The organism is Pontibacter indicus, from assembly GCF_900156345.1.
GTDB classification, from domain to species: domain Bacteria; phylum Bacteroidota; class Bacteroidia; order Cytophagales; family Hymenobacteraceae; genus Pontibacter; species Pontibacter indicus.
In genome coordinates this window covers 1-57671 of the sequence record NZ_FTPP01000005.1, presented here as the reverse complement: position 1 = coordinate 57671, position 57671 = coordinate 1, and the positions used below count along the sequence as shown (strand labels likewise).

General features: G+C 51.6%; 55 protein-coding genes and 1 tRNA gene (1 of these 56 running past the window's edge). 30 read left to right on the top strand and 26 right to left on the bottom strand.

Going from position 1 to position 57671, the window contains the following annotated elements; genetic code table 11:
• The 6 genes from recG to mutY form a co-directional block, all read right to left on the bottom strand.
• Positions 1-1293: the 5' portion of an ATP-dependent DNA helicase RecG gene (gene recG / locus B0B12_RS19155; protein ID WP_076672283.1), read on the bottom strand. The gene continues 804 nt to the left of window position 1, outside the view; 1293 of the gene's 2097 nt are visible here — the first part of the coding sequence; the start codon lies at positions 1291-1293; its stop codon lies beyond the left edge, outside the window.
• A gap of 154 nt (positions 1294-1447) precedes the next feature.
• Positions 1448-1921: a Riean_0653 family protein gene (locus tag B0B12_RS19150; RefSeq protein WP_076672281.1), complete on the bottom strand. Its 474-nt coding sequence runs from the start codon at positions 1919-1921 to the stop codon at positions 1448-1450.
• A 424-nt stretch (positions 1922-2345) separates the two neighbouring features.
• The gene (gldD, locus tag B0B12_RS19145; protein WP_076672430.1) at positions 2346-2900 is read right to left on the bottom strand and encodes a gliding motility lipoprotein GldD; all 555 of its coding nucleotides are present in this window, start codon (positions 2898-2900) and stop codon (positions 2346-2348) included.
• A 25-nt stretch (positions 2901-2925) separates the two neighbouring features.
• Positions 2926-4179 carry a gliding motility-associated protein GldE gene (gene gldE / locus B0B12_RS19140; RefSeq protein ID WP_083704322.1) on the bottom strand — a complete coding sequence of 418 codons (1254 nt, stop codon included), beginning with the start codon at positions 4177-4179 and terminating at the stop codon, positions 2926-2928.
• A 143-nt stretch (positions 4180-4322) separates the two neighbouring features.
• The gene (locus tag B0B12_RS19135; protein ID WP_076672277.1) at positions 4323-4805 is read right to left on the bottom strand and encodes a single-stranded DNA-binding protein; all 483 of its coding nucleotides are present in this window, start codon (positions 4803-4805) and stop codon (positions 4323-4325) included.
• A gap of 110 nt (positions 4806-4915) precedes the next feature.
• The gene (mutY, locus tag B0B12_RS19130) at positions 4916-6007 is read right to left on the bottom strand and encodes an A/G-specific adenine glycosylase (protein WP_076672275.1); all 1092 of its coding nucleotides are present in this window, start codon (positions 6005-6007) and stop codon (positions 4916-4918) included.
• A 354-nt stretch (positions 6008-6361) separates the two neighbouring features.
• On the opposite strand from mutY, the gene B0B12_RS19125 reads away from it, so the two are divergent.
• The 3 genes from B0B12_RS19125 to B0B12_RS19115 all read left to right on the top strand — a co-directional run bounded on the left by B0B12_RS19125 (position 6362) and on the right by B0B12_RS19115 (position 9401).
• Complete coding sequence (locus tag B0B12_RS19125; RefSeq protein WP_007655567.1) at positions 6362-6667, top strand: HU family DNA-binding protein; 306 nt, start codon at positions 6362-6364, stop codon at positions 6665-6667.
• 72 nt (positions 6668-6739) lie between these two features.
• Positions 6740-7606, top strand: coding sequence for a tetratricopeptide repeat protein (locus B0B12_RS19120; protein ID WP_076672273.1), 867 nt, complete (start codon positions 6740-6742; stop codon positions 7604-7606).
• A gap of 208 nt (positions 7607-7814) precedes the next feature.
• Positions 7815-9401, top strand: a complete 1587-nt coding sequence (locus B0B12_RS19115; RefSeq protein ID WP_076672271.1) for an Rne/Rng family ribonuclease — start codon at positions 7815-7817, stop codon at positions 9399-9401.
• Between the two features lie 91 nt (positions 9402-9492).
• Here the strand turns inward: B0B12_RS19115 and B0B12_RS19110 are convergent, their stop codons facing one another.
• Positions 9493-10170 (bottom strand): porin family protein, encoded by a 678-nt coding sequence (locus tag B0B12_RS19110; protein ID WP_076672269.1) that lies wholly within the window; start codon positions 10168-10170, stop codon positions 9493-9495.
• Between the two features lie 103 nt (positions 10171-10273).
• Between B0B12_RS19110 and gldB the strand changes: the two genes are divergently transcribed.
• Both gldB and B0B12_RS19100 read left to right on the top strand, forming a co-directional pair.
• Positions 10274-11233, top strand: coding sequence for a gliding motility lipoprotein GldB (gene gldB, locus B0B12_RS19105; protein WP_083704321.1), 960 nt, complete (start codon positions 10274-10276; stop codon positions 11231-11233).
• 29 nt (positions 11234-11262) lie between these two features.
• Complete coding sequence (locus B0B12_RS19100; RefSeq protein ID WP_076672265.1) at positions 11263-12465, top strand: glycosyltransferase family 4 protein; 1203 nt, start codon at positions 11263-11265, stop codon at positions 12463-12465.
• A 3-nt stretch (positions 12466-12468) separates the two neighbouring features.
• Here the strand turns inward: B0B12_RS19100 and B0B12_RS19095 are convergent, their stop codons facing one another.
• Positions 12469-13002 (bottom strand): hypothetical protein, encoded by a 534-nt coding sequence (locus B0B12_RS19095; protein WP_076672263.1) that lies wholly within the window; start codon positions 13000-13002, stop codon positions 12469-12471.
• Between the two features lie 298 nt (positions 13003-13300).
• Between B0B12_RS19095 and B0B12_RS19090 the strand changes: the two genes are divergently transcribed.
• Entirely contained in the window at positions 13301-13825 is a 525-nt protein-coding gene (locus B0B12_RS19090) for a DUF4890 domain-containing protein (protein WP_076672261.1), read from the top strand.
• Positions 13826-13891: 66 nt separating this feature from the next.
• Here B0B12_RS19090 and nth read toward each other — a convergent pair whose 3' ends face one another.
• From nth to B0B12_RS19065, 5 genes are all read right to left on the bottom strand, one after another.
• Positions 13892-14578 carry an endonuclease III gene (nth, locus tag B0B12_RS19085; RefSeq protein ID WP_076672259.1) on the bottom strand — a complete coding sequence of 229 codons (687 nt, stop codon included), beginning with the start codon at positions 14576-14578 and terminating at the stop codon, positions 13892-13894.
• 19 nt (positions 14579-14597) lie between these two features.
• Positions 14598-14828, bottom strand: a complete 231-nt coding sequence (locus B0B12_RS19080) for a hypothetical protein (RefSeq protein WP_076672257.1) — start codon at positions 14826-14828, stop codon at positions 14598-14600.
• The gene (locus tag B0B12_RS19075) at positions 14803-15405 is read right to left on the bottom strand and encodes an RNA polymerase sigma factor (protein ID WP_076672255.1); all 603 of its coding nucleotides are present in this window, start codon (positions 15403-15405) and stop codon (positions 14803-14805) included. Before B0B12_RS19075 ends, B0B12_RS19080 begins: the two co-directional genes overlap by 26 nt.
• Positions 15406-15792: 387 nt before the next feature.
• Entirely contained in the window at positions 15793-16182 is a 390-nt protein-coding gene (locus B0B12_RS19070) for a group III truncated hemoglobin (protein ID WP_076672253.1), read from the bottom strand.
• Between the two features lie 158 nt (positions 16183-16340).
• Positions 16341-16676, bottom strand: coding sequence for a hypothetical protein (locus B0B12_RS19065; protein ID WP_076672251.1), 336 nt, complete (start codon positions 16674-16676; stop codon positions 16341-16343).
• A gap of 560 nt (positions 16677-17236) precedes the next feature.
• Here B0B12_RS19065 and B0B12_RS19060 point away from each other — a divergent pair.
• Positions 17237-18505, top strand: a complete 1269-nt coding sequence (locus B0B12_RS19060) for an MFS transporter (protein ID WP_076672249.1) — start codon at positions 17237-17239, stop codon at positions 18503-18505.
• Positions 18506-18570: 65 nt separating this feature from the next.
• Here the strand turns inward: B0B12_RS19060 and B0B12_RS19055 are convergent, their stop codons facing one another.
• Positions 18571-18693: a 30S ribosomal protein THX gene (locus B0B12_RS19055; RefSeq protein WP_076672247.1), complete on the bottom strand. Its 123-nt coding sequence runs from the start codon at positions 18691-18693 to the stop codon at positions 18571-18573.
• A gap of 341 nt (positions 18694-19034) precedes the next feature.
• Between B0B12_RS19055 and uvrA the strand changes: the two genes are divergently transcribed.
• The 7 genes from uvrA to B0B12_RS19020 all read left to right on the top strand — a co-directional run bounded on the left by uvrA (position 19035) and on the right by B0B12_RS19020 (position 31108).
• A complete protein-coding gene (gene uvrA / locus B0B12_RS19050) occupies positions 19035-21842 on the top strand; it encodes an excinuclease ABC subunit UvrA (RefSeq protein ID WP_076672244.1) in 2808 nt (935 codons plus the stop codon).
• 137 nt (positions 21843-21979) lie between these two features.
• Entirely contained in the window at positions 21980-22741 is a 762-nt protein-coding gene (gene tpiA, locus B0B12_RS19045; RefSeq protein ID WP_076672242.1) for a triose-phosphate isomerase, read from the top strand.
• A gap of 93 nt (positions 22742-22834) precedes the next feature.
• Positions 22835-23206 (top strand): 7(1) septoil knot domain-containing protein, encoded by a 372-nt coding sequence (locus B0B12_RS19040; protein WP_076672240.1) that lies wholly within the window; start codon positions 22835-22837, stop codon positions 23204-23206.
• Positions 23207-23215: 9 nt separating this feature from the next.
• The gene (gene prmA, locus B0B12_RS19035) at positions 23216-24046 is read left to right on the top strand and encodes a 50S ribosomal protein L11 methyltransferase (RefSeq protein WP_076672238.1); all 831 of its coding nucleotides are present in this window, start codon (positions 23216-23218) and stop codon (positions 24044-24046) included.
• A gap of 18 nt (positions 24047-24064) precedes the next feature.
• Entirely contained in the window at positions 24065-28852 is a 4788-nt protein-coding gene (locus B0B12_RS19030; protein ID WP_076672236.1) for a hypothetical protein, read from the top strand.
• A 156-nt stretch (positions 28853-29008) separates the two neighbouring features.
• Positions 29009-29653 (top strand): glycerol-3-phosphate 1-O-acyltransferase PlsY, encoded by a 645-nt coding sequence (gene plsY / locus B0B12_RS19025; protein ID WP_076672234.1) that lies wholly within the window; start codon positions 29009-29011, stop codon positions 29651-29653.
• 93 nt (positions 29654-29746) lie between these two features.
• Positions 29747-31108: a dipeptidase gene (locus B0B12_RS19020; protein WP_076672232.1), complete on the top strand. Its 1362-nt coding sequence runs from the start codon at positions 29747-29749 to the stop codon at positions 31106-31108.
• Between the two features lie 93 nt (positions 31109-31201).
• Here B0B12_RS19020 and B0B12_RS19015 read toward each other — a convergent pair whose 3' ends face one another.
• The 10 genes from B0B12_RS19015 to B0B12_RS18975 all read right to left on the bottom strand — a co-directional run bounded on the left by B0B12_RS19015 (position 31202) and on the right by B0B12_RS18975 (position 41370).
• Positions 31202-31861 carry a porin family protein gene (locus tag B0B12_RS19015; RefSeq protein WP_076672230.1) on the bottom strand — a complete coding sequence of 220 codons (660 nt, stop codon included), beginning with the start codon at positions 31859-31861 and terminating at the stop codon, positions 31202-31204.
• 155 nt (positions 31862-32016) lie between these two features.
• Positions 32017-32682 carry a porin family protein gene (locus tag B0B12_RS19010; protein WP_244554779.1) on the bottom strand — a complete coding sequence of 222 codons (666 nt, stop codon included), beginning with the start codon at positions 32680-32682 and terminating at the stop codon, positions 32017-32019.
• A 356-nt stretch (positions 32683-33038) separates the two neighbouring features.
• Complete coding sequence (locus tag B0B12_RS19005) at positions 33039-33623, bottom strand: porin family protein (protein WP_244554778.1); 585 nt, start codon at positions 33621-33623, stop codon at positions 33039-33041.
• A 245-nt stretch (positions 33624-33868) separates the two neighbouring features.
• Positions 33869-35407, bottom strand: coding sequence for a YifB family Mg chelatase-like AAA ATPase (locus tag B0B12_RS19000; RefSeq protein WP_076672226.1), 1539 nt, complete (start codon positions 35405-35407; stop codon positions 33869-33871).
• Between the two features lie 282 nt (positions 35408-35689).
• Positions 35690-35830, bottom strand: a complete 141-nt coding sequence (locus tag B0B12_RS20460; protein ID WP_170871919.1) for a hypothetical protein — start codon at positions 35828-35830, stop codon at positions 35690-35692.
• Between the two features lie 394 nt (positions 35831-36224).
• Positions 36225-36800, bottom strand: coding sequence for a D-sedoheptulose 7-phosphate isomerase (gene lpcA / locus B0B12_RS18995; protein ID WP_076672224.1), 576 nt, complete (start codon positions 36798-36800; stop codon positions 36225-36227).
• A gap of 8 nt (positions 36801-36808) precedes the next feature.
• Positions 36809-37150 (bottom strand): hypothetical protein, encoded by a 342-nt coding sequence (locus B0B12_RS18990; RefSeq protein ID WP_076672222.1) that lies wholly within the window; start codon positions 37148-37150, stop codon positions 36809-36811.
• 128 nt (positions 37151-37278) lie between these two features.
• The gene (locus tag B0B12_RS18985) at positions 37279-39117 is read right to left on the bottom strand and encodes an ABC transporter ATP-binding protein (protein WP_076672220.1); all 1839 of its coding nucleotides are present in this window, start codon (positions 39115-39117) and stop codon (positions 37279-37281) included.
• A gap of 249 nt (positions 39118-39366) precedes the next feature.
• Positions 39367-39678, bottom strand: coding sequence for a hypothetical protein (locus B0B12_RS18980; RefSeq protein ID WP_076672218.1), 312 nt, complete (start codon positions 39676-39678; stop codon positions 39367-39369).
• Between the two features lie 12 nt (positions 39679-39690).
• On the bottom strand, positions 39691-41370 hold the full coding sequence (locus tag B0B12_RS18975; protein WP_076672216.1) for a hypothetical protein: 1680 nt from the start codon (positions 41368-41370) through the stop codon (positions 39691-39693).
• Positions 41371-41587: 217 nt separating this feature from the next.
• Here B0B12_RS18975 and upp point away from each other — a divergent pair, with 217 nt between their 5' ends.
• The 3 genes from upp to B0B12_RS18960 all read left to right on the top strand — a co-directional run bounded on the left by upp (position 41588) and on the right by B0B12_RS18960 (position 43216).
• Positions 41588-42244 carry a uracil phosphoribosyltransferase gene (gene upp, locus B0B12_RS18970; protein WP_170871918.1) on the top strand — a complete coding sequence of 219 codons (657 nt, stop codon included), beginning with the start codon at positions 41588-41590 and terminating at the stop codon, positions 42242-42244.
• 9 nt (positions 42245-42253) lie between these two features.
• Positions 42254-42694 (top strand): GNAT family N-acetyltransferase, encoded by a 441-nt coding sequence (locus tag B0B12_RS18965; protein WP_076672214.1) that lies wholly within the window; start codon positions 42254-42256, stop codon positions 42692-42694.
• Between the two features lie 69 nt (positions 42695-42763).
• Entirely contained in the window at positions 42764-43216 is a 453-nt protein-coding gene (locus B0B12_RS18960) for a small multi-drug export protein (RefSeq protein ID WP_244554777.1), read from the top strand.
• 37 nt (positions 43217-43253) lie between these two features.
• On the opposite strand, the gene B0B12_RS18955 is transcribed toward B0B12_RS18960, so the two are convergent.
• Entirely contained in the window at positions 43254-44594 is a 1341-nt protein-coding gene (locus tag B0B12_RS18955; protein ID WP_076672212.1) for a DEAD/DEAH box helicase, read from the bottom strand.
• Between the two features lie 325 nt (positions 44595-44919).
• Between B0B12_RS18955 and B0B12_RS18945 the strand changes: the two genes are divergently transcribed.
• The 8 genes from B0B12_RS18945 to B0B12_RS18910 all read left to right on the top strand — a co-directional run bounded on the left by B0B12_RS18945 (position 44920) and on the right by B0B12_RS18910 (position 51524).
• The gene (locus B0B12_RS18945; protein WP_076672208.1) at positions 44920-45339 is read left to right on the top strand and encodes a hypothetical protein; all 420 of its coding nucleotides are present in this window, start codon (positions 44920-44922) and stop codon (positions 45337-45339) included.
• Positions 45340-45403: 64 nt separating this feature from the next.
• The gene (locus tag B0B12_RS18940) at positions 45404-46636 is read left to right on the top strand and encodes a serpin family protein (protein WP_076672206.1); all 1233 of its coding nucleotides are present in this window, start codon (positions 45404-45406) and stop codon (positions 46634-46636) included.
• Positions 46637-46739: 103 nt separating this feature from the next.
• The gene (locus tag B0B12_RS18935) at positions 46740-48074 is read left to right on the top strand and encodes a dihydroorotase (protein WP_076672204.1); all 1335 of its coding nucleotides are present in this window, start codon (positions 46740-46742) and stop codon (positions 48072-48074) included.
• 3 nt (positions 48075-48077) lie between these two features.
• The gene (locus tag B0B12_RS18930) at positions 48078-48446 is read left to right on the top strand and encodes a DUF6980 family protein (protein ID WP_076672202.1); all 369 of its coding nucleotides are present in this window, start codon (positions 48078-48080) and stop codon (positions 48444-48446) included.
• Positions 48447-48580: 134 nt separating this feature from the next.
• Positions 48581-48657 (top strand) — tRNA-His (locus B0B12_RS18925).
• A 152-nt stretch (positions 48658-48809) separates the two neighbouring features.
• Positions 48810-49733: a PfkB family carbohydrate kinase gene (locus tag B0B12_RS18920; RefSeq protein WP_076672200.1), complete on the top strand. Its 924-nt coding sequence runs from the start codon at positions 48810-48812 to the stop codon at positions 49731-49733.
• Positions 49734-49888: 155 nt separating this feature from the next.
• Positions 49889-50089, top strand: a complete 201-nt coding sequence (locus tag B0B12_RS18915; protein ID WP_076672426.1) for a hypothetical protein — start codon at positions 49889-49891, stop codon at positions 50087-50089.
• 124 nt (positions 50090-50213) lie between these two features.
• A complete protein-coding gene (locus B0B12_RS18910) occupies positions 50214-51524 on the top strand; it encodes an NAD(P)/FAD-dependent oxidoreductase (RefSeq protein ID WP_244554776.1) in 1311 nt (436 codons plus the stop codon).
• Here the strand turns inward: B0B12_RS18910 and B0B12_RS18905 are convergent, their stop codons facing one another.
• Positions 51525-53306, bottom strand: a complete 1782-nt coding sequence (locus B0B12_RS18905) for a M61 family metallopeptidase (protein ID WP_244554775.1) — start codon at positions 53304-53306, stop codon at positions 51525-51527. It abuts the gene before it with no gap.
• Between the two features lie 161 nt (positions 53307-53467).
• Between B0B12_RS18905 and rpmH the strand changes: the two genes are divergently transcribed.
• The 5 genes from rpmH to B0B12_RS18880 all read left to right on the top strand — a co-directional run bounded on the left by rpmH (position 53468) and on the right by B0B12_RS18880 (position 57079).
• Complete coding sequence (gene rpmH, locus B0B12_RS18900) at positions 53468-53626, top strand: 50S ribosomal protein L34 (protein WP_007659000.1); 159 nt, start codon at positions 53468-53470, stop codon at positions 53624-53626.
• A gap of 54 nt (positions 53627-53680) precedes the next feature.
• The gene (gene rnpA / locus B0B12_RS18895; RefSeq protein ID WP_076672196.1) at positions 53681-54073 is read left to right on the top strand and encodes a ribonuclease P protein component; all 393 of its coding nucleotides are present in this window, start codon (positions 53681-53683) and stop codon (positions 54071-54073) included.
• A 29-nt stretch (positions 54074-54102) separates the two neighbouring features.
• On the top strand, positions 54103-55752 hold the full coding sequence (locus B0B12_RS18890) for a S41 family peptidase (protein WP_076672195.1): 1650 nt from the start codon (positions 54103-54105) through the stop codon (positions 55750-55752).
• A gap of 106 nt (positions 55753-55858) precedes the next feature.
• The gene (gene tsaB / locus B0B12_RS18885) at positions 55859-56557 is read left to right on the top strand and encodes a tRNA (adenosine(37)-N6)-threonylcarbamoyltransferase complex dimerization subunit type 1 TsaB (RefSeq protein WP_076672194.1); all 699 of its coding nucleotides are present in this window, start codon (positions 55859-55861) and stop codon (positions 56555-56557) included.
• Between the two features lie 9 nt (positions 56558-56566).
• Positions 56567-57079, top strand: coding sequence for a DUF2480 family protein (locus B0B12_RS18880; protein ID WP_076672192.1), 513 nt, complete (start codon positions 56567-56569; stop codon positions 57077-57079).
• Positions 57080-57671 lie beyond the last annotated feature (592 nt).

Here is a 57671-nt window from a genome sequence, read left to right as displayed (position 1 = left end):
ACGAGGTATAGGTGTGGCCGTCATCACGAGCACGTGCGGGATGATGCGCGGGTTCTTGCGCCACAGCTTCGAGCGCTGCTCCACGCCAAAGCGGTGCTGCTCGTCCACAATGCACAAGCCCAGGTTGTGGAACTGCACCACATCCTCCAACAGGGCATGCGTACCCACGATCATCTTCATTTCGCCTGAGCGCAGCTGTTCGTGCAGTACTTTGCGGTCTTTGGTCTTGCTAGAGCCGGTGAGTTTGCCGATGTTTATACCTAGTCGGTCAGCAAACGCCTTGAGGCCAGTGTAGTGCTGATCCGCCAGAATTTCGGTAGGCGCCATCAACACCGACTGTGCCCCGTTATCGGCGGCGATGAGCATGGTGATAAAGGCCACAATAGTTTTGCCGGAGCCCACATCGCCTTGCAGCAGACGGTTCATCTGCTTGCCGGCTGTCAGGTCTTTGTGTATTTCCTTGATCACCCGCTTCTGCGCATTGGTGAGGTCGAAGGTCATGTGGTTTTTGTAGAACTCCGTCACCGTTGGCACCTGCTTGAACACTTGCCCAGCCAGGTCGGCGCGGCGAACCGTTTTCTGACGCAGCAGACGCAGCTGAATATAAAAGAGCTCTTCGAACTTGAGTCGGAACTTGGCGGCGTTGTACTTCTCGACCGACTGCGGAAAGTGGATGTTGATCAGCGCATCCCGCTTGCTCATCAGGCGGTACTGGTCGATCAGCTCCGGCGAAAGTGTTTCGTGTATGTTCGGTTCGGCTACTTTCAGCAGCATTTCCATCATGCGGGCGATGGTCTTGCTTTCAACCCGAAATGCCTTTAGTTTCTCAGTCGTATTGTAGACCGGTTGCAGAAAAGAGGCTGTCTGTTTTTCCTCGCCCAGTTCCTCCAGCTCGGGGTGCGCCATGCTCCACTTGCTGTTGAAGGAAGTAGGCTTGCCGAACACGATGTAGTCGGTGTGGTTCTTCAGTGACTTTTGCATCCACTTCACGCCCTTGAACCAAACCAGCTCCATCTCGTTGCCGTCTTCATCCACGAGTGTAGCGGCCAGTCGTTGCTTTCGGCCTTCGCCCAGCACATCCTTGCCCCGCACACGTCCGCGCACCTGCACATAGGGCATGCTCTCGTCCAGTTCAGCTATTTTGTAGAACTGGGTGCGGTCGAGGTAGCGGAAGGGGTAGTGCTGGATGAGGTCGCCGTAGGTATAGATGTTGAGCTCCTTCTGCAGCAGCTCAGCCCGCTGCGGCCCCACGCCTCTCAAAAATTCGATTTTGGTATGGAAGAAGTTGTTCAAGGGTGTAGGCTCAGGTTAGGTAAATAAGGTATAGCAGGTATACCTGACAAAAATAAGCAAAAGCCCCGACAGGTGTAAGTGCTGGCAGGGCTTTATGCTTTATAAGTGGTAGTGATATGTATAAAAGTCCTTCCGATCAAGTTTATTGCTGGCATCAAAATTCGTAGTACGTTGCATTAAAACTACCTTTGGAGATTTCTGCAACTTCGCCTGTCGTGGCGTTATGGGCTTTAAAGCGGAACGTACCAGCTATTGTTCTTTTATACCTATCGATCGATGTAATGGATAATGAGCCTGTATGTGTATGATCCGTACGGAAATCCTTGTTCGTATCTTCGGTATAATACCCTGCATTGAAATGCTCCCCAAGTTCATACTCCCTCACCTGGATCCCTCTTGTTGTATCTCTTACACTTACCAAGAGGGAAGTAGAGCCGTTTTGAGCGCTAAACCAGAATCTATTTCCATTATCCATCAGCGTAAATGAAAGAGAGTTCGTTTTAAATCCACTGCTCGGCCACCACCGCTTACCGTTTATTCTGACGCAAAATGATTCGTCACAGAAACTGTCTTTGGAACAGGCAAGCAGGCCAACAAGAAGCAACAGGAGGTATAGCTTGTTTTTCATAGGTAGCAACTGTTGTGTTTCATGCGGTGAGCGCTGTAATACCCACCTTCCACAAGATCAGAAGGATTAAAGTCTGTGCCGCCACTAGCCACCCAAGCTTTGCCGTTGACGATCGCACCCATCGTGCCAGCGCCGGTTTGAGTGGCATCGGGTAGCAGCTTTATTTCGTCATTCTTTCACACCACAAGCACCAGAGACAAGAGAAATAGGATCAGTTTGGGGCTTTGCTTTATGATGATAGAGCTGAATTTTATATTAAATATACCTTATATTATTATAAATATACTTAGGGCGTGCTGTCTTTTTTTGCGCTATACCTACAGGTCTATTTAAAACCGTGAATGGCTGCCTGAAACAAAAAAAGGACCGCAGGTATACCCACGGTCCTTTGTCTATTGTCACAAATTCTTTCGTCAAAGAAACCCTACTTCTTGTCCTTAAACTCGAGTGTGTTCAGCAGGTGCACAATATCTTTCTTCACATACTCGATCACCGGAGCGAGAGAGTCGTTCTGCGTAGCGGTTCTGAAGTAGAGCGCCCCACGGAAAAAGTGCGTGGTCGTATCAGTTACATAGAACTGAAACTGGCTCGGAATCTCGCCTTCCAATTCAAACACAGAGGCGACATCGCCCTGCGGTGTCCGGATTTCCGATTCCTCAATCGAATACGCCTTTATCTGGTGTTTGCCAGTCAGTTTGCGGGCGTCCTCGATCAGGTCGTTGAGCATCTTCGGGTTGTTGTTGATGGCCTTGTAGGTCAGCTGCACGTTGGCCCCCAAACTCGGATAAATGATGTTGATCCAGTGCGGCTGTGCGATCAGCGAAGAATCCGGGCGGATCTTGGCGTGCTTCGAATACTCAAAGGTAAACGGATGCTCGTCCTGCAGGGGCTGGTAAGCGGCCTCTGGCAGATCGATGCGGTTGTAGCCTTTCGGTTTTGGAGTGTACTCGGCGTTGCAGCTCGCCATGGCCAGGGCCATACCTGCCCACAAAGCCAGTTGCAGTTTAGCTGACTTTATGATAGTGCTCTTTTTTGCTTGCGACATTAATCTTAACTCGTTTTACACGCTTATTGTCCGCCGACTCCACCGTAAAATAATAGCGGCCGTACGACACTTCCTCGCCCACAAAGGGAATGCGGCCAAAGAGCGCCAGCATCAAGCCTGCCACTGTTTCGTGCTCACTTTTTACCTCTTTAAAGGCATCAAACGGAACCTCCGTGATTTTGCAAAAGTCGTGCAGCGATGTTTTACCGTCAAATATAAAGGTATTTTCGTCGAGTTGTGAGTAAATGATCTCGTCCTCGTCGTCAAACTCATCGTTGATCTCACCCACGATCTCCTCAATCACATCTTCCATCGTCAAGAGGCCTGCCGTTGTGCCATATTCGTTCACGACAATGGCCATGTGCACATGCTTCTCCCGGAAGTCCTGCAGCAGGTTAGCGATGTGCTTGGTCTCCGGTACAAAAAAAGGTGCCCTGATCAAACTCTGCCATTTAAAGTCTGCGCCCTTGTCGAGGTGTGGCAGCAAGTCCTTTACATACAAAATGCCGTCGATGCTGTCGGTGCTTTGGGTATAGACCGGCACACGCGAGTAGCCCCATTGTATGATTTGCGGAAGCAGTTCTGGCAATGTGGCGCTTTGCGGGAAAGCCACAATGTCCATTCGCGGTCGCATGATCTGCTTCACCGTAATTGAGCCGAAGTTTACGATGCCACGCAAAATCTTGCGTTCTTCTGGCGATGTACCTTCATTGGACATGGCTACGTCTAGGCTATTATGCAGTTCTTCCAGCGTCTGGCTATAAGATCGCACCCGGTAACGCTTGTCAATATAATAACTGATGCCCGTCAACAACCAGGTAATCGGCTTTAGTACCGGGGATAGCGCCGAAAGCACCGGGGCCATGCGCTGTGCAATGGCAGGACCGTGCTGGCGGGCGTATACCTTGGGCAGCACTTCGCCAAAGAACACAATGAGGAAAGTAATAACCAGCACACTTACAATCAGTGTGGCGGCCGAAATGGCGACAGAATTGGTTACCTGCCACGCAATATAGGCGCAGAGGGTAATGATGCTGACATTGATGGCGTTGTTGATGATCAGAAGTGACGCCAGTAGCTGGCGCGGGGTCTGTAGCAGGCGGTGCACCAGTTGAAGCTTATCGTCTTTGCTTGTCCTGGCTTTCTCGATCTCCTGGGGTGAGAGCGAGAAAAAAGCTGCTTCCGCCCCCGAGGTGAGGGCAGAGAGCAGCAATAAGATAAAGCAGGCCGAGATGGCTGCGATATATTCAATTCTAAGTAAAGCTGTTGCGCTTTGTAAAAGTTGCAGTAAGCTATAACTTAGGGGGTCTCCGGAATCTAAACTGTCCAAAATCAGATAGTTAGGTTAAACATGGGTTAGAACGGGAGGTCGTCTGGCTCGTCGTTCTGGAAGGCAGAAGCATTGCCCTTGCCGGATGCGGCGGCACTACCCTGACCTGATGAGGCTTGTCCTGAGGACTGTGAAGGTGCGCTGCCCTGGAAGCTTCCTGAGCCGCCATTGCCGCCTTCGCGTGCGCTGAGCATGGTCATGTTATCAGCTACGATCTCGGTGCTGTAACGCTGCACGCCCTCTTTGTCCTGGTAACTGTTGGTGCGGATCTTGCCTTCAATGAAGACAGACTGTCCTTTGCGCAGGTACTTTTCGGCTACCTCGGCCAGACCGCGCCACAGCACGATGTTGTGCCACTCGGTGCGCTCCTGGCGCTCGCCGTTTTTGTCTTTGAATGTTTCGGAAGTAGCGATCGGGAAACGCGCTACAGCTACGCCGCCTTCGAGGTGGCGAACTTCTGGGTCCTTACCAAGGTTTCCGATAAGGATAACTTTGTTTACACTTGCCATGTCTTTTTTTGTTTAATATTAAATTGATTTGGGCTACTCCGACAACCAAGCCGGAGGCAATTATGGCTACTGAACCTCTAGAATGCATTTGCAAACAGAAAAGTTTCAGTTTATAAATTTAGTAAAATCTTCTCATCTTTCAAATAGCTGTCGATAAGAATTGGCTTCGGCAGTGCCTCTATTTTTTCAGATGAATAAGGTGCCAGCCGCGCCTCCTGCAAAACTTCTTCCTTTAAACGAAAATCGAGCTGAATAAGGTAAAACCGGGCCGTGATTTTCTGGTGGCTGAGCACGTGCTTGTATTCTTTTCGGGGTGCCAGCAGATGCGATTCCTCTACGGCTATACCTGCATCGTTTAACTCTTTCAGTAGCCGGGCTGTGTCAAGCGTTTTGGAGTCGCTTTCGTGCAGGTAAAAGTCATACAGCCCTTCCCAGATGTCGCCACTCAGGCGCTTGCGCATGTAGTACTCGCCGTCGTGCACAAACACCATGTAGTGGAAAAAACGCGCGCGGGCCGCCTTGGCCTTCGATTTTACAGGCAGCTCCTGTACCAAGCCATGGTTAAAGGCAAAACAGGACTGCTGAAACGGGCAGAACAGGCAATCGGGCATGACGGGCGTGCACTGGATGGCGCCAAACTCCATAATGGCCTGGTTAAAGGTATCCGGCGCATTGGCAGGTATAAGTTCGTTGGCCAATTGCTGAAATACCTTGCGCGAAGCCGGAGCCGCAATGTCGTCTGACAGACCAAACACCCGGGCCAGCACCCTGAACACGTTCCCATCCAGCACCGCCACTTTTTCCCGGAAGGCAAAAGAGGCAATGGCAGCGGCAGTATAGCCGCCTACGCCACGCAGTTTCAGCAGCTCCTCATACCTGCTCGGGAACACGCTGCCATACTCCTGCACAATTTGCTGGGCGGTATGGTGCATGTTGCGGGCCCTGGAGTAGTAGCCAAGTCCCTGCCAGAGGCGAAGCACCTCGTCCTGCGGAGCGGCAGCCAGTTGCTGTACCGTAGGATAGGCCTCGGCAAAGCGCCGGAAGTAGGGCAGTCCCTGTGCTACACGCGTCTGTTGCAGGATCACTTCCGACAGCCAGATCAGGTATGGATCGGTGGTATCGCGCCAGGGCAGCGCCCTTTTGTGGCGCTGGTACCAGTCAATAATTGTCTGGGCAAACAAGGGGCTGGGCTTATTTTCCATAGCTGATGTAAGGCAATTGATGTGGGGAGTGGAAACAGACAAAGGTAAAGCTTTGTTCTGGAAAGGAGAGAGGAGGAATTTGTAAGATAAAGGTATGTGTCTAAAATATAAGCACATAACCCGCGTTAGGGGGTTGGCAAGCTGGCACGGGTATTGTAGCGGTGTGTCCGGAAAAAAGGGCTTTGGCCCGGCAAGTTTCAGCAGGGCATAATCTGTAATAATTTAGTGCTAAAGCTTTTACTTGTCGAAAAGTAGGCATACCTTTGTGCCCCGAAAAATGGAGAACGGCAGCGCTGTGGTTCCTCCTGAAAAATAGAAAGTTAACTTATTTCTAATTTATAAAAATCTAAGAAAGTGACTAAAGCAGAAGTAATATCAGAAATTGCTGATAAAACAGGGATTGATAAGGCTGATGTGCAATCTACCATCGAGGCGTTTTTCAAAGTGGTGAAAGACTCTATGGCCGACGGCAACAACATCTACGTGAGAGGTTTTGGAAGCTTTGTAAACAAGAAGCGCGCAAAGAAAGTGGCTCGTAACATTTCGAAGAACACTTCCATCATTATTGATGAGCACTTTATTCCAAGCTTCAAGCCATCTAAAACCTTTATTGCCAAGATTAAGAACAGCAAAAAGATCAAAGAACTGGCCCATTCTTAATTCTTTCGTATATTTGCCGGTTGCCTTTTAGGTTATCATTTAAATTACAGTCACTTACAAAAACAGAAATACATGTCACGAGCTCAAATACTGATACTTGTCGCAGCTATTGCCCTGGCAGCAGCTATGTTTTTTCTGCCGAAAGTGGTTGTAACAAAAGATGACAGCACAACGGCTACCAGCACCGGTGAGACAACCACCCTGCCGGAAGGACACTCTGAGGACGATGGACATGACCACGGTGCCGCACCGGCCGCTTCGGCTGATGGGGTGCACGCCATGGCCACACCAGAGCAACTGATGGAACTCGCCACCGTGCGTGCCCGCTACAACAAGGCAACGGACGATAAAGCGCGTGGTCTGCTGGCCAACGAGCTCGGAGCCGCTTATGCTGCAGCCAGCAAGTTCGACAGTGCAGGCTACTACTACGAGTTGGCAGCTGAAGCCCGTCCGGGCGAGAAGAACTTCCGCAAAGCGGGTGATCAGTACTTCGAAGCCTTTACGTATGCGTCAACACAGCAGCGTGCCAGCGAACTAGGCGGCAAGGCCCGGAAAATGTACGAGCAGGTGCTGAAAAACAACCCTTCGGACCTGGATGCGAAAACCAACGTAGCCATGACCTACATCGCCAGCGAAAACCCAATGCAAGGTATAACGCTGCTGCGTGAGGTGATTTCGGCCGATCCGAAAAACCAGAAGGCACTGTTTAACCTGGGCATCCTGTCAGTACAGTCCGGACAGTGGGACAAAGCTGTGGAGCGTTTCCAGGAACTGGTAAATGTGAATCCGGAGCACGTGGAAGGCACCTTCTACCTGGCAGTATCGCTGGCAGAAACCGGCAAGAAAGAAGAAGCCATCAGGACTTTCAACAAAGTGAAGACCATGAGCAGCGACCCTGCCCTAACCGCCTCTGTTGACGAGTACCTGGCAAAAATGTAATAAAAGAACTAATCATTTAATAAAAATTTCGAGACTATGCCTTGCGGAAAGAAAAGAAAAAGACATAAGATTGCTACTCACAAGAGAAAGAAGCGTCTAAGAAAAAACAGACATAAGAAGAAGTAATTTCTTCTGCGTTTATTGAGGCCCACATTGCTTCTGCAATTGTGGGCTTTGGTCTATACATCCAACTAATCTTTGAGAGAAATTGAGTAACGAGCTTATAATCAATTCTACTCAGGATGGAGAGCGCATCGCCCTATTACAGGACAAGAGACTTGTAGAGTTTCACCACGAAAAGAAGGATACCAACTACATTGTAGGCGACATCTTTCTGGGTACTGTAAAAAAAGTAATGCCAGGCCTAAACGCCGCTTTTATTGACATTGGCTACCATAAGGATGCATTTTTGCATTACCATGACCTGGGCGCCAATATCAAAACGCTGAACAAGTATGTGAAAGCGGCACAGACACAGAAGAACGCTTCTGCAAAGCTCAACCAGCTTAAATTCGAGCCAGAAATTGACAAGCTCGGCAAGATCGCTGATGTTCTGAAAAAAGGACAGCAACTCTTGGTGCAGATTGTCAAAGAGCCGATATCCACCAAAGGACCGCGTCTTTCCTGCGAGCTTTCGCTCGCCGGGCGATACCTGGTGCTCGTGCCGTTTTCCAACACGGTAAGTGTATCCAAAAAGATCGTCAGCAAAGAGGAACGCACACGGCTCAAACGCCTGATCACCTCGATCAAGCCAGAGAACTTTGGTGTGATCATCCGGACTGTGGCGGAAGGCCGTGAGGTAGCGGAACTCGACAGAGATCTGCGCAACATGGTAGAAAGCTGGGAAGAAGGCTTCAAATCGCTGAAGATAGCCAAACCCAATGACAAGATCATCGGGGAATTGGGACGTTCTTCGTCCATACTGAGAGACTTAATGAACGAGAGCTTTGACAACATAGTAGTGGACGACGAGTCACTCTATGACGAGATCAAAGCATACATCGGTAGCATTGCGCCAGACAAAGTAAAGATTCTGAAGCACTACACCGGTAAGACAAAAACCTTCGAACACTTTAACATTGAGCGGCAACTAAAGGCTGCTTTCGGTAAAACAGTGACCATACCAGGCGGCGGATATCTGGTAATAGAACATACCGAGGCCCTGCACGTAGTCGATGTGAACAGTGGGAACAAATCCAATACCGAAACCGATCAGGAGGCTACCGCGCTGAATGTGAACATGATGGCTGCCAAAGAAGTGGCCCGTCAGCTGCGACTCCGGGATATAGGTGGTATCATTGTAGTAGACTTCATCGACATGAAGTCGCCCGAAAACCGCCAGAAAGTATACGAGGTAGTCAAAGAGGAACTGAAGCGGGACCGCTCCAAGTCAACAGTTCTGCCTATCTCAAAATTCGGCCTGATGCAAATCACGCGCCAGCGTGTCAGGCCAGAGCAGAATATCGTGACCGGTGAGGTATGCCCCACATGCAACGGTACCGGTAAAATATCTGCCAGCATTCTGATTACTGATGAAATTGACGTAGCGGTAGACGACCTGCTCACACGACACAACCATAGGAGCCTGACACTGTATGTTCATCCTTTCCTGTATTCCTATTACACGAAGGGATTGTTCTCAAAACAGCTTAAATGGTTCTTCCACTACTTTAAGTGGGTGAAATTTGTAAAAGACACTTCGCTCGGCATTACTGACTTTAAGGTGATGGACGACAAAGGCGAAGAAATAGAGCTGCGCACCGCCCTGACGGAGGTGAACGGGGTGCAGGAATAAGAAAATTTTAATTGGATTAGCTGGCAACAAAAAAGCCGCTCTGTTTATTCAGAGCGGCTTTTTTGCTTAGGTGCTATACCTGTCCTATACCTTAGAACTTAACGCCCACATCAATGGATACGCCATTGTTCTTGATCGCCAGGTTTTTATCGTTTAGCTGCTTTTTGTAATAATTGTCGATGTTGCTCAAGCCGCGCAGATACGTAACGCCGCCAAACAGTTTTGTGCTTTGGCCCAGTTGCATCTCGGCACCGGTGCCCAGTACGGCGCTGGTCTCAAAAACATTGAAACGCTTGGCCGTCTTTTCGCTGTTGATCACCTTCTTTTGGTCAACCTGGCCAGAAACTTTTGTGCCAAGCGCGCCACCTACCTGAAAATACAGCACTACATCCGGAGCAATCTCGTTTGTGAAAAGCTTCAGCGTAAGCGGAATTTCCAGATACTGTACAGTAAGTTCATCCGTCTCTTTGGTAGGCGTTACGATTCCGTCTCCACTTTCAACCATATAGGTATAGCTGACCTTAGAGCCTTTGCTGCGGTACATCAAACCAGAGCTGAACGCATAGTTGTTGGAGAAAAAATAATCCCCGATAACACCCACGCCCACACGCAATGCGTTGCTGTTTTTTTCGAAGCCGTGTCTGTCCTCAGCTATGAAACGGTTGCCGGCAATAGTGGGGGAGAACTGGATACCGATCTCCATTTGAGCCATGGCAGTGGACGAAAAGCCCAGAAAGAGCAGCAGAAAGGCTAGTTTTTTGAATTGCATGTTAAATTGTTGCGTTAATTTATTCTAATACGGGATAACCCTCTATTTTTGTATTAAATATTCGGCAATGTATCACAGATTATTATTACTAGCAACCATCCTATTGCTTTTTAGCTGCAAGAAGAAAGCTGGCTGCGACATACCTGATGAAATTGAACGCATACTTGTATCGGTAGAGATAGAGCGACTCGAAAAACCCTTTTTTGCGGCGGACTCGAAGCAGGACGTGGCCGCTTTTCTGGATGGCAACCCGGTATTTGCTGAACGTTTCATTCAGCGTAAAAATTATCCATCTGACTCCGCTGTGATCAATGCGCTTTACAGTCTGGCCACCAACCCTGAGCTGCAGAAGCTGGAGCAGGAGGCAGACGAAACGTTCGGTGACATGGCGGCAGAGAAGGAGCAGCTCGAAACAGCTTTCAAGCACATTAAATATTACTATCCCGAGTTCAAAGAGCCGCAGGTGAAAACCTTTGTGTCCGGCCTGAACCAGGACCTGCTGGTGTCAGACAGCCTGCTGGTGTTCGGCATCGACTTCTTTGTCGGCAAAGATGCCAGCTACCGCCCCGATACCTACGACTATATTCTGAAACGCTACGAGCGCCCGAACATGGTGCCGGCCGCCATGCTGCTACTGTCTAACCGCTTCAACAAAACCAATTTTCTGGAGCGCAGTCTGCTGGCCGAGATGGTGAACACAGGCAAAGCCTACTATTTTGTAAAATCCATCATGCCTTGTGCGCCCGACTCCACCATCATTGGGTATAGCGGACAGCAACTGGCCGATGTGCATCATAACGAAGGTCGTATCTGGGCTCACTTTGTGGAGAAGAAACTGCTTTACGAAAAGAGCCCCTTTGTGGTGAATAAGTATATCGGCGAGCGCCCTAATACGCCTGAAATCGATCCCACTTCTCCGGGCCGCCTCGGTACCTGGGTGGGCTGGCAGATTGTGCGCAGGTATATGGAGCGCAACCCCAAAGTGACGCTGCAGGAGCTGATGGCCGAGGACGATCACCAGAAAATTTTCAACGAATCGAAATACAAGCCTGAGAAGCGGTAGTACCATACACCGCCTCTATACCTGCGCGCATGCACATAGCTATTTTCAATCAGCACCACCACAACCCGGACTGCCCTTCAACTTGCCGGCACTATACTTTTCTGGAGCACCTGGCCAGCCGGCACAAGGTGAGCCTGATTTCGAGTAGTGCCTGGAAGCAGCTGCGCATTACGGACAGGTATAAGTGGGTGCCGGAGGGAGTGGAGTTGTACGAGCAGGAAGTGCCTTACAGCAACAAAATGGGCGTGCGCAGGCGACTCGTCTCCTACGGCGGTTTTGCTGCCTACAGTCTGGCAAAAGGCTTGTCTATACCAAAGCCGGATGTGGTTTGGGGGGTGTCTACGCCGCTGACAACGCCTTGGATGGCGGCCCGTGTGGCCAAGATGCGCGGTATTCCCTGGGTGTTCGAAGTGCAGGACCTCTGGCCTAGTTTTCCGATTGAAATGGGCGCTGTGAAGCGCGAGTGGTTGAAACGCCGGCTATTCAGGCTGGAAAAGAGCCTTTACCAAAGTGCCAGTCACATCATCACGCTCTCTCCGGATATGGAAGAATATGTGGTGAGCCTGGGTATAGCACGCGAAAAAGTTACCACCATCTTGAACGGTACGGACCTAGAAATGGCCGACGCCGCGACGCCTGACAAAGTAGAAGCGCTGCGCAGGCAATATCAACTTCAAGGCAAGCAGGTCGTTTTGTATGCCGGCACTTTTGGCCGTGCTAACGATATACCCACCATCATGCAGGCTGCCGAGGCTATGGCCGATCGGCAGGACATCGTGTTCGTGTTGGCCGGAGGAGGCTACTATGATGAAGAGCTACGGAAGCTATCGCAGCGACTGCCTAACCTAAGGCTGCTGCCGCCACAGCCACGACCTGACGTGTTCACGCTTTTCAAGCTAGCAGACCTGTCGCTTATCACGTTCAATGATTTGCCTGTGCTGGCATCTAACTCGCCGGCCAAACTCTACGATAGCCTCGCGTGTGGCGTGCCTGTGCTGGTGACCAACCCGGGCTGGACCAAGACTTTTGTGGAGCAATACGACTGCGGTTGGTACTGTCCGGCAGGTCAGCACGTGCTGCTGGCCCAGAAGATTAGTGAGATTCTATCGGATCACGATAGGCGGCGACAGGCCGGGCAGAACGGGCAGTCCATTGCCCGGCAGCTGTTCGACCGCCAGCAACTGGCTGCTCAGGTAGAGCAGATCCTGCTGAAGGTGGCAGGCAAGGTATAGCCTCTAGTCTTTGATGCTGGCTGAAAGATGCTTGAAGTCCTCTTTTAGCTGCGGCGCGTTTGCGGCAATTGTCCAGCAGATCACTTTATAGAAGTGCGTCTTGGTCTCTACGACTGTTAAGAGCATAAAGAAGTCTCCGTCTTCATCCGTCCACTTCACCTCATTCTGCGCCACCTGATTTCCGTTCGATTCGAACGCTTTTGTTTTGCTCAACTTGCGTCTTTTCTCGTCCTTCTTGTAGTCTGTAGCAAAGTTGTCCAGAAACTCTGTTGCATTTTCAAACAGCAGTCCCTTCGTCTCCAGCTCATCTTTAGAGTCCTCTATCACAATGGCGTACGCCTCTTTGTTTTTGTTAAAATACTGCAGGCTGGCGACATCGTTCAGTTCATAGGTTTTCACCATGTAGCTGGGGATCTCCATAGAGTAGGAGTGCCCGCCCTTGCGTTCAGTGAATTGTGTTTGGGCCTGTGCAGCTGAAAAACTGGCTAGCAGAAGCAGGATGGATAAGAATAGTTTACTAGTGGTAGAAATTCGCATAAGCTTGAGGTATAGTGATGAATGGCTAAATATAGGAATCCGACTTTAGATTGATGCAATTAATTTACTGGCTCAGAGGCAGCACGCAAGGTATAGCAGTAGTTTAGGTATAGCAAAATTCAAAAGATACCTGTGTCGATGACTGATTGTATATTGCTGTAATTCAGTTTGTTAACAGTGATTTAGAATTGCATAATACTGTTTGGCATAGCCTTTGATTAAGCAGGTATAGCAGAACGAACCTCAAGGCTTAAGCTTTGCAGAAACCAGAATAACCAAAAATTCAGAATAAAGAAACATGAAGAAGATCATAGCAGCCCTCTCATTAGGTATGTTGGTGGCAGGCGGAAGCGCCTTTGCCCAGACCACTACCAAACCTCAGGACCAGAAGCCACGCAGCGAAATGCGGGGAGCCATGAAAGACAGAGCTAAGAAAAGCCCTGAGGAAATGGCCCAAATGAAAACCGATAGAATGGCGCAAAAATTAGAGCTGAGCGCAGCACAGAAGAACCAATTGCAGGAACTGAACAAGCGCCACGCGGAAGAGATGAAAGCCATGCACGAGAGCCACAAAGCAACTGCCGAGAAATCAGCTGAGCAGCGAGCCCAGATGCAGGAGGCCCGAAAAGCGCATCACGAGAAATGGCAAGCCGAACTGAAGAGCATTTTGTCAGCAGAGCAGTATGCCAAGTATGAAGCCGATCAAGCTCAAATGAAAGAGAAGCGTAGCGAAGCCCGCAAAGGAATGAAATCAGGTGAGCACAAAAAGTCAGGCATGCACAAAAAAAGAGGCGAATACAAAAAGCAGGAGCAGGGAAAATAAACCCTATTAAGATTCCCATAGTGAAAGCGGGGGCAGCACATCCAGTGTCTGCCCCCGCTTTTTTTATCAGGCTATACCTCCCACCTTGTTCTCCGGGTCGTCCGGTATGTTGGGGTAGTATTTTTGAAAGAAAGCGCAGAAATGCGTGAGCGGACACTCTTCACACTTAGGCCGACGAGCCAGGCAGATGTAGCGGCCGTGCAATATGAGCCAATGGTGTGCCTTGGCGATCAGCTCCTGCGGCAAATTAGCCACGAGTTCCTTCTCTACCTCCAGCGGTGTCTTGGCTGTTTTAGAAACGAGGCCCAGGCGCTTGCTCACCCGAAATACGTGCGTGTCCACGGCCATGGCCGGCTGGTTCCAGATCACCGAAACGATCACGTTGGCCGTTTTGCGGCCCACGCCCGGCAGCTTCACCAGTTCTTCCACGGTGCTGGGCACCTCGGCGTTAAACTGTTCCACCAGCATTCTGCCCAATCCCGCCAGGTGCTTTGCTTTGTTGTTGGGGTATGAGATGCTTCGGATGATCGGGAAGATCTCTTCTGGCGTGGCTGCGGCCAGGTGTTCTGGCGTAGGAAATGCCTCGAACAAGGCAGGCGTTACCATGTTCACGCGTTTGTCGGTGCACTGGGCACTGAGCACCACAGCGAGGATCAGCTCATAGGGATTGGAATAGGCAAGTTCGGTCTCGGGGTCCGGAAAGTTCTGGGTAAAGTGCTCGATCAGCAGCTTATAGCGTTCTCGTTTGCGCATAAAAAAAGTTTGCAGTCGGTTAAGACTGCAAACTTAAGCTTTTTGAGTAATTTAAAATGTTGTCGATAGACCGCTGGCTGGGGCTTTTGGCCGCGCCGTCGAGCAGTCGCTGGAGTAGCAGGAGTTCTGAGCAGCTCTCGGCCAGCTCGTTGTCGTGCATCAATGCTGTTTCCAGTTGCTCGAGGGCAGGGTCTGCCAACTCATTGTATACGTACTGGATCAGCTCATTCTGAGTAGAGGTTTTTATCATAAGCAATCGTGCCGTTAAGCATCTTTTTTCTTAGGTTGATTAATGCGTAGCGCATACGACCTAAAGCTGTGTTGATGCTCACACCGGTTGCTTCTGCTATCTCCTGGAAGCTCATGTCGGCGTAATGGCGCATCATGAGCACTTCCCGCTGCGCCTGTGGCAGCGTCTGGATCAGCTCGCGTAGTCGGGCGTGGGTGTCCTCCTTAATCTGCTGCGACTCCACAGAGTCTTCGGCAAAGGATAAGGCATTGAACACATTACTACCGTCCTCCAGCGTGATCATCGGGCTTCTTTTCTCTTTACGGAAAAAGTCGATTGCCAGGTTGTGGGCAATGCGGCATATCCAGGAAGAGAACTTGCCTTCTTCGTTATACCTGCCGCCTTTCATGGTATGGATGGCCTTGATAAAGGCATCCTGCATGAGGTCCTCAGCGGTATACGTGTCTTTAACAATCAGTAAGATCGTAGTGAATACTTTGTTCTTGTGTCTGTTTACTAGCTGTTCAAACGCATTTTCGTTACCTGCGATGTAGAGCGTTACCAACGCGGAGTCGCTCAGCTGGGTAGTTGTATTCATCGTAAAGCTACATTAGTTTAACGTAGAGCTTTATATCATATTGTTGCGTTAGGCTATAAGAACAAATATTTTTGAGAAATGTAAATCAAATATAGGGAATGCGATTTGACCGCACAAACATAGCCGGGTGTCTTTAACAAAAAATATTAAAGATGCTATGCATCAGCTAAGAATTTCTATTCCCTAATATACGGCAGGAAAATGTAAACGTATATGCTTTTAGTTAAATTTATTTTTCAACATATAGTATTGTGGTATATAGTGCTGATAGGGAGGAGGTTAGTATGCGGCTGACAGGCTGGTGCAGGTATACGCAAAAAGCAAAACGGCAGCCTCCCCATGCTCTATACCGGGAAGGCTGCCGCTCTTTTGAGGCAGTAAGCTGCCTTAGGTGGTGATTTCTTTTCCGATGATGTCCAGCAGGCCCATTTTCATCTGAAACACCTGGGCAATGCTGGTGGCTTTTTGTTTCAGCTCTGCTGTTTTCTCGCCCGCAAACAATTCATCTGCCGTCTCGCAAAACAGCGTCACCCAGCGGGCGAAGTGCTGCCGGTCTATCGGCAGGCGCATGTGCTTGGGAAATGGCTGACCCTTGTAGGCCATGGTGCCGAGCAGCACGGAGCTCCAGAAATTATACATAATGGGGAGGTGGTGTTCCCAATCCACTTTCGCAAAGCCATTGAAAATAGGCCCCAAGAGGTCGTCCTCGTTTACTTTGGCGTAAAACGAGTCTACCAGCAGTTTTATATCCTGTTCGTCTTTTATATCTTCCTTCATTTGCTGCAAATTGAAACCTTCAGGTTTACAAATTTACCAGCACCGGCGCGCGGGAAAAATGACATTGGTCATTAAAGGTATTGAAAGGGCATAAAAAAATCCTTCGCAAGAGCGGGACGTCTGTACGAAGGATGTGTGTACTTAAATTATAATGCTGACTACTCGCGGTTGTAGCGCTTCAGGCGGTTAAGGATCAGAAGCAGGCGCCGGTTGATCTCGCGCTCTTCCACAGGCTTGCACTGTGCAGTGATGTCGGCCGGGCGTTGCAGCTTGGCTTCCACTGCTTTCAGGTGCTCCAGGTAGCACTCAATGGTGGTGCAGGAAATGTTCTGATACTGCAGCCCCTCGCCGCCAGCCACTCTGCTGTTGAGGTTGATGGCTTTGGCGATCTCGGTGTTGATCAGTTGCGTTACGTCAGAGCTAGAAGTGATTTCCTGCTGGTACACCTTCTTCTCGATGTTCTCCAATAAATTGCGGATGTCCAGTTGTTCCATGATGTCGGTATTTTTAAATATTAATAATCAGTAAAGTCGGCAGTTCCTTCGCTCAGGATACGGTCCTGAGTTAGCTGCGTTAACCCATAAAAGGATTGTTAATTAAATAATAATATGGCGCTGTAGGCACCGGGAGCATGCGTAGGCATAGTTGGAGATAGCTGGCATGCGGGAGACGGCTGCTTGCTGAGGGGGTGGCCGCTCCTTAAAAAATTATACTTCTATACCTGACGGAGTGTTACAGTTTGAGACCTGAAATTCTAAATAATTTTATATGGCCTAAGCACTCAGCCTTTTAATGTTCCAACGCCCGTCTAACAATTTGGCTTCCCGGGTAAGTTAAGCGGTAAGAAGGAAGTTTTTCTACCCGTTAGGTTGCCCTAGACCTCAGACGGACAGGCTCGGAAATAGAAACGTGCAAAAAGGAAAAATAGTGCCCCCGGAATATTGACCGGCCGGGCAGTCCGATCCCATATTTATTCGACACTGACTCCTACAGGTATAGGCACTATCGCGTAGCTTTGCAGGTATGAAAATCTGTTTGTGTAGGAGAAGAGAGAATGAACGATAAACCAACACGCAGGCATGACCCCTATGCCGTGCTTCGGCTACCGGAGTTCAGGCTGTACATATCGGCGCGACTGTGCATCACGCTGGCCATGCAAATCCAGGCCGTGGTGGTGGGCTGGCAGATCTACGCGATCACAAACGATGTTTTCTCCCTGGGCCTGATAGGGCTGGCGGAGGCTATACCTTCCATTTTTGTGTCGCTGTACGCTGGCTACGTGGCCGATACGGTGCCCCGCAAGCGCATTATCGTGACAGTGGTGGCGGTGCTGATGTTCTGTTCGCTGGCGCTCCTGTACTTTACGATGGACATAAGCCGTGTGCTGCCCTTGTACGGTGTGCTGCCGATCTACGTGGTCATCTTCATCAGCGGCATTGCGCGCGGCTTCATGGGGCCGGCTGTGTTCTCTTTCATGCCCCAACTGGTGGCCGACAAGCAACTTTACGCCAATGCCATCACCTGGAGCAGCACTACCTGGCAGGCTGCCTCGCTCGTGGGCCCTGCACTGGGCGGGCTGGTGTATGGCTTCTACGGCATCACGGCGGCCTACGCGGTAGATGTCTTGCTGGTGTTGTTGTCACTTATGGCTTTCGCGCTGATCGGTGGGAAAGCGCTTCCGGAAAATGTCAATCCGCAGAACATGGTTGACAGCCTCCGGTCGGGTTTGCGTTTCGTGTTTGGTAACCAGGTTATCCTCAATGCCATTTCTCTGGACATGTTCGCCGTGCTGTTTGGGGGCGCAGTGGCACTGCTGCCTGTGTTCGCGTCGGACATTCTGCTGGTAGGTCCGCAAGGGCTTGGCTTCCTGCGGGCGGCGCCTGCTGTGGGTTCAGTGGCCATGGCCATCTGGATGGCTTACCATCCGATTACCCTGAAAGCCGGGAAGATCATGCTCTGGTGCGTGGCGGGTTTTGGCTTGAGTCTGATCTTTTTCGGGCTATCCACTAGTTTCTGGCTCTCGCTGGTGCTGCTGGTGCTGAGCGGCGCCTTCGATAGCATCAGCGTCATCATCCGCTCCACACTCCTCCATACCCTGACACCAGAGTACATGAAGGGCCGCGTCTCCTCAGTCAACAGCATTTTCATCGGTTCTTCTAACGAGATCGGGGCATTTCGGGCAGGGGCAATGGCCAAGGTGATGGGCGCGGTGCCCTCTGTGGTACTGGGTGGCGCGATCACGCTGTTGGTGGTGGGCGTAACGGCCCTGAAGGCCGACAAGCTGCGCAAGCTGGACTTGACGCCCGAGTTGGAGCCTGTCTAAAAAAACATCCCATGCTCCGCGTAGCGAGGCATGGGATGACTGATGTGGCAGGGTGAGGCAGTATACTACTTGGAAGCAGCCTCTTTTTTCTCGGCGGCTTTCCGGATGGTCGCCTGTCTTGGGCGGCTGTTGCCGTAAGTACCTTTCACAATCTTACCTCTCTTCGATTTTTTATCTCCTTTTCCCATGGTTTTTGGTTTTAATGGTTGTAGATAGCATCCCATACATACGCATGCGGGCAGCTGCAGTTTAAACATTCTACTATTTTACGAGTGGCCTGGGGCGCTATACCTGGTCAAGTTACCTCCGGCAGAACAGGCAGCTGTTATACCTGCAAATAGTGCCAGGAAGCTAAACCTTTTTAGAGCTGAGGGTGTTTCAAAAGGATGCCATGTTGCATGCTTCGGCCGCAAGCCAGGTATAGCACGAATGGGGGAAATGCCTTCAGAATGCGACAGGGTATTTGTATCTTTGAATCCTATAAAAATCAGTTCGTCATGCGTGGGCTTTCTTGCCGGCGCTATACCTTATGGCAAACACATCCGAAAATAACCTCGACACACTCGATCCGCGCCAGCACATCATCATCAAAGGCGCCCGCGTGCACAATCTTAAAAACCTCAGTGTGGCCCTGCCGCGCAACAAGTTCATCGTCGTAACCGGTCTTTCCGGCTCCGGCAAGTCCTCCCTGGCCTTCGACACGCTGTATGCCGAGGGGCAGCGCATGTACGTGGAAAGTCTGAGCTCATACGCCCGCCAGTTTCTGGGTCGCATGGACAAGCCGGACGTGGACTACATCAAAGGCATCAGTCCGGCCATCGCCATCGAGCAGAAGGTGAGCATTAAGAACAACCGCTCCACCGTGGGCACCAGCACCGAGATTTACGACTACCTGAAGCTGCTCTACGCCCGCATCGGCAAGACATATTCGCCTGTTTCGGGTGAGGTGGTGCAGAAAGACTCGGTAGCCGATGTGGTGGACTTTATCTTCTCGCTGGAGGATGAGGCCCGTGTGATGATCCTAGCGCCGCTTCAGCTGCACAAAGACCGCACGCTAGCCAAAGAACTGGACCTACTACTGCAGAAGGGTTACTCAAGAATCTACGCCGACGGGCAGGTATACTTTATAGAGGAACTGCTCGAAGAGAAGAAGCCGAAGCTGGGTAAGGAAATCTATATCCTGGTAGACCGTGCTGTCATCTACAAATCAGACGAGGACCTGTCTTTCCGTATTGCTGACTCAGTGCAGACGGCTTTTTTTGAAGGCCATGGCGAGTGCCGCGTGAAATATGGCGACGGTGAGGAGCGTGTGTTCTCCGACCGCTTTGAGCTCGATGGGATGGTGTTTGAGGAACCTTCGGTCAACTTCTTCAGCTTCAACAACCCATACGGCGCCTGCCAGACCTGCGAGGGTTTCGGCAGCGTGCTAGGTATAGATCCGGACCTGGTTATACCTGACAAAAGCCTGACGGTATATGAAGGAGCCGTTGCGCCCTGGCGTTCCGAAAAAATGAATGAGTGGCTGCAGCCGCTCGTGAAGAACGGCATCCGCTTCGACTTCCCGATCCACCGTCCTTACAACGAACTCTCCGAGAAAGAGCAGGAATTGCTCTGGACCGGCAACAAATACTTCGAAGGACTCAACGACTTCTTCAAGCACCTGCAATCGCAGACGCACAAAATACAGTACCGCGTGATGCTGTCGCGCTACCGTGGCCGCACCACCTGCCCCGACTGCAAAGGCTCGCGCCTGCGCAAAGATGCCAGCTATGTGAAGATTAATGGCAAGAGCATCACTGATCTGGTGCTGATGCCGATCACACAGGCGCTGCCGTTTTTTGAGCAGCTACAGCTGACCGAGCACGAGCGCAACGTGGCCGAACGACTGGTAACGGAAGTGACCAACCGCCTGGGTTACCTGGTGCGGGTGGGCCTGGGCTACTTAACACTTAACCGTCTTTCCAATACTCTTTCCGGCGGTGAAAGCCAGCGCATCAACCTGGCTACTTCGCTGGGTAGCGCCTTGGTAGGTTCCATGTACATCCTGGACGAACCAAGCATCGGTCTGCACCCGAAAGACTCCGAGCAACTGATTGGCGTGCTACGCTCTTTGCAAAAGCTGGGCAACACCGTGATTGTGGTGGAGCACGAAGAAGAAATGATGCGTGCCGCTGACCAATTGATCGACATTGGGCCGGAGGCGGGCTCGGGTGGTGGCAACCTGATGTTCCAGGGCACGCTGGAAGAGATGACCCAAACGGCCGATACCTATACTGCCAAATACCTGAGCGGGAAGATGGAGGTGTCGGTGCCGGCGCGCCGACGCAAATGGCGCAATGCCATTGAGATTCAAGGCGCACGTGAGAACAACCTCAAAAACCTGAGCGTGAAAGTGCCGTTGGGCGTGATGACCGTGGTAACCGGTGTGAGTGGCTCCGGCAAGTCGACCCTGATCAAGAAGATACTGGCGCCGGCCATGATGAAGCTGCACGGCAACACGGCCGAGGCGACTGGTAAATTCGACAAACTGGCGGGCGACTACAACAAGATCCGCCACGTGGAGTTTGTGGACCAGAACCCGATCGGCAAGTCGTCGCGCTCCAACCCCGTGACTTATGTGAAAGCCTATGATGCCATCCGTACGCTGTACGCCGATCAGCCGCTGGCCAAGTCGCGCGGATTTAAGGCGTCGCACTTCTCGTTCAATATCGAGGGTGGCCGCTGCGAGGTATGCCAGGGCGAGGGCCAGGTGAAGATCGAAATGCAGTTCATGGCCGACATCTACCTCACTTGCGAGAGCTGCCACGGACAGCGCTTCAAGCAGGACGTGCTCGATATCAAGTATAAGGAGAAGAACATTTCCGAAGTGTTGGACATGACGATTGCCGACAGCATCGACTTCTTTGCCGACCAGTCGAAGATCGTGGAGAAGCTGAAGCCGCTGAACGATGTGGGTTTGGGCTATATCCGGTTGGGGCAGTCGAGCAACACCTTGTCGGGTGGGGAGGCGCAGCGCGTGAAGCTGGCGTCGTTCCTGACCAAAGGCGTGCAGTCGCATCAGGAAGATATCCTGTTCATCTTCGACGAACCAAGCACCGGTCTGCACTTCCACGACATCAACAAACTGCTGCAGTCCATCAATGCGCTGATCGAGAACGGCAACACAGTAGTCATCATCGAGCACAACATGGACATCATCAAATCCGCTGACTGGATCATCGACCTCGGTCCGGAAGGCGGTACCAACGGTGGGCACCTGCTGTTTGAAGGCACGCCGGAGGACATGGCCAAGCTGGAGGATAACCATACCGCCAGGTTCCTGAAGGAGAGACTGTAAGGTATAAGTTATAGGCGCCGCGGCAATTGGTTTTGCCGCGGCGTTTGTTTTTCAGGTATAGCAAGGCAGGTATACCTTAATTTGTTAACTTGCCGTACGGGGATAAATCCAATATAAATCAATAGCTACTATAAAACATGAGAAAACGAATTGTTGCCGGCAACTGGAAAATGAACAAAACCTACGAGGAGGCGCTTTCGCTGGTGTCGGAGATCGACAACATGGTGAAAGACGAAGTGAACGGCGATGTGACCGTGATCGTGGCACCGCCTTTCCCGTTCCTGCAGAGCGTGGGCAAACTGACGCAGGGCAACGACCGCATGTACCTGGCGGCCCAGAACCTGAGCGAGCACGAGAGCGGCGCCTATACCGGTGAGGTGTCGGCCAGCATGCTCAAGTCGGTAGGCGTACAGTACGTGATCATCGGCCACAGCGAGCGCCGCATGTACCACCACGAAGATGCGCAGACGCTGTACAAGAAACTCAAAGCGGCCATCGCGCAAGGTATAAAGCCGATCTTCTGCTGCGGCGAGCCGCTGGATGAGCGCGACGCGGACCGTCACTTCGACTACGTAGGCAAGCAGCTGCACGACAGCCTTTCTTACCTGAGCAACGAGGAATTTGACCAGGTGGTGGTAGCTTACGAGCCGATCTGGGCCATCGGCACAGGCCGCACAGCCAGCAGCCAGCAGGCCCAGGAAATGCACGCCTACATACGTGAGCAGCTTTCGCGCATGTTCGATGCCGAGGCGGCTTTCAACTGTTCGATCCTGTACGGTGGCAGCTGCAACCCGGGTAACGCCAAAGAGCTGTTCTCCCAGCCGGACGTGGACGGTGGCCTGATCGGAGGGGCCTCGCTCAAATCGCGTGACTTTACCGACATTATCAAATCGTTCTAAGAATCAGGTAACACAGGAAAAAGGCTGCCAACTATCTAAAGTTGGCAGCCTTTTTTCTTGTAGATATAGTTATATTTGGCTAAATTTTCTCCTATGATTCTGATAATATCCTTTTGGTTGTCGCTGCTTCCGTACCTGGCAGCGCCGCAGCCGACGGCCCCCATACCTGTAACGGTAGCCAGCAAAGACATTTGCCGCATCTACGGTTCGGTATACCTGGAGCGCGACCCCAAGTACAAGAACACCGCTGCCTACACGGTATACCTGGGCGAAGAAGAAGCTTTTGCCAGCATGGTAGTCTACCGCGAGAGCAACAAACTTTTTGCCGACGCAACAGCTGTCTGGCACATCACCAACAAGAAAGCCTTCGCCGACCACGTGCTGTACGTGACTGATAACCGGAATTTTGCTGATTTTACTGTACACTTTACCAATGTGCGCTCCTACGCAGCGTGCCGCCCTTAACATACTCACATGGATTTTATAGAAGTAGCCCTGAAAGTAAGCCCCGATTTTGCCGACATTTTCACTGCCGAAATGGGCGAGTTGGGATTCGACGCCTTTGTAGAGACGGAAGAGGGCTTTAACGCTTACATCGACGAAGACAAGTTCGACCAGAACGAGCTCACCAACATGATCGCCCGCTACGCCGGGTATACGACCGTGGAGTACCAGGTGCAGAAGATCGAGCGCCAGAACTGGAACGAGGAGTGGGAGCGCAATTTCGAGCCGCTCTTCATCGGCGGGCAGGTGTCTGTGCGGGCATCGTTCCACGAGAAACCCTCTGAGGCAAAGTACGACATTGTGATCAACCCCAAAATGTCCTTCGGCACGGGTCACCACGAAACCACCACCCTGATGATCGAAAACCAGCTGACACTCGACCACCAGGGCAAGCGCGTGCTGGACATGGGCTGCGGCACAGGTATACTGGCCATTATGGCCGGCGAGTTGGGAGCCTCTGAAATTGTGGCCGTTGAAATAGAAGACTGGACCGTGGAAAATGCCCGAGAGAATGCCGAGCTGAACGGCTATGCAGGTATAGACGTGCGCTTGGGCGGTGCCGAAACCATTGCAGGCGACCAGCCTTACGACATCATCCTGGCCAACATCAACCGCAACGTGCTACTCGACGACATGCCGGCCTATGTGGCGGTGCTGAAGCCAGAAGGTACGCTGCTGCTGAGCGGTTTCTATACCGAAGACCTGCCAGCGCTACAAGAACGTGCCGAAGAACTGGGCCTGACCTACGTGTCGCACCGCACCAAAAACAACTGGGTGTCTGCCATTTTCAAGAACAGCTAACGCGAAACCTTCCGACCTATGAAATATAAACTTCTACCCTTTTTATTTTTCCTGGCTGTGTTCACCGCACAAGCCCAAACCAGACTGGCAACCGACCCGGCACAGTACATCACAGATGCCAAAGCAATGCTGGTGACCGGAAAGGCCAAAAATGCCGAGGCACTGGGTGCTGCCCTGGAGAGCGTGTGGGGCAATCAGCGCCTTTCCGACAAGCAGAAGCAGCAGGTGATCGACATCTCACAGCAGATGTACCGCAAGAAACTGCGCGTTAATCCGCATTACGAGAACTTTTACCAGATGCTGGTCGGCGCCGTGAACCACCACAACATGCGCGGCTCTCAGATTGATGGCATGCTGGAAGTGGTGGTCAAGGCCGTGCAGCAGGACGAGGGTATAGCGCTCGATCGTTTCTTTCAGACCAGCAGCAGCTACCTGACCACCGGTATACTTTACCAGAACAAGCAGTATACTTTGCGCACGTCGGGGGGCAGCGTAAGTTTTGCCTACGAAGGCAAGGCGGCTCCAAAAGAGAAAGAAAAGTCAGCGGAAGTGAGCGACTGGGACAGCTTTTCGTGGGATGATGAGGTGGCAGGCGAAAGCACCGAGGCCACGGCCGACGACTGGGGTGATGCCTGGGACACACCCAAGCCTGCTGCACCCAAAAAGGTGGACCCGAAAGTAGCCGAGAAGAAGCGCCGTGACGACTTCAAGAAGATGTTTATACCTGCGCAGCCCAAGGTGAGCGGACCGGTGATGAAACTGGAGAACGTCAACCTGAGTTTTGCCACCATCCACGACTCCACCGCCATCACCAAAACGAGCGGGCACCTGATGCTGGCAAACAACCTGTTTGTGGGCGAGGGCGGATCGTTTGCATGGCAAGTGGAAGGCAAGCCGGTTTCAGCCGCTTTCAAAGCCTTTAATTTCGACATCACAGCAGCCGCCTTCAAAGTGCCTGAGTCCACTATCACCTACGACGCGGTGCTCGACGCTCCCATTGAAGGGGTTTTTGAGTTCAGGAGCACCAAAGCCGGTACCAACGGCGAGAAAACTTACCCGCGTTTTGCCTCTTATACCAACGATGCGAAGGTGAAAAGTCTGGGCAAGGACATTGTATACTCTGGTGGCTTCACGCTGGCCGGTAACCTGATCGGAAGCAAGCCGCTCGATGGCAGCGCGTCTGCACTGGCCGTGCTGGAGGACGGGAAGAAGAAGTTCCGGTCGATGGCGCACAACTACAACCTGAACGACTCGATTATATCTGCCAACAGAGCCTACGTGGCCATTTACCAGAACCAGCGCCGCGATTCGCTCACGCACCCGGCCATGCAGCTGCGCTACTCCAAGCCAACCCGCGAACTGGTGCTTACCCGCGACAAAGGTGTGTACAGCAAGACGCCTTTCTACGACAGCTACCACAAGTTCGAGATTACGGCCGAGCGCCTTGCCTGGAACCTGGGCACGCCACATGTCAATTTCTCCATCCTGAATACCAAAACCCTTATACCTGTTCAGCTCGAGTCGGCGCAGTATTTCTCTAACATGCGTTTTCAGCAGCTGGTTGGTGTGGCCAGTTTCCACCCGCTGCAGGTGTTTGTGTCGTATGCGGCTAAGGCCAAAACCAACGACTTTTATGCCTTTGATGTGGCCAAGGCCTCGAAGCTAAACGAGAAAGCGGTGCGTGAGGCAGCCATCGGTCTGGCCCGCGAAGGCTTCCTGACTTACGATGGACAATCGCATTTTATTTCCTTGAAACCGAAAGCCTGGCACTATGTAGGCTCCGCACAAAACCTGAGCGACTACGATCACCTGGTAATTAAATCAGTGGTGCCGTCCGGCCGTAACGCGACCCTCAACTTGAGCAGCAACCGCCTGACCGTGCGTGGTGTGGAGAAGATGGCTTTCAACAACGACTCTGCAGCGGTATACGCCGTGCCTGACAGCAACATTGTGCACCTGCTCGACAACCGTAATATGGAGTTCGGTGGCAGGCTGTACGCCGGTCGCCTCAATTTCAGGGGCTCCCAGTTCAAGTTCGATTACAATGAGTTCATGATCGATATGCAGAAGCTGGACACCGTGGCCTTTGTAACGAAGAAGCGTCATGCGGTGGGCAAAAAGAAAGAACTGGAGCAGGTGATGACCAGCCGCTCAGGCAAAATGTCCGGGAAGCTCTACATCAACAAACCCAACAACAAATCGGGCCGCAAGCACTTTCCGGAGTATCCGAAGTTTGACTCGCCGATGGGTGGACAGGTGGCTTTTGCCAGACCGGACGTGCTGGCGGGCGCTTACGACAGCACCGTTTACTTCGATATCCCGTCCTACAAACTCGACAGCTTGAGCAAAGGCAAAAGCATGCTGGGCTTCAGTGGTACGTTCCATTCCGGCAACATCTTCCCGCCGATCAAGACCAAGCTGACCATGATGCCGGACGAAACGCTCGGCTTCTACTACCAGCCTGGCCCGAAAGGCCTGCCGGCATTCGGCGGCAAAGGTATAGCCTACGACACCATTATGATGACCTCGGCAGGTATACAGAGCCGGGGCACGCTTAAGTACCTGACTTCGACCCTACAGGCGCCGGAGTATACTTACTACCTCGATAAAGTGGTGACTCAAAAAGGAACCAGTGCGAAAGTAGAGGCAGGCGGCGGCGAGGCCAACTTCCCGATGGCCAGCCTGGGGCACTACGAAATGGTTTGGACACCGAAGCAGGACACCATGTATCTGATGGTGGATGCCAAGGACCCGATGAAGATCTACAAAGAGGAGTTCAAATTTACGGGCACAGCCATGCTGTCGCCGGGCGGTTTGTACGGCGACGGTGAGTTGGATAATGCCGACGCTAACATCGTGTCGCAAAAGCTCTCGTTCAAAGGACGCAACTTGTCGGGTAACCATGCCCAGATGATCGTGAAATCGGATGTGGAGGGCAAGCCGGCCATGAAAGCGACGGATATGGCCATCAGCTACGACCTGGATAAGCGCTTTGTCGAGTTTGGCAGCGAGCAGAAAGGTATAGCGAGTATCGAGTTCCCGAAGGCGCAGTACAAGACGTCGATGAGCCGAGCTACCTGGGACATGAAGCAGCAAAAGGTGAGCCTGGCTGCGGACGGTGCCGGGGGTAAGAACTATTTCTACTCGCAGCATCCGGAGCAGGAAGGCCTGTACTTCAGCGCCGCCACCGGGGAGTACGACCTCAAGAGTAACTCTATTCTGGCAGGCGGTGTGCCATACATACCTGTAGGCGATGCGCACATTATACCGGACAGCGGCAAAGTGGCTGTGGCAGCCGGCGCTACCATCACCACCCTGCGCAACGCCCGCGTTTTGGCCGATTCCCTGCAGCAGTTCCACAAGCTTTACGCAGGCAACATCAATGTGCTGTCGCGCAACGCCTTCAGTGGCACGGCGGTGCACGATTACCAGAATGCCGCTTCCAACTCGTTTAAGCTGCAGTTTGCGGACTTCCTGTATAAAGAGCATCAGCTGAAGAAGAAGTCAAACATCCACACGACCTATGCCCAGGCGGCGGTTCGTGAGACGGACAACTTCTACATCTTCCCACGCATCCGTTACCGAGGCAACGTGACCATGTACTCGTATCGCCCGCACATGGATTTTGACGGCGACCTGAAGCTGAACTTCACCGGAAATGAAGCGGATTCCGACTGGTTCCCCTTCAAGCGCGACTCCCTGAATCCTGACAACGTACGCATCCCGATCATGAAGCAGAAGGCACCGGACGGAAACCAACTCTATACCGGTCTGCATCTGTCACGTGGAACATTTAAGCCCTACAACACTTTCGTTTCGAAGAAGCAGTACGAAGACGATCTGGACATCTTCACCGTGACTGGTGACCTGTCTTACGATAAGGCGAAAAGCGAATTTAAGATCACGGATGCTGCCCGTTCAGCTGCCGGCTCTTACGAAGGAAACGAATTGCGCTACAATGAGGGCTCCAAAACGGTTTCTTTTGAAGGCAAGCTGAACCTGGTGAACTCCCTGAAGGATTTCGGGATAGAGTCGGCCGGTACAGGTATAGCCAAAACCGACAGCGGCTACTACGCCATAGATGCGCTGATGGCCTTTGACATGAACATGCACTCTTCGGTAATAGCGGCGCTTGGCAAGAAGCTGAACGAGACGGCCATTCGCGGTGGCGGTGACCAGGGCGGTGACGAAACGATGCCGTACAAGCTGGCCAACATCATCGGCAACCGCGATGCGCAGCGCTACCAGGGCGGAGCCATCGCATTTCCAAAACTATCGAACAAACTGGTGCGCAGCATGGTGTTTGATAACGTGGACCTGCGCTGGTCCAACAAGACCAATGCCTGGTACAGCGTGGGCAAACTGGGACTGTCCAACGTGATGAAAGAAGAGATCAACGCGAACATGGACGGCTTTATGGAGATCAAGCAGGACCTGAACGGCGAGCCAGTGGTGAACCTGTACCTGCAGGCCGATCCGTATACCTGGGTTTTCCTGAGCTACCTGGAAAATGGCCTCGTGGTCGTTGCATCTGACGCTGACCTGAACAAAGCCATCCGCTCCAAAGCCAGTGGCGGCCGCTCCCGTAAGTACGGCATGTACATGGGCGAAAGTATCGACAAGAACCGCTTCGTGGACCAGTTCAAGCATGACTACCTGAATGGCAAGGACGCCTTTAAAATGGCAACCCAGCCTCCAGTGGCAGAGCAGGGTGGCTTCAATGTGGCAGAGGACGAAGTAGAGGACACGAAGAAGAAAAAGAAGAAGAAAAAAGGAAATGAAGAAGAGGAGGAAGGTTGGCAATAACCGATAACCGCCCTGCAACCGTATAGGGAAAGATATTTCACTTTTGGATATTAAAATAACTAGTCCCTATATTTGGGTTCTTTTCAAAAATATAAAGGCTGACTGCACTTAATTCTGTTAGGTGCAGTTAATGCAACAAAAGCTGACACACGCGTCATGAACATACTTTTAATTGCCGCTTTATTTTTAGTAGCATACCTGATCGGTTCCATCTGCACCGCCGTTTGGATTGGTAAAGCCTACTACGGAATTGACATTCGCCAGCATGGCAGTGGCAACTCCGGAGCTACCAACACATTTCGGGTGCTGGGCAAAAAGCCGGGCACCATTGTGATGCTGATCGATATTTTCAAAGGCTGGGTGGCCACTTCACTGGCAGCCTTGCTCGTGATTTTCAATGCTATACCTGCTGATGATCTGATCTTCTATCAACTGGCCATGGGTGCATTGGCTGTAGTGGGGCATATTTTCCCGGTATACGAGCGCTTCAAAGGCGGAAAAGGCGTGGCCACTTTGTTGGGTATGATGCTGGCCATTCACCTGGAAGTGGCCCTGATGTGTATGGTCATTTTCGTGATCGTGCTCTTTACCTCCAAGTATGTGTCGCTGGGCTCTATGATCGCGGCATTGGCTTTCCCGATCCTGCTCTTGCTTCCGCGCTTCCATCCGGATAACCCGATCCTGATCATCTTTGGTTTTGTGGTGTTTGCCGTGGTGGTATTGACGCACCGTAAGAACATCAACCGCCTCATAAACGGCGAGGAGAGCAAAGCCAACATCAAGCTGGGGCTCCGCAAGTAGGTATAGCCGCCTGCAGGTATAAGCATTCTAAAAGCCACTCTTTCCGAAGGGTGGCTTTTTTCGTACCTTTAGCGCAAGACATTTATCCAGACTATGAACCAATATATTGCTGACAACAAAGACCGATTTATAAACGAGCTGCTGGACATGCTGCGCATACCTTCTGTAAGCGCCGACCCGAAGTTTAAGCAGGATGTGCTGCGCACGGCAGAGTTTGTGGCCCAGAAACTGCGCGAGGCCGGAGCTGACAATGTGGAGTTGTGCGAGACGGGCGGCTACCCGATCGTGTATGGCGAGAAGATGGTAGACCCAAGCCTGCCCACAGTGCTGGTATACGGGCACTACGATGTGCAGCCTGCCGACCCTTATGAACTGTGGCACTCACCTCCGTTCGAGCCCGTGATCAAAGACGGCAAGATATACGCCCGCGGTGCCTGCGACGACAAAGGCCAGATGTACATGCACGTGAAGGCCTTTGAGGTGATGATGCAGAACAACGCCTTGACTTGCAACGTGAAGTTCATGATCGAGGGTGAAGAGGAAGTGGGATCTGCCAACCTGGCCACTTTCGTGAAGAACAACAAGGAGAAACTGAAGGCCGATGTGATTCTGATCTCCGACACCGGTATGCTGGGTAATGACACGCCTTCTATCACCACCGGCCTGCGCGGTATGAGCTACGTGGAGGTAGAGGTAACCGGCCCGAACCGCGATCTGCACTCCGGTCTGTACGGTGGCGCTGTGGCGAACCCGATCAACATCCTGTGCCAGATGATCGCTGCCATGCACGACGAAAACAACCACATCACCATACCTGGCTTCTACGACAATGTGCAGGAGCTGAGCCAGGAGGAGCGCGCCGAGATGGCCCGTGCCCCTTTCAGCTTGGACAAGTATAAGCAGGCCCTCGACCTGCCGGATGTGCACGGTGAGGAAGGCTACGTGACCATGGAGCGCAACTCCATCCGCCCGACGCTGGATGTGAACGGCATCTGGGGTGGCTATACCGGTGAAGGAGCTAAGACGGTGATCCCTTCGCAGGCGTTCGCTAAAATATCGATGCGTCTGGTGCCGAACCAGACGTCTGAGGAGATTACGGAAAAGTTCAAGAAGCACTTTGAGAGCATTGCGCCGAAGAGTGTGAAAGTGGTCGTGAAGCCGCACCACGGTGGTGAGCCGGTGGTAACGCCGACTAACTCTATCGCTTACCAGGCGGCTGCCAAAGCCTACGAAGAAACCTTTGGCGTGAAGCCGGTGCCAGTGCGCAGCGGTGGGTCTATTCCAATCGTGGCCATGTTCAAGTCAGAGCTCGGTTTGGATTCGGTGCTGATGGGCTTCGGTTTGGATACGGATGCGATCCACTCGCCTAACGAACACTTCGGTGTCTTCAACTTCATGAAAGGTATAGAGACGATCCCGCAGTTCTATAAGTACTATGCCGAGATGAGCAAATAAACCAAAGCTCAGGTATAGCAAAGCCCCGCTGCTTCATGTAAGTAGCGGGGCTTTGCATTTTTAAGGTATAGCGATCAAGGTATAGCCGTCGGCCTACCAGCTGCCGGGTCGGCGTGTGGGCATCAGGAAGCCGATGGAAAGCTGCCAGACCAGGTTGCGCTGGGTCAGGTCCTGTTTCGGGGATGGGCGGAGGCTACCGGTGTGGCGCACGTTCAGAAAAAAACCACTTTCGAGCATCAAACCGCCACCTACCGCATAGCCGGCGTCGAAGCTGTTAAAGTCATCCCTGTCAAAATCTTCGCGGCCGAGCACGAGCGGCGGATCTACGGTAGGGTCTGAGCTGACAATGTTGACATCGTTGCCCACGTTGAGCAAATAGCCCATATACGGACCCGCCTCCACAAACAGGGCGGCTTTCTGCAGTTTGATCATGAGCGGAAGTTCGATGTAGTCGAGGCGGAGGTCGCCGGTAAGGGCTGTTTCAGCGGGCCTGTTTAAGGTATAGTTGTCGTAGGTAAAACCCTTGCGGCTGTAGTGCAGCTCGGGCTGTACCGACAGGCGGGAGGCAAATTCGTAGGCGAACACGAAAGCCCCGTGTATACCTGCCAGGTGGTTGATCTGTTCAGAAGGTGCATCGGAGCCGACTGCTTTGGAAAAGCCGCCGCCTGCTTTCACGCCGTAGCGGTAATACTGGGCGTCTGCTGCAAACGAGGTGATTAGCAGCAGGGCCATTAGAGGTATAATCTTTTTCATAGTCGCGGGTTTAGTATGGTAGTTGGGCGCATGCCCTTGCTTCTTATTACTCCTGACGACGGTAATTAGTTAAGCACAGGTATAGCAGGTATAGCCGAAAACAAAGAAGCCGCCGGATGCAGAGCACCCGGCGGCTTCTTCATTAAGAGAAAATATTAGCGGCTCGTTGGCAATGCCAGTCCTACCGTTACCATAAAGGTAGAGTGACGGGCGTTAGCCAGGTCGCCACCAAAGTTCACGTCCTCTTTCACGAAATCGCTGATGGCCCCGTTGTAGCGTACACCGAAGCTAATGGCGTTGTTGGCCGATGTGAAACCGATGCCGGCTGCGTAGCCTACTTCAAATTCCTTCAAACCATCCTTGCTGTTCTCATCGCGTGTGGTATTCTGTAACTGACCGTTCAGGTATGACTTGGTCTCATTGTTTACGCTCACGAGGTAAGAGGCCTGCGGACCAGCTTCAAAATACAGAGGCCCAGCCTTGATTCTGGCAAGCACCGGCAGGTCGATGTAGTTGTAATTCACTTTACCTTCTCTTCTCCAGTTCTGGCCCAATAAGGTAAACTCAGAATCTTCGTTCTTGAAACCCTTCACCGAATAGAGTAACTCCGGCTGAATCGAAAAGAAGTTGTCGACGATGCCGAAGTTCGCCATGATGCCGGCGTGAAAGCCGACTTTGTTCTCGAAGCGGTCTTCATCGCGCAGATCGCCGGAAAGGTTAGAAATATTCGCACCGCCTCTTATACCGAAGCTTGCGTTTTGCGCCTGGGCGCCAAATGCAGTAGCTACTGCAAACACGAACATAAATACTAGCTTTTTCATAATTGGGTAATGGTTGTTTTGGAGTGATCTGAGCAATATACGTGCAGAACTATATTTTTATTGAGTATATAGATAGGGTGTTTTCATAGCCGGGGTGTCATTTGCCTGATTGTCAGGTTGATAATTTTTCGAGAATTGTGCTTTATTTTTGCTGTTCTGGTGCCGGGTTACTCAGTTTCCCAGACGGCAAGGTTAGGGGGTGTTCTACTTTAGTACAAAATAGCGGCTGCTTTGTTGCGGCTACTTAGTGAGCGGAGCCGATCGGCTAGTCGCGGCAGGTATGGCGGGCATATAAAAAGCCCCGGCGCAAACCGGGGCTTCAGTATCATAGTTTTATTCTGTACTAATGGGGACGCTTATCTGCTGCCGAACAAATAGCCCAAGGTCAGCATGAATACGTCATTACGATAGTTACCTACGTCTGTGTTGTCATAAAGCTTGGAAATATCGCCGTTGTAGCGAACACCGATGCTCAGGCCAAGTGGCGTAGCCTGCAAACCAACGCCGGCTGCATAACCTAAGCTGGTGCGCTTGTAGTCGTCCAGGTCATCGGTGATGGTTGTATTGTTCACATCCACTTCGCCACCAATTCTAAACGACACCTGTGGTCCAGCCTCAAAGTACAGTGGTCCTGCATTTACACGGCCCAGCACAGGCACATCCAGGTAGTTGATTTTCCACTTCACATCGTCGGCACTAGTCTCGGCACCCTTCATCGAGTAAAGCAATTCAGGCTGAATCGAGAAAAAGTTATCAGTCGACAGCGGGAAGTTCGCTGTTAAACCTGCATGCCCACCCCAAATACGATCGAGGTTATCGGCATCGGAGCCGCCAAAACCAGCATAGTTTACACCAGCTCTGATACCTAAACGTGGACCCTGCGCGTGTGCTGCAACCACTGTCGTCATGGCTAAAACAAACATTAAGATTCTCTTCTTCATAGTAGTAAATGGTTAATTGGATTAAGTGTGTTAGTGTCAGGAAGAGTCGACATTGTTCTCGCTTCCTGACGTCCCATAGTACGCAGGCCCCCAAGAAAAGTCTAAAAAAGTTTGATCTTTCATGTTAAATGTGGTGCAATCAGAATGGCAGGTTAAAACCGTATTAAAAAGAAAAGCTCAACACCTTTTTAAAGTATTGAGCTTTGTAATTATGTGATATATAAATAGTTATGATTACAAGAACGTTAACCTGCCCAACCGTCTCTGTCCAAGCTTCGGTACTGGATAGCTTCTGCTAAATGTTCAATTTTAATTTCGTCGCTTCCGGCCAGGTCAGCGATGGTGCGGCTCACCTTCAGGATGCGATCGTATGCGCGGGCCGAGAGTCCGAGCCGCTCCATCGCGGTCTTCAGCAAAGTGCGCCCGGCATCCGAGATCTGGCAAATCTCCTTCACCATTTGGGAAGGCATCATAGCATTGGAATGAATGGAGTCTACGGTGCTGAATCGCTCCCGCTGTAACTCGCGCGCTCTTACTACCCGCTCGCGTATGGTCCCACTGTCCTCCGACTTACGGGTGGCTGTCATTTCATCGAAGGTAACAGGCGTTACTTCCACGTGCAGATCAATGCGGTCGAGCAAAGGGCCGCTTACTTTGTTGAGGTAACGCTGCACAAGGCCGGGAGCACAGACACATTCTTTCTCGGGGTGATTATAGAAGCCACAGGGGCACGGATTCATGCTGGCAATGAGCATAAAGTTGGCCGGAAAATCCAGGGTTGTTTTGGCTCTGGAAATGGTCACGCGTCGCTCTTCCAGCGGCTGGCGCATCACCTCCAAGGCGGTACGCTTAAACTCTGGCAGTTCATCTAAAAACAACACCCCATTATGCGCAAGCGAAATCTCTCCGGGCTGCGGTATACCACCTCCGCCTACCAACGCCACATCCGAAATGGTATGATGTGGCGACCGGTAGGGCCGCGTAGAAAGCAAAGACGACACCTCTCCCAATTTGCCAGCCACCGAATGTATTTTGGTTGTTTCCAGCGCTTCGTGCATCGAGAGCGGAGGCAGGATAGAAGGCAATCGCTTGGCCAGCATAGTCTTTCCCGCTCCCGGAGGACCGATCATGATCACGTTGTGACCACCGGCAGCAGCGATTTCCAAAGCCCGTTTGATGTTCTCCTGCCCCTGCACATCCGAGAAATCGGCCGCATACTGGTTCGCTGTGTTCTGGAAAACCTCGCGGGTTTCTATTTTAACGGGTGGTATGTCCAGTTCATCATTCAAGAAGTCAATGGCCTCCTTGATATTCTCTACCCCGATCACATCCAGGTTATTCACGATAGCTGCTTCGCGGGCATTGCTGGCGGGCAGTATAATGCCTTTAAACCCCTCTTTGCGGGCCTGAATGGCAATAGGGAGTACACCCTTAATGGGACGAAGCGAACCATCAAGCGATAACTCGCCCATGATCATGTACTGCGAAAGCTTATCAGGATTCATCTGCCCGCCAGCAGCTAGCATACCCATCGCGATGGTCAGGTCGTAAGCAGCGCCCTCTTTCCGGATATCGGCTGGGGCCATGTTGATGATGGTTTTCTGGCGTTTGAGCTTGTAACCATATTGCGCCAGTGCCGATTCGATGCGCTGCTCGCCTTCCTTAATGGCATTGTCGGGTAGGCCCACCAGGAAGTACTTAGCGCCAGCGCTCACACTCACTTCCACGGTTACGGTATAGGCGTTCACGCCCTGCACGGCGCTGCCAAACGTCTTGATAAGCATAGGGGTTAGATGTTGATCTATAGATGCAATTTTATAAGTTAGATTCGCAACACAGCTTGGTGATAATTGATTCCAGCTGGATGGTAGTAAATGTAGGGAAAAGAAAATTATTGGTGTTATGGTAGAGAGTATTGCTATAGAAGGGGTGAGAGTGTGGGCGTATACGATTGCGCCTGCTATGGTGAGGCCTCTATCTTAGTGTCAGGTGTACCTACAGTAGTGGAATGCCTATGCCTATACCTAGCGTAGCTTCAGTATTGCTATACCTTAAGCTAAACTGTTTTATAGCTTGCCCTGGCCGGGCAGGCCTTCCTTTTTGTCTTGACACAAAAAGTAAGCAAAAAAGTCAAGACCCTCCAAACTCGCTGACCGCTCGAACAGTGGAGTGTCAATTGGTGCACCTGGCACCGCTAATTGTTTCATAGCTAAAGGGGCAAGTTAGTCTTGTTATACCTGCCAGTGATATGTGACAGTGCAGAAAGCTATAGAACTTATACCTGTGAATTGGCAGTTACAGAAAGTCCCCCTTCGAAGGGGGTAGGGGGATGACAGTATTCAACAGGTATACCTTTGCTACAAAGCTTATACTTGCGAATTCTCAATGTCAAAGCTTCCCCTCTCGAGAGGGGAAGGGGTGTGTCAATCGTCTGAGAGAATCCTGTCAATCTTTAAATTCTGAAAATCCTTGGGGTAGGGGGCCTATAGAAAGATTCAGACAACCTGCAGACCTCAAAGTGTGAGCAGATCCCTCAATTCCTTCGCTTGCTTTTCTACAGCTATAAGCAAATTAATACACTCTATACCTGGCTGGTATATCTTACCCGCAAATCCGCTTCTCGATCAGGAGAATCAGAATGTGGATGACTTTGATATGGATTTCCTGCACGCGGTCGGCGTAGCCGTGGTGTGGCACGCGCACTTCCACGTCGCAGAAGGCAGCTAGTTTGCCGCCGTCTTTGCCGGTGAGACCCACGACCGTCATGCCTTTGGCTTTGGCGGCTGCGGCGGCTTTGAGCACGTTGGCGGAGTTGCCGCTGGTGCTGATAGCTAGGAGCACATCGCCTTTGTTGCCCAGCGCTTCGATGTAGCGCGAAAATACATGATCGTAACCGTAATCGTTGCCCACGCAGCTCATGTGGCTCACGTCGGAGATGGAGATGGCAGGTATAGCCTGGCGGTTGTCGCGGTAGCGGCCTGTCAGCTCCTCAGCAAAGTGCATGGCATCGCACATGGAGCCGCCGTTGCCGCACGACAGTATTTTGCCACCGGCTTCCACGGCATCGGCCATGGCGTTGGCCGCGCGCTCAATGGCGGCAATGTTGTTAGGGTCAGCTATAAAGTTGTTGAGCGTCTGTTGCGCTTCCTGCAGCTCCTTGATTACGGTCTGGGTCATGTAAAATATTAGTTGCTTGCGACAGCCATCTCCATCTGAACAGATTCTTTGTAGCTGTTGCTTCTGTATGCTTGCTTGCGCTCATATAAATCGGCTTTCAGTTCATTGATTTTTACCTGAGCCATGTGCCTGTCGTATTTGAGCGACGTAATGTAAAGTTTTCCGATCAAAAGTTTGACCAGCATCAACCCGGCGCCTACTGCCCCAAGTGTTTTGTAAAGGGTGAGCGCCTGCTCTTCGGTCGTAATCTCGAATATGGTTTTGTAGTCTAGCAGGTTTGTTAGCAAAAGTGCTATAAACAAGGCGTAGCAAAAAACGATTACATCCGAGAGAGTCTTAAGTTCTTTCATGCTTTCAGGTTGGATTTTGGTGCAAAACTGTTTCGGGCTAAACTATAAAAAAATGTGAATATACCGAAATGCTAAGGCCGAAATTTAATTAAAAGCAGAAACCATTAATACGAAAGCGCCAAATGCTATTACGACACCAGTTGCATTTGTGTAAGTTTTGCGTACAATCCACCGTGCTGCAACAGGTTTTCGTGTGAGCCTCGCTCTACAATGCTGCCCTGTTGTAAAACTACAATCTCGTCGGCATGCTGAATGGTGCTCAACCGGTGCGCAATCACGACCGATGTTCTATTTTTCATCAGGTTGGTAAGCGCTTCCTGCACCAGTTTCTCTGATTCCGTGTCCAATGCCGAGGTCGCTTCGTCCAGAATCAGGATGGGTGGATTTTGCAGAATGGCCCGGGCAATGCTCAGACGTTGACGCTGTCCGCCAGACAGACGGCTGCCCCGGTCCCCGATCATGGTCTGATAGCCTTCCGGCATCCGGGCAATAAACTCGTGCGCGTTCGCAATTCTGGCTGCGGCCATCACTTCCTCCTCGGTCGCGTCGGTTTTGTTGAAGGCGATGTTGTTGAAGATGGTGTCGTTGAAGAGGATGGACTCCTGTGTTACCACGCCTATTTTATCGCGCACCGACACCGCGGTATAGTCGCGGATATCGTGGCCATCGATGAGGATAGCGCCTGCCGTAGGGTCGTAGAAGCGCGGAATCAGGTCAGCCAGCGTGGACTTGCCACCGCCTGATGGGCCTACAAGTGCCACCGTTTTCCCTTTCTGGATGCGGAGGTTGATGTCCTGCAGCACCGGGCGCTCCCCATAGCCGAAGCTCACATCCTGGAGCTTGATCTCATGGTGGAACTCCGGCAGCACCTTCGCATTCGGCTTATCCGTTACCTGCGGCTCGGTGTCAATCACTTTCAGAATGCGGTCGCCGGATACCAGTCCGCGCTGTATGTTGCTGAAAGCCGCCGACATGGCCTTGGCCGGTACCAGCACTTGCGAGAAGAGCACGATGTAAGTGATGAATTCTTCGGCCTTCAGGTCGGATTGCTGATTCAGCACCAGGTTACCGCCAAACCAAAGCAGACCCGCCACCACCGTAACGCCCATAAACTCCGAGAACGGCGAGGCCAGGTCGCGCTTGTTGGCAATGGAACGCTGCAACTGGGCATAGCGGTCGTTTTGCTCGTTGAACTTGCCCATGATGTGAGGCTCCGCATTGAAGGCCTTGATCACCCGGATGCCGCTCAATGTCTCGTCGATAATCGTCAGGATAAAGCTAAGAGATTCCTGCCCCTGCTGCGCTGCTCGCTTCAGGCGTTTAGCAATACCTGCAATGAGTACGCCGGAGAGCGGCAGCAAGATTAGCGTGAATAATGTCAGCTTAACCGACATAGTAAACAGCACCACAAAGAAAGCGATGATCGAGATGGGCTCCCGGATCACGACCGTCATGGTGTTGACCACAGAGTTCTCCACTTCCTGAATGTCCACCGTCATGCGGGTCATCAGGTCGCCTTTGCGCTCGTTGCTGAAATAGCCCAGGTGCAGCTGCGTCACACGCTCGTAGGTGGCATGGCGAATTTTCTTCACAACATGCGCCCGCAAGGCTCCCACAACCCGAAGCGCCAGGTACTTGAAAAGGTTGGATAGGAAAACAGAGCAAACGATGATCACACAGACAAAGAGCAAAGCGCCTTGGCGGCCTTTCTCCAGGATCACCTGTCCGAAATGGTAATTAAAGTAGTCTGTGAAATACTCTAGTGATAGCGTGAAATCAGGCTTGGTTGTCACCATAGCGGCCGCGTCGTCAGTACCTACCGTTCCGAAAAGCACGCTAAGCAGCGGAATAAGGAGCGTAAAATTGAGCAGGCCGAAAATAATGCCTAGTATAGTGTAAATAGTATAAAGCGGTACAAAGCGACTGTAAGGCTTCGCAAACTGCAGTATCCGGAGATAAGTCTTCATGTTGTGTAGGCCAACCCTACCTCTTGCAAGTATAGGCGGCTGTCCCGATTGCTTCCCGTAACAGACGGGTCGCTTGCCGGAAGTTTTTAAGTATTAATGAATTACAATATTATAGGCCGTGCTATACCTCTTGCACGTTTGGCCGCTGCAAAGATAACTAAAATGGAACAGGTATGTATAGCGAGCTTTTAAAACGAGAGCGGGAAGCCTTGTTATAAAGGGCTTCCCGCTTTTTCAGTGAAAGGGCAACTACTCTACATCCATTGGAACCACTCTGTTGCCGCCAGCCATTTCGTGCTGATACAGCCTATACTCCGTGATCAGATAAAAAGAGAGTACATGAATTGCCAGGCCACATAACACTCCTAACAACGGAGAAAAATTTCGTTTTTGCTTGTGAAAGACCAGCTTTAAAATTATTCCTGATAAGTGAATCAGAAAGCAAACGGAAACGAAGAATATTGCCAGGATGTCGCCGCCAGACACGTTCCAGGACAACAGGATGATAACCCAGAAATAGAACAGGCTAATTCCCAGGTGAGCGAGCACGGTCCTTTTCATGTCGATGACCTGTTAAAACTCATGCAGTCGCTGGGCAATGTTCCAGCGCAGGGCCACGGAGGTATACACGCTGTTTTTGCTCAGGTTGCTCGCATCAGCTTCCGTGCGGCGGATGATGCCCTTCAAATCCACGAAAAGGTTATGTTTGAACTGGTAGGTAGCCGTCAGGTCGAGGTGCAGTTGGTTGGTGCGTATACCTTGTGCAATCTCGTGGCCGTAAGACCGAGGTCTTAAATTATAATCCAGATTCACGTTGTTGCCCCAGTTGATGGTGTCGCCCTCTGGCGTGATCTCATCCTGTCCGAAGCGGGTGGCAATGGCCTTGCCCACCAGATGCAGGCGTGGCAATGGCTGGTAGCGGGCTATACCTACAAACTCGTACAGGTTGGCGCCCATCGGGTGAGCCAGTGGCTGGCGGTTGTGCTGGTAGTTGGAACTGCCGTCGCGGTGCTGGTAGGTATACGGACGGATGATATTCACCTCACCTTGCAGGTCGAGGTTAGAAAGGCCGAAAGCATCGATATACTTAGCCCCGACCTGACCGGCGTGTTTGTTACCCCACCAGCCTTCACCTGATTTCACCTCATTAATTACAAACTCGTCGAGCACCAGCTGGCCGTAAAGCTGCGCTGTGTTGAACAGGTTCCAGCGGAAGTCAAGACCTAACAGGGCATTGTCCTCGCTGCCGAGGTTGTGTTCCACGCTGCGGTAAAAGATGATGGGGTTGAGGTACTGCAGTTCGAATTTCCCTTTTTCACGCCCGAAAATCACTTGCTCAAACAAACCCAGGTTGAAATTGTCTGTAATGTTTACGCCCAGACGGTGAAACGCCATGTATTTTTTAGGCAGGATTTTGTCCCCGCCTCCACGCCGGCGGTAGTCAGCGGTGAGCTCCTGAAACAGGTTCATGTAGTGCAGTTTCCAGACGCGGGTGTTCAGCTTCAGGAAGAAAGCCGGCGGGGCATAGTCGGAATAAACGAGCGAGCGGTAGCCGTCGCCGATGAAGTGACGGTCGTGGCCCAGCTGTATCTCCACATGCTTGGAGAGCGAATAGTTCATGTAACCGCGTGCCGTCAGGAAATCGTAGCCATCGCCTTTGAAATCCTTCCAAAGTCCCTCGTGCGGCACCACACCATCGCGTTTGATGCGGTCCACCACATAGTCTGCAAACTTCGCCTGGTTCTCGCCGATGAAGGTATAAAAGCCGAAGCGGTTGTCGATGCTACCCTCCAGCTGCACGCCGCGCGTGTTGACGTAGCGCATGCCGTCGCTCTGATTATCGTGGCCCAACTCCAGGTGCAGCACCGGGTTTACGCGCAAAGTAAAGTCCTCTGATTCGTAGTGTAACAGGTCAGTCTTGTTGCGATAAAACGTGTTGAAGATCGGGCGCTCGCTGCTATTGTCGTTGGCCTGCGTGGTGTAGTTCCAGTTGTCGTTGAGCAGGTACTGGATATTGAACATGTCGGCATTGGAGCGTGGCTCGCCCGTGGCTGCCTCGGCTAGCTCGGCTACTTCTCTACGTCCGATCGGGCGCACGTTGGTGTGCAGTTGTGGCACCTTCGTGCCCAGCTTGATCTGGTAACGGTCAATCAGGTGGTAGGTGTCGCGGTCGTAGGGCACGTACACGTCCTGCGCCTGCGCAGCAGGTATAGCCAAAAGGCCAAGTGCCAAAGCGGCAAGTATATTTCTCATAGGAGGAAAGTTCTAATCAGGGGAAAGCGGGTTGTCAGGTATTTATAATTCACAATATTAACAAAAACACATCAAATTGCATGATGGAGCCTGGCGAAAGCAGGTATAGCCCGGTCTTATACAGGTATAGGGCCTGCCCGGTTTAACGTTTTTGACAGCCGAAGATTGCCGTCCGCCTGAAAGACCGTATCTTTAGCCTGCAAAATCAGCCATATCCATGCAAAACGATAAACTGCATATTCTCACTGCCACACCATCGCTTGCCAACCATTTTGTAGCCGAGTTGCGCGACGTGTCGGTGCAGCACGACAGCCTGCGCTTCCGCCGCAACCTCGAGCGTCTGGGGGAACTGCTGGCCTACGAAATTTCCAAGACGATGCCCTACGAGACACGCGAGATCGTGACGCCGCTGGCTACTACAAAAACGCAGCTGCTCACGGCCCAACCTGTGCTGGCCACCATCCTCCGGGCCGGACTGCCGCTCTACAATGGCATGCTTAACTACTTCGACAAGGCCTACAGCACCTTTGTGGGCGCCTACCGGGTAGAGGAGCAGAACACCGAGCTGCAGATAAACATGGAGTACCTTGCCTCAACGGACCTGCACGACAAAATCCTGATCCTGGCCGACCCGATGCTGGCGACCGGCCGCTCGCTGGTGAAATCCTACAAAGGAATGCTGCGCCACGGCAAGCCAGTGCAGGTGCATTTTGCCGCTGCCATTGCCTCGCCGGAAGGTATAGCCTATGTGCAGCAGGAGGTGCCGGAAGCACACATCTGGCTGGGAGCGATGGATGAAAGCCTGAACGAAAACTTCTACATCGTGCCCGGTCTGGGCGATGCAGGCGACCTGGCCTTTGGGCCAAAGGTATAGCTGGGCGGGATGATCCGACCCTATACCCCAGCTGACCAGGAGGCGCTGCTGCAGATTCTGCGGCTTAACACACCCGACTACTTTGCGCCCGAGGAGGAGGCGGACTTTGTGCTATACCTGCAGGAGCGTCGGGAAGACTATTTTGTAGTGGAGGAAGCCGGTCAGGTTGTTGCCTCGGGCGGGCTCAACTACTTCGATGGCTATACCTGGGCACGCATTTCCTGGGACCTGGTGCACCCCGCTTTTCAAGGCAAAGGCATAGGGCGGTCGCTCACAGTTTTTCGCTTAAACGAGGTAAGGAAAAAGTCTTCGGTGCGTTTTATACAGGTGCGGACGAGCCAGCTGGTATATTCTTTTTACCAGAAGCTGGGCTTCGAGCTGGAGAAGGTGGAAAAAGACTTTTGGGCACCGGGTATTGATCTGTGGCAACTGCATATGGAGTTGCGCTAAAAGCTGTCGTGTACAGAGCTCATTAGACAATTTAGATATAACCAAAGCGTATACTTTTAAAGCAGTAGGGTGGTAGAGGAGTTTCTCAAGTACATGTCGGTATACCTGATCAGCATGGTCAAGTTCATAGGCGGGCCTTTGGCAGGTATGTCTCTGAAGATGCCCTATCTCGTTACCGTATTGCTGACCGTAGCCGGCATGATGACGAGCGTACTGGTCTTTTCTGTAATCGGGAGAGAGGCTGCCCGGTGGTATGCCCGGCGGCGCCGAAACTACAAGCGGCCTGTGTTCAGTCGCAGGAGTCGCCGCGTCATACAGATCTGGAATAGATTCGGTATGGTGGGGGTGGCTTTTTTTACACCGCTTTTCCTGACGCCCGTGTTCGGCACCATGGTGGCTGCCGTTTTCGGCGTGCCGCGCCGGAAAATCCTACTGCACATGCTCTGGAGCAGCATTCTGTGGGGCTTCGTGCTGACCTTTATGGTCTACCGCTTCCGGGAAGTGGCTCTGGAGTATCTCTAAAATAAAACACCCCGTCCGGTCGGACAGGGTGCTCGTGTTATCTTTTCTTCTTTTTAGTCTTTTGCCAGAAAGAGGTTCTCGGGTCGCGCCTGCTCTTAACGGGTTTCTGGGGTATGGCTTTCTTCTCGTGAAATGCACCCTTGAAGTCGGGATTTTCGGCGCGCTTCTGGTGGTCGATGTCGCGGGCAATGGCCTGCTGCTCGTCAAACGGGGTCGGGAAAATTTCTATCTGCTCCGGCATCGGCAATTCCGGAATCTGCATCCGGATCAGCTTTTCGATCTTGCGGATGTGGTACATCTCCGATTCGTTGGCAAACGTGATGGCATTGCCTTCGTTCTCGGCGCGCCCTGTGCGGCCAATGCGGTGCACATAGTCCTCGTACACAAAAGGCACGTCGAAGTTGATCACATGACTCACCATGCTCACATCAATGCCTCTGGCCGCCACATCCGTCGCCACTAAGAAACGCACTTCGCCACTTTTAAAGGCCTCCATGGAGTTGATGCGGGTGTTCTGGCCCTTGTTGCCGTGGATGGAGCGAACCTCGCCGTACTCTTTCCGCTCCAGGTACTTGGCCACGCTCTCGGCGTTCTTCTTGCTGCGCGTGAAAATGATCACCCGGTTGAAGGCCTCCTTGTCGCGAATAAGATGCTCGAGCATCGCGATCTTGGTGCGCAGGTTCGGCACCTGGTACAGCACCTGGGTTACCGTCTCGACAGGCGTGGCCTGCGGTGTGATCTCGATGCGGGTCGGGAATTCCAGGAACTCCTCCGACAACTCCACCACCTTTGGGTGCATGGTGGCCGAGAAAAGCAGGTTCTGGCGCTTGCGCGGCAATACCTCCAGCAGCTGACGGATCTGTGGCATAAAGCCCATGTCCATCATCTTGTCGGCTTCGTCGAGCACCATCGTCTTCACCTCTTTCAAAATCAGTTCGCCTTTCAGGTATAGCTCCATCAGGCGCTTGGGCGTGGCCACCAGTATGTCGATGCCGTTGTTGATGATTTCGATCTGCGTTTTTGGTCCCAGCCCACCGTAGATGGCCGTATGGCGCAGGTCGGTATACTTGGCGAGCAAGGTAATGTGCTCTTCGATCTGCATGGCCAGTTCGCGGGTAGGAGCCAGGATGATGGCACGCGGGTTGGTGCCCTGCGCGTACTTCACCTTCATCAGGATCGGTAGCAGGAAGGCCGCCGTCTTGCCTGTGCCGGTCTGGGCAATGCCCATCACGTCGTGGCCGCCCATGATGATAGGGATAGCCTTGAGCTGGATCGGGGTAGGCTTCTCGTAGCCGGCCTCTTCAATGGCGTTGAGCAGCTGCCGGTTCAGCTTAAAATCCTCGAACGTGCTTATCTCTTTCTCCGCTTCTTCTGCCATGGTGGTGTTTGTGCTTGGTTTTAAAGTACAAAGGTACGGGAAATTTGTGGGAGGGGGATATAGCGTGTATAGACGAGTGGGTAATTATGCGTATATTGTATTTGAAAATGCTAATTCTAATGGAGAAAGTGGTTAATAAAATTGGACTGCGGGACCAGCAATCGGACCTTGCCTATTGGCAGACAAAGTCGATGAAAGAACGATTAGCTGCCGTTGAGATTCTACGAAATCAATATATCCAATTCATAAAGCAAGATGCTGAGCCAAGACTTCAGTCAGAGAGTTTGTAGAGTTGTTAATAATAAGTGAAGTTAAGTGATATACTATGAAGCTGATTTTACTATCTCTATTCAGTGTGTTTTTTATCAGTTTCAGCTCCTTTCAGGGAGTTTTTCCCGAGCGGGTTTCATTGATTAAGTTGTTGGCAAATCCTGATAAATACCATGGTAAAAGGGTCTTGGTGGCTGGTTTTCTGCATCTGGAACACGAGGATAACAGCTTATATTTCTCTAAAGAGCATGCTAATTATCTAAGCACCGAAAATGCTGTTTGGGTAAAATTGGGTAAAAATATGCGTGTAGAAGACGCAGAGGGTTCCCCGACTACCACAGATGCCTTGAACCGGAAATATGTGATGATAATTGGAAAATTCAACAAGGATGGAGCTGGTCATATGGGCATATTTTCTGGTGAGATAGAAGGTATAGAGCGGATTTTTGAGTTGAAGAAGTTTTATCATGATTGATCCCATGCAACCTTCCCACCTCCATCAGGGTCTTTCAGGTATAGACCATAATCCGATTTTCCCCATGCGTAGAAATATGTTCCTGTCAGGTATAGCCCTTGTGGCATTGAGTTTGTTTTCCGCTTGCCAGAAAGAGATGGTAGATGAAGGACCTAATACACCAAATACCCGCCCGCTGACGGCGCAGGAGCAGAAAACTGTCACTAGCTCCAACGACTTTGCTTTTCGCTCTTTTGCGGAGCTCAGCAAAGCCGAGGAAGCCGAGAATGTTTTCATCTCGCCACTCAGCATCAGTATGGCGCTGGCGATGGCCTACAACGGTGCCGACGGCGAAACGAAGCAGGCTATCGGGCAGATGCTGGGTTTTGAGGCAGCTTCTGACGAGGATATCAACAAATCCTACAAAGACCTGATTGCCTTGCTGCAAGGTATAGACAAGAAAGTGATCTTCACCTCGGCCAATTCCCTCTGGCACAGCAACCTTGTGCGGCTGCAGGCACCGTTTATCCAGACGAACAAAGAGTATTTCAATGCTACCGTGCAGGGGCTTGACTTCGCTTCGCCTGCATCTGTCGGGCAAATCAATAATTGGGTGAAGAACAGTACCAATGACAAAATCGACAAGATACTGGATGAGATAGGCCGGGACGAAGTGCTGTTTCTGATCAACGCCATTTACTTCAAAGGCACCTGGACCTATCCTTTCGACAAGAACCTGACAAAGCCTGGCCTGTTTTATCTCGAGAACGGCAGCAGCATGACCCACGATTTCATGTCGATGAAAAAAGGCGAATACCTGGTATATGGTGATAACACCGTGAACATGGTGGACCTGCCTTACGGAAACGGGCAGTATAGCATGACGATTGTGATGCCAAGCGGAGAGAACACGGTGCAAAGCATTATGCCGCAACTCAACCCTGACAACCTGGCAAAGTGGCTTGCAGCAGGCAACAAAATATCCAAGGAGCTGCAGATGCCTAAATTTAAACTGGAGTATGAGGAGGAACTGAATGCCATGCTAAGCAAGTTGGGGATGGGTATCGCCTTTTCGGGAGGTGCAAACTTCAGTCGCATGCTGGAGGGGCAGAGTAACCTGGCTATCTCCAAGGTGAAGCACAAAACCTTTGTGGAGGTGAACGAGGAAGGCACAGAGGCCGCTGCCGTCACCTCCGTTGGTGTAGAGCTTACGTCCATGCCCTCGGCTTACCGCATCGACCGTCCGTTTGTGTTCATGATCCGCGAGAAATCCTCGGGCGCCATCCTCTTCATCGGCAAACTCATGCAGCCCGAATAGGGGCAGGTATAGCTTTTGCTTTTTCAGGTATAGCCGTCCGGCGCATTTATGCGTAAAACTCCGCTAATGTGTGTTAACTTTGTTGAGCACATACCTTAGCAGCATGAAATCTATCCTGATAAAGAACGCACAGCTTGTAAACGAAGGAAGCACCACCACCGCAGACGTACTCATAAAAGAGGGGCGCATCGCGCAGATCGGACAAGGTATAGCCGCCGAGGCCGACCAGATTATCGACGCCACCGGCTTACACCTGATCCCGGGTGCCATCGACGACCAGGTGCACTTCCGTGAGCCAGGCCTGACGCACAAGGCCAGAATTGAAACAGAGGCGAGAGCGGCTGTGGCGGGCGGCACCACCTCGTTTATGGAGATGCCCAACACGGTGCCCAACACCGTGACGCAGGAGTTGCTCGAGGATAAGTATAAGATCGCTGCCGGGACTTCGCTGGCCAATTATTCCTTCTACATGGGCGCCACCAACGACAACCTGGCCGAGGTGCTGCTCACCAACCCCAACACCGTTTGCGGCATCAAGATCTTCATGGGCTCTTCCACGGGGAACATGCTCGTAGACAATGAGCAGACGCTGGAACAGATCTTTGCCAAAGCCAGGCTGCCGATTGCCGTGCACTGCGAAGACGAGCAGACGATCCGCGACAACATGGCTATCTATGAAGAGAAGTACGGCGAAGACATACCGGTGAAGTGCCACCCCGAGATTCGTAATGAGGCAGCCTGTTTCAAGTCTTCTTTCCTGGCCGTGAAGCTGGCCGAGAAGCACAACACCCGCCTGCACATTCTGCACATTTCCACCGAAGAAGAACTCAAGCTGTTCCGCAACGACATTCCGCTGGAGCAGAAGCGCATCACCGCTGAGGTCTGCGTGCATCACCTTTGGTTCGACAAGGAAGACTATGACAAGTTTGGCACCCAGATTAAGTGTAACCCAGCTGTGAAGGAGCACCGCCACAAAGAAGGTCTGCTGCAAGGCTTGCTCGAAGACAAACTGGATGTAATTGCCACCGACCACGCGCCGCATACCTGGGAAGAGAAGCAGGGTAAGTATAAGCAGGCGCCAAGTGGTGTGCCGCTGGTGCAGCACTCGGTGCAGATGATGCTCGAATTTGTGAAGCAGGGCAAGCTGACGATCGAGAAGGTGGTGGAGAAAATGGCGCATGCGCCGGCCATCCTCTTCAACGTGCGTGAGCGAGGCTACATCCGCGAAGGCTACTGGGCCGACCTCGTGCTGGTAGACCTGAACAAGCCCTATACCGTTACCAAAGACAATACTTACTACCAGTGCAACTGGTCACCTTTCGAGGGCCATACCTTCAGCAGCACCATGACGCACACCTTCGTTTCCGGTCACCTGGCCTTTGCTAACGGGGAGTTTGACGAAAGCAAAAAAGGCGAACGACTCTTGTTTGACAGATAAGGTATGGAGCTGGAAAAATTCAAGGAGCTACATGCTCGTTTTTTCGGGAAGGAACTGCCGGAGGAGGTGCTTCAATCGGAGGAATACGAGGCTTACGAAGAGGCGATTCATGAAGATGAGGCCTGCTATAACTGGGCTATAACGGACAAGTTCAGCAGCAAAGGCTTCGACTACCAAAGCTACTGCTGCCTGATGATGGCTGACAAGGTATACGAGAGCCTCGATGCCGACGGCGAGATCCGGTACAATGACCCCGAGGTAGTAATCAACAAGTGGGATGAAAACCTCTATGGTATACCGCTGCACAACGGCAGCGCCTCGATGGTGGTGATCAACTACTGCCCCTGGTGCGGCACGAAGATCAGCAACTAGGCGGCTATACCTTGCGAGGGAAAAATTCTAAGTATAATAGGCACAGCGAGATACGAATTTAGTCTAAAAAAATGCTTCTCGCGTATTGTAAATAAGAAAACGACGCGTATATTTGCATTCTCAAACGAGACACGGTGGTTGTAGCTCAGTTGGTTAGAGCACCAGATTGTGATTCTGGGGGTCGTGGGTTCGAGACCCATCTTCCACCCCAAGCCCTTGAAGCAAACCTTCAGGGGCTTTTTTTATTTATATTGCATTGCTAAATGGTTGAATAGTAAAATTGTTGATACTAAGTACATTATTGAAACAACAATTAAACAATTTAACAATCAACAATTAAGTTAACAATCAACAATTAAAAATATGAGCTTAGTAGTAGTAGGTTCAATGGCGTTTGACGCGCTGGAGACTCCCTTCGGGAAGACAGATAAAATTGTAGGTGGTGCGGCGACGTATATTTCGCTGTCGGCTTCTTATTTCGTGAAGCCTGTGAACGTAGTATCGGTTGTGGGCGGCGATTTCGATCAGGACCACATCAGCCTGATGCACCAGCGCAACATCAGCACCGAAGGCGTGCAGGTGAAGGAGAACGAGAAGTCCTTCTTCTGGTCTGGCCGCTACTTCAACGACATGAACAGCCGCGAAACACTCGTAACAGAGCTGAACGTGCTGGGCGATTTCGACCCGATCATCCCGGAGAGCTACCAGAACTGCGAGTACCTGATGCTGGGCAACCTGGCGCCACAGGTGCAGCGCACAGTGCTGGAGCGCCTCAACAACCGCCCGAAACTGATCGTGATGGACACCATGAACTTCTGGATGGACATTGCCATGGACGAGCTGCAGAAGACAATCGCGCTGGTGGACGTGCTGTCGATCAACGACGAGGAAGCGCGCCAGCTAAGCGGCGAGTACTCACTGGTGAAGGCTGCTCGTAAGATCATGGCGATGGGTCCGAAGTTCCTGATTATCAAGAAAGGTGAGCATGGCGCCCTGCTGTTCAACGAAGGCAAGGTGTTCTTCGCGCCGGCTCTTCCGCTAGAGGAAGTATTTGACCCGACCGGAGCGGGTGATACGTTTGCCGGTGGCTTCATCGGCTACATCGCCAAAACAGGCGACATCAGCTTTGACGGTATGAAGCGTGCCATCATCCACGGCTCGGCGCTGGCCTCTTTCTGCGTGGAGAAATTTGGTACTGAAAGACTGAAGAACCTGAGCCAGGAGGAGATTGACAACCGCGTGCAGCAGTTTGTGAATCTGGTGGCTTTTGACACAGTGCTGTCTTAAATCAAGTGTTTTTAAGGTATAGGAAAGGGAGGCTTCGGCTTCCCTTTTTTGTTTTGCGACAGGTATAGCCAGCAGCCTGATTTTTCACCGAATTGTAACAAAGTGCGGGTAATGGGGGTAAAACAAAGTTGTACGATTACCAAAAACTGAAAACAATGAGCTTAAAGAACGAAAATAAAAAGACGCTGGACGAGCTGAAGAAGAATAACCCGGAAGGTAAAGATCCGAACAAGCCAATGGGTAATGTTGATTCTCAGCCGAACCAGAACGCACTGAATGCAAAAGATACCAAAGTGCAGAACCCGAACCGCAACCTGGCAAAGGGCGGCAACAACATGCCGTTAGACAAAAAATAGCGCAAACCGATAAACCTGACCTGGCGGAAGGTATAAGTACCCCTTACGCAGAGTAAGCGCGCCAGGAATACAAAATAAGACTATGGAAAACGAGAGGAAGGCCTGAGGGCTTTCCTCTTTTTTTGTGCCTGAACTTTGTGGAGGTATAGCGGCAGGCCAGATATTGGTTATATTTAGCTCGCTATACCTGAATATCCGCATGCAGCACCACAAGATTTGTATACTGGGCGCCGGGCCGGGCGGTGCCACGGCAGCCCTGCACCTGGCCAACAAGGGCATCCCTTGCGTGCTGATCGACAAGGCAGTTTTCCCGCGCGACAAGGTATGCGGCGATGCTCTCAGCGGCAAAGTGGTGAACGAGCTGAAACGCATCAACCCGGAGCTACCAGGTATGCTGAGCCAAACAGAAGACCAGTTGCCTTCCTGGGGAATCCATTTCATTTCGCCGGCGGGCCACAAGCTGAGCGTGCCGTTCAAGCATAATTACGACCCTGCACAGGACACCCCATCCGGTTATATCTCCAAGCGAGTCGATTTCGATAATTTCCTGATCGAGCAGGTGAGGCAGCGGCCCGAGATCACTTTGCTCGAAGGTATAGACATTGCCAAAGTGGAAAAAACTGGGCAAGGCTATACCTTGACAGACAAAAGCAGCAAGCATCAATTCACCACTAGTTTACTGATCGTTGCCAACGGGGCGCATTCTGCCTTTGCGCGGCAGGAGGCAGGGATCAAGCAGGAGGCGGAGCACTACTGTGCCGGCCTTCGGGCTTATTACAAAAATGTGGCGGGGCTGGACCAGGACAACTTCATCGAGCTACACTTCCTCAAAGATTTCCTTCCGGGCTATTTCTGGATCTTCCCGCTGCCAGGCGGATATGCCAACGTAGGCGTAGGGATGCTGAGCGAAACGGTGAGCCAGAAACGGGTGAACCTGAAGAAGGAAATGCTGCGCATGATCGAGACGCACCCGGAATTCAGGCAGCGCTTTGCCGGGGCGGAACTGATGGGCGACATCAAAGGCTATGGCCTGCCGCTTGGCTCCAAAAAGCGCGTCATCTCCGGCGATAACTACATGCTGGTAGGCGACGCAGCCTCGCTCATCGACCCCTTCACCGGCGAAGGCATCAGCAACGCCATGATCAGTGGCCGCTGGGCTGCTACTCAAGCTGAACTGTGTTTGCAACAGCAGAACTTCTCCGCCAGTTTTATGCAAGACTATGACAAAGCAGTGTACAACCGCCTTTGGAAAGAACTGAAGCTGAGTCGCCACATGCAGCGCCTGCTGAATTATCCCTGGCTCTTCAACCAGGTTGCCAGCAAGGCCTCCAAAAACAAAGCCCTCGCCGAGACCATCTCCTGCATGTTCACCGACCTCGACCTGCGCGAGCGACTCAAGCAGCCGTCTTTTTACCTCAAGCTCCTGTTCAATTGATCAAAACTCCTGTTTCAGCCACAGCCTGAAGTTTTCCTTCTCCGCCTCGGTGGCGTCCTTCCGTTTGGCCACGGTATACCTTGTGTAGTAAGTATGCTGGCTTGGCTCTAGTATTACCTGGCGTAACTGTTTGTTCCGGAAAAGGGTGAGTTCTATACCTTGCGACAAATCCGTATCAGCTAACAAAGGCTGCAGGTTCTGTTCCAGCTTGCGGCCATTCAGGGCAACCAACTCGTCGTCGATGCTCAATGCTGAGTTGGCAGAAGAGTCCGGGGCGATGGCGGTTACTTTGGTGATATTGTTGTCGGAGACAGTCTTGAAACCGAAAAGCTTTTCGCTTAGCAGCGCGGTCTCTTCTGCCTGCAGCGTGCAGCCTACATAGCGCAGCGCCTGGTCCAGAGCTTCTTCTATCGGTGCTGTGCCGTTGATGTACTGCTTAAAGTAAGCTCCAAACTTTTCTCCTCCCAATCGCAGCACCAGCAACTCGTAATCCTGCTCGGTAAAGCCGATGCCACGCTTGCCAAAGTCCTCCCAAAGGTGGCGCATCACGGTGTCGAGGCTGGTTTGGTTGTCGGTGGCCTGACGAAGTTGCAGGTCCAGCAGCAGGGCGGTAAGGGCGCCTTTGACGTAAATAGATACCTTGCGATCCGGTATGCCGGGTTTGTAGCCGTCGAGCCAGAGGTCGAATGAGGAGTCGGCAACGGACATGTGGTAGCGGCTGTGGTCGGCAAAGTAGCGTTGCAGCGTGGTGTTGAGCTCCTCAAAATACTGTGCTGCCGTAAACACACCCGACCGGGCCAGCATGTAGTCGCCGTAGTAGGTGGTCACGCCTTCCGCCACATAGCCGGTCCGGAAGTAGTTCTCCCCTTTAAAATCGTAAGGCAGCATTTCCTTCGGGCGTATCTGCTTCACGTTCCAGGTATGGAAAAGCTCATGCGAACTCACGCCCAGAAACTCCTTGTACAGCGCCGGCGTCATCAGCAGCTCCCCCGGACCCAGCGTGATCACGGTGGAGTTGGTGTGCTCGACGCCATGGTAGGTGCGGTAGGGTAGGATCTCGTTCAGGTAATGGTAGTCAGCCACCGGGAAGTCGCCAAACACCTCCAGCTGCTCTTTGGTGAAGGCTTCAAAATCTTTCCTGATCCGCTCCCAGTCCGGACGGCAGTCTCCCTGTATCCAGATGTGGAAAGGTATACCTGCGACGCTATAGGTTTCCTTTTTGAGAGAGGCGCTGGCAATCAAAGGGGAATCTACCAGTTGGTCGTAGTTCCCGGCCAGCAAGGTATAGCGTTCTGTTTCCGGCAAGCCGCAGGCAATTTGCCAGTCGGCTGGTATAGCCAGCTGTAGCTGCTGGGGGTTGTGCTCGTGGCCCTCCACAGCCATCAGGCAGTTGATACCGTTCAGGTATAGCTGCTCCTCGTCCAGCCACGAGCCGCCGCCATCCATTTGCCGTGCATAAAAGCTATACCTGATCTCCACTTTTTCAGCGCCGTCCGTTTCTACCAGCCAGCGGTCTTTGGTCACTTTGCATACAGGTATAGCCGCTCCGTTTGCCGAGGCCGTAACACCGCGCAACTTCTGGGCAAAGTGCTGCAGTTCGTAGCGGCCCGGTCTCCAGGCGGGCAGCTGCAGGTATAGCGTTTGTCGGCTGTTCCCTTCTATCGTAAGAGTGATGTCCAGGAAATGCGTGAGTGGATTGCTGAAGGAGATATGGTGCTTGATCATGAGTTGCTGTGCACTGTTTTTAAGGTATAGCTTAGGCAATGGCCATGCATTTAGCACGGCTTGAGGTATTGCTTTAAGCAGTAAATATCAGGATTTAACGGCTCCTATGCCTATTTCGGCGGCTTTTGCCATATTTTTTCAAATATTCCGGAGGATGGATTGCGAATTTAGAAAAGCTTCCCTAATTTTGCAGGCCATAATAAAACCATTGGCAGACGATGAAAAGAACATTCCAGCCTTCGCAGAGAAAAAGAAGAAATAAGCACGGTTTCAGATCTAGAATGGAAACCGCTAACGGTAGAAGAGTGCTTGCTAGCAGAAGAGCTAAAGGCAGAAAGAAACTGACTGTTTCTGACGAAAGAAGACACAAAGCTTAATTGGTGCGTTGCGCTTAGCTCGTAGCGGAGCCATTCAATTGACTGGATCCAGCGATGAACGAACAAGCAGAACAACCGATTTCCCATACATTTTCGAAAGAAGAACGCTTGTGCAGTAAGCGGCTTATCTCGCTGCTGTTTAGCAAGGGTTCTTCTTTTAATTTGTATCCGCTCAGGTTCGTATACCATACGCCTGACGAGTCTACTGACGCCAGCACGCAGTTGGTTATTTCTGTGTCGAAGCGCCACTTCAAGCGCGCCGTCGACCGCAACCGCCTGAAGCGCCAGATACGTGAGGCTTACCGTCTTAACAAGCATTTTCTTACCCAACATCAAGGGAAGGCTCCCCGCCTACTGGCCATCATTTATATCGGCAAGGAAAAAAAATCCTTTGATACAATCCAAAAAAAACTAATTTCCGGTTTGGAACGTTGTTTGACTAGATAGTCTTACCCCGCCCCTAAACCTGAAATTCTATGTATAAAAAGTTAATAGCTGGCATCCTCGCCGGCAGCTTAGCGCTCACCCTCTTCTCTTTTAAGACAGAGTCGGAGCGTTATTTCGAAATTGCCAAGAACCTCGACGTTTTTGCCACGCTTTTCAAAGAAGTAAACACCTATTATGTAGACGAGGTGCCGCCCTCCAAACTGGTGCGCACAGGTATAGACGCGATGCTCAAGTCGCTCGACCCCTATACCAACTACATCCCCGAAGACGATATTGAAGATTTCCGCACCATGACGACCGGCCAGTACGGTGGTATTGGCGCGCTCATCGGTAGCCGCGACAACAAAATTGTGGTGCAAATGCCCTATGAAAACTCTCCGGCTCACAAGGCAGGTCTGGTGATTGGCGACGAGATCATTAAAATTGATGGGGTAAACGTTTCCAGCAAGACGACTTCCGAAGTAAGCAAACTGCTCAAGGGGCAGGCCAACTCTACCGTAAAGCTCGAAGTGAAGAGCTACGGCCAGTCGAAGCCAAGAACAGTGGAGCTCACCCGCGCCAACATCATGGTCGACAATGTGCCTTACTATGGCATGATCGACAACGAAATCGGCTACTTCCAGCTGTCAGGCTTTACGGTGGATGCCTCTAAGGAAGTGCGAACTGCCGTACAGAAACTGAAAGAGCAGGGGGCTAAAAAGATTATCTTCGACTTGCGAGACAATCCGGGTGGCTTGTTGCACGAGGCGGTGAACATTTCCAATTTGTTCGTGGACAAGGGAAGAGACATTGTGAGCACCAAGGGCAAGGTGAAGGAGTGGAACAAAACCTACAAAGCGCTGGACGAGCCGCTCGACAAGCAGATTCCGATGGTGATCCTGACCAGCTCGCGCAGTGCTTCTGCCTCCGAAATTGTGGCTGGTGTGATGCAGGACTACGACAGAGCTGTGCTGGTAGGGGAGCGTACTTTCGGTAAAGGCCTGGTGCAGGCGACCCGTCCGCTTTCATATAATTCACAACTGAAAGTAACAACGGCTAAATACTACATCCCGAGTGGCCGCAGCATCCAGGCCATCGACTACAAGCACCGCAACGAAGATGGCAGCGCCGGTAAAATTCCGGATTCGCTTAAAGTGGCCCACAAAACAGCCGGTGGTCGCATTGTGTACGACGGTGGTGGCGTGAGCCCGGATGTAGAAGTGACCCGCAAGGCTTATTCCGAAATTGCCAGAACGATCGCAGCGAAAGGCTACTTCTTTGAGTACGCCAACAAGTATAAAGCCGAAAACCCGACCATCCCTTCGGCCAAAGAGTTTAAGCTGACGGACGCCGACTACCAGAAGTTTGTCGCTTTCCTGGATAACAAGGACGTGAACTATACCACCAAGGTAGAGCGCGAACTGGAAGAACTGACCGAGCAAGCCAAGGACGGCAAGCACCTCGACGACATCAAACTGGAGTTGGATGCCATCAAGAAAAAGGTATCGCATAATAAATCCAACGACCTGATGCGTTTCCGCACCGAGATACAGGAAATGCTGGAGGCAGAAATCGCTTCCCGCTATTACCTACAGAAAGGCTACATTGAATCTTCTTTCGACGACGATCCGGATATCCTGACGGCCAAGCGCGTACTCAGCGACCAGCAGCAGTATGCCTCATACCTGAAAGTGAAATAAACGGACAAGGTATAAGCAAAGGGGTGATGCCAGTCAGGTATCACCCTTTTTTGTTTCCTGCTCTTTCAGACGTACTTTTGTCATATCATTCAACACAAGTTCAATTATGCCGCTATTGCTCGCACTCGAAACCTCGTCTACCGTTTGTTCTGTTGCCTTATATAAAGGAGCAGAATTGTTGGCGGCGTCTGAGTTGCAGATCGAGAAGTCACATTCGTCCCACATCACGGTCATGATTGCGCAGCTAGTCGAGAACTGCGGCTGTACCTTGCATGACCTGAGCGCCGTGGCTGTTTCAGGGGGGCCGGGCTCTTATACCGGTTTGCGCATCGGGAGCTCCACCGCCAAAGGGCTTTGCTATTCGCTTGATATTCCGCTATTGGAAGTGTCAACTTTATATGGATTGGCGAAGCAGGCGATAGACGCTATACCGAATGCCCAGGACTACCTGTTCTGCCCGATGCTGGATGCCCGCCGCATGGAAGTCTATACCTGTCTGGTAAATTCAAAACTAGAAGAGCGCATGCCTATCATGCCAGTGGTCTTGGATGAGCAAAGTTTTCAGGAAGAGTTAGCACGCCAGCCGATCATTTTCTTTGGCAACGGCGCCGCCAAGTTCAAGAGATTGATGGAAGGCAATGCGAATGCACTGTTCATCGATAGCATTCAGCCATCAGCCAAACCAATCGGTGAGCTAGCCATAGTGAAGTATGAGGAGCAGGCATTTGAAGATGTAGCCTATTATGAACCCTTCTACCTAAAGGATGTTTATATAACGAGCCCTACTAAGAACAATATTAAATAAGCGATAGCCATGTCAGAAATAATAAACAAAGTTGCGCAAAGTGCACTCGTGACCCTGAACCTAGAGGAGTTGCTTCATCCAGGTGAGCGTGTCGTATATGATATAAAGGAAAATCTGTTCCAAGGCCTGATTCTGCGAGAAAAGGATTTCAGAGCCTTTGTAAAAGACCACGACTGGTCGATGTACGCCGGAAAGAACGTTGCCATCATCTGCTCAGTAGATGCTATTGTACCCACCTGGGCCTATATGTTGCTAGCTACAAAATTGCAGGCGCACGCGAACTATTATGTGTTTGGGGATCTGGAAGCACTGGAGCAGGCTTTGATGCAAGAGGCAATTGCCAAAATAGATCCGGAAGAATACCGAGACGGCAAAGTTGTCATCAAAGGATGCGGCAGTATACCTGTGCCGACTTACGCTTATGTGGAAATCATGCGAAAGCTTTTGCCAGTGGTAAGTAGCTTGATGTACGGAGAGCCATGTAGTACCGTCCCTTTATATAAGAGACCCAAAGTAGCATAAGCTGGTAATTACAGAATTTAAGCAGCAGGGCCCTTTCCAGAAGAAAGGGCCCTGCTGCTTTTATAAATGTGTAGTTGTACCAATAGGAATAACATATAACTATAAGTAAAAAGTGAAAGCAAAAAAATAAAAAATCTTGGAACTATACGAAGCCAACAAACTGTTACACTCTAGCGCAAGGGAAACTGTAGCGCATTTCATAGGAGGGGCTCCATGGATTTTAAAAGCAGTCTCCTTATGAAAGTTGAGCATTACAAAGCCTAATTTTTAAAGCAGAGAAAAGCTTTGAAAACAAACAGACTCTTAACAATGCAGGTAATAAAGGCCTGTATTGTTAAGAGCAACTAAAAACTCTAAAGATTTTTGAAAACTATTCGCCGTGCTGTAGAGGCAGTTAGGCGGAACCTGGCTGGATCGCGGGCCACAGGTAACACAGGGTGCTTGCGCATTCGAAAATTTTGTGGACCTTTGCACTCCCAACCCGCTAAAGGGGATGGGGAAAGCGGCCAGCCGGCAGGGCGGCCATCGGGAAAGGGATCGAAAGAGAACACACCGAGAAAGATTGCTGAAAAAAACTTTTGCCCGGGGCTTG

Excerpts from the sequence above, each read along its gene's own strand:
- rpmH (WP_007659000.1), top strand. The coding sequence starts at position 53,468 with ATGAAAAGAACATTCCAGCCTTCGCAGAGAAAAAGAAGAAATAAGCAC.
- B0B12_RS19055 (WP_076672247.1), bottom strand. The coding sequence starts at position 18,693 with ATGGGAAAAGGAGATAAAAAATCGAAGAGAGGTAAGATTGTGAAAGGT.
- plsY (WP_076672234.1), top strand. The coding sequence starts at position 29,009 with ATGAACATACTTTTAATTGCCGCTTTATTTTTAGTAGCATACCTGATC.
- B0B12_RS19020 (WP_076672232.1), top strand. The coding sequence starts at position 29,747 with ATGAACCAATATATTGCTGACAACAAAGACCGATTTATAAACGAGCTG.
- mutY (WP_076672275.1), bottom strand. The coding sequence starts at position 6,007 with ATGGAAAATAAGCCCAGCCCCTTGTTTGCCCAGACAATTATTGACTGG.
- gldD (WP_076672430.1), bottom strand. The coding sequence starts at position 2,900 with ATGGCCCTGGCCATGGCGAGCTGCAACGCCGAGTACACTCCAAAACCG.
- B0B12_RS18880 (WP_076672192.1), top strand. The coding sequence starts at position 56,567 with ATGTCAGAAATAATAAACAAAGTTGCGCAAAGTGCACTCGTGACCCTG.
- B0B12_RS19135 (WP_076672277.1), bottom strand. The coding sequence starts at position 4,805 with ATGGCAAGTGTAAACAAAGTTATCCTTATCGGAAACCTTGGTAAGGAC.
- B0B12_RS18930 (WP_076672202.1), top strand. The coding sequence starts at position 48,078 with ATGGAGCTGGAAAAATTCAAGGAGCTACATGCTCGTTTTTTCGGGAAG.
- nth (WP_076672259.1), bottom strand. The coding sequence starts at position 14,578 with ATGCGCAAACGAGAACGCTATAAGCTGCTGATCGAGCACTTTACCCAG.
- tpiA (WP_076672242.1), top strand. The coding sequence starts at position 21,980 with ATGAGAAAACGAATTGTTGCCGGCAACTGGAAAATGAACAAAACCTAC.
- rnpA (WP_076672196.1), top strand. The coding sequence starts at position 53,681 with ATGAACGAACAAGCAGAACAACCGATTTCCCATACATTTTCGAAAGAA.
- B0B12_RS19065 (WP_076672251.1), bottom strand. The coding sequence starts at position 16,676 with ATGGAACAACTGGACATCCGCAATTTATTGGAGAACATCGAGAAGAAG.
- B0B12_RS19000 (WP_076672226.1), bottom strand. The coding sequence starts at position 35,407 with ATGCTTATCAAGACGTTTGGCAGCGCCGTGCAGGGCGTGAACGCCTAT.
- B0B12_RS18955 (WP_076672212.1), bottom strand. The coding sequence starts at position 44,594 with ATGGCAGAAGAAGCGGAGAAAGAGATAAGCACGTTCGAGGATTTTAAG.
- upp (WP_170871918.1), top strand. The coding sequence starts at position 41,588 with ATGCAAAACGATAAACTGCATATTCTCACTGCCACACCATCGCTTGCC.
- B0B12_RS20460 (WP_170871919.1), bottom strand. The coding sequence starts at position 35,830 with ATGAAACAATTAGCGGTGCCAGGTGCACCAATTGACACTCCACTGTTC.
- B0B12_RS18985 (WP_076672220.1), bottom strand. The coding sequence starts at position 39,117 with ATGAAGACTTATCTCCGGATACTGCAGTTTGCGAAGCCTTACAGTCGC.
- B0B12_RS19040 (WP_076672240.1), top strand. The coding sequence starts at position 22,835 with ATGATTCTGATAATATCCTTTTGGTTGTCGCTGCTTCCGTACCTGGCA.
- B0B12_RS18980 (WP_076672218.1), bottom strand. The coding sequence starts at position 39,678 with ATGAAAAGGACCGTGCTCGCTCACCTGGGAATTAGCCTGTTCTATTTC.
- B0B12_RS18965 (WP_076672214.1), top strand. The coding sequence starts at position 42,254 with ATGATCCGACCCTATACCCCAGCTGACCAGGAGGCGCTGCTGCAGATT.
- B0B12_RS19075 (WP_076672255.1), bottom strand. The coding sequence starts at position 15,405 with ATGAATACAACTACCCAGCTGAGCGACTCCGCGTTGGTAACGCTCTAC.
- B0B12_RS19060 (WP_076672249.1), top strand. The coding sequence starts at position 17,237 with ATGAACGATAAACCAACACGCAGGCATGACCCCTATGCCGTGCTTCGG.
- B0B12_RS19080 (WP_076672257.1), bottom strand. The coding sequence starts at position 14,828 with ATGATAAAAACCTCTACTCAGAATGAGCTGATCCAGTACGTATACAAT.
- B0B12_RS18890 (WP_076672195.1), top strand. The coding sequence starts at position 54,103 with ATGTATAAAAAGTTAATAGCTGGCATCCTCGCCGGCAGCTTAGCGCTC.
- B0B12_RS18945 (WP_076672208.1), top strand. The coding sequence starts at position 44,920 with ATGAAGCTGATTTTACTATCTCTATTCAGTGTGTTTTTTATCAGTTTC.
- B0B12_RS19090 (WP_076672261.1), top strand. The coding sequence starts at position 13,301 with ATGAAGAAGATCATAGCAGCCCTCTCATTAGGTATGTTGGTGGCAGGC.
- B0B12_RS19120 (WP_076672273.1), top strand. The coding sequence starts at position 6,740 with ATGTCACGAGCTCAAATACTGATACTTGTCGCAGCTATTGCCCTGGCA.
- B0B12_RS19150 (WP_076672281.1), bottom strand. The coding sequence starts at position 1,921 with ATGAAAAACAAGCTATACCTCCTGTTGCTTCTTGTTGGCCTGCTTGCC.
- B0B12_RS18990 (WP_076672222.1), bottom strand. The coding sequence starts at position 37,150 with ATGAAAGAACTTAAGACTCTCTCGGATGTAATCGTTTTTTGCTACGCC.
- B0B12_RS19015 (WP_076672230.1), bottom strand. The coding sequence starts at position 31,861 with ATGAAAAAGATTATACCTCTAATGGCCCTGCTGCTAATCACCTCGTTT.
- B0B12_RS19070 (WP_076672253.1), bottom strand. The coding sequence starts at position 16,182 with ATGAAGGAAGATATAAAAGACGAACAGGATATAAAACTGCTGGTAGAC.
- B0B12_RS18920 (WP_076672200.1), top strand. The coding sequence starts at position 48,810 with ATGAGCTTAGTAGTAGTAGGTTCAATGGCGTTTGACGCGCTGGAGACT.
- tsaB (WP_076672194.1), top strand. The coding sequence starts at position 55,859 with ATGCCGCTATTGCTCGCACTCGAAACCTCGTCTACCGTTTGTTCTGTT.
- B0B12_RS19010 (WP_244554779.1), bottom strand. The coding sequence starts at position 32,682 with ATGAAAAAGCTAGTATTTATGTTCGTGTTTGCAGTAGCTACTGCATTT.
- B0B12_RS18940 (WP_076672206.1), top strand. The coding sequence starts at position 45,404 with ATGCGTAGAAATATGTTCCTGTCAGGTATAGCCCTTGTGGCATTGAGT.
- uvrA (WP_076672244.1), top strand. The coding sequence starts at position 19,035 with ATGGCAAACACATCCGAAAATAACCTCGACACACTCGATCCGCGCCAG.
- B0B12_RS18915 (WP_076672426.1), top strand. The coding sequence starts at position 49,889 with ATGAGCTTAAAGAACGAAAATAAAAAGACGCTGGACGAGCTGAAGAAG.
- B0B12_RS18975 (WP_076672216.1), bottom strand. The coding sequence starts at position 41,370 with ATGAGAAATATACTTGCCGCTTTGGCACTTGGCCTTTTGGCTATACCT.
- B0B12_RS19030 (WP_076672236.1), top strand. The coding sequence starts at position 24,065 with ATGAAATATAAACTTCTACCCTTTTTATTTTTCCTGGCTGTGTTCACC.
- B0B12_RS19095 (WP_076672263.1), bottom strand. The coding sequence starts at position 13,002 with ATGCGAATTTCTACCACTAGTAAACTATTCTTATCCATCCTGCTTCTG.
- B0B12_RS19005 (WP_244554778.1), bottom strand. The coding sequence starts at position 33,623 with ATGAAGAAGAGAATCTTAATGTTTGTTTTAGCCATGACGACAGTGGTT.
- B0B12_RS18935 (WP_076672204.1), top strand. The coding sequence starts at position 46,740 with ATGAAATCTATCCTGATAAAGAACGCACAGCTTGTAAACGAAGGAAGC.
- lpcA (WP_076672224.1), bottom strand. The coding sequence starts at position 36,800 with ATGACCCAGACCGTAATCAAGGAGCTGCAGGAAGCGCAACAGACGCTC.
- B0B12_RS19100 (WP_076672265.1), top strand. The coding sequence starts at position 11,263 with ATGCACATAGCTATTTTCAATCAGCACCACCACAACCCGGACTGCCCT.
- prmA (WP_076672238.1), top strand. The coding sequence starts at position 23,216 with ATGGATTTTATAGAAGTAGCCCTGAAAGTAAGCCCCGATTTTGCCGAC.
- B0B12_RS19110 (WP_076672269.1), bottom strand. The coding sequence starts at position 10,170 with ATGCAATTCAAAAAACTAGCCTTTCTGCTGCTCTTTCTGGGCTTTTCG.